General features: G+C 68.5%; 47 protein-coding genes, 6 tRNA genes and 1 pseudogene (1 of these 54 only partly in view). 21 read left to right on the plus strand and 33 right to left on the minus strand.

All coding sequences use genetic code 11. From position 1 onward, the window contains the following. A pseudogene (locus tag FMQ63_RS21835) lies at window positions 1-387 on the minus strand (serine/threonine protein kinase); the annotation flags it as partial. 146 nt (window positions 388-533) lie between these two features. Here FMQ63_RS21835 and FMQ63_RS21840 point away from each other — a divergent pair. Next, on the plus strand, window positions 534-1433 hold the full coding sequence (locus tag FMQ63_RS21840; RefSeq protein WP_011551597.1) for a MaoC/PaaZ C-terminal domain-containing protein: 900 nt from the start codon (window positions 534-536) through the stop codon (window positions 1431-1433). A gap of 28 nt (window positions 1434-1461) precedes the next feature. Here FMQ63_RS21840 and FMQ63_RS21845 read toward each other — a convergent pair whose 3' ends face one another. Continuing rightward, window positions 1462-2808, minus strand: coding sequence for a polysaccharide deacetylase family protein (locus FMQ63_RS21845; RefSeq protein WP_011551598.1), 1347 nt, complete (start codon window positions 2806-2808; stop codon window positions 1462-1464). Window positions 2809-2889: 81 nt separating this feature from the next. Here FMQ63_RS21845 and FMQ63_RS21850 point away from each other — a divergent pair, with 81 nt between their 5' ends. Beyond that, on the plus strand, window positions 2890-3462 hold the full coding sequence (locus FMQ63_RS21850; protein WP_011551599.1) for a hypothetical protein: 573 nt from the start codon (window positions 2890-2892) through the stop codon (window positions 3460-3462). Between the two features lie 15 nt (window positions 3463-3477). Here the strand turns inward: FMQ63_RS21850 and FMQ63_RS21855 are convergent, their stop codons facing one another. The 10 genes from FMQ63_RS21855 to FMQ63_RS37510 all read right to left on the minus strand — a co-directional run bounded on the left by FMQ63_RS21855 (window position 3478) and on the right by FMQ63_RS37510 (window position 8968). Next, window positions 3478-6300: an AAA family ATPase gene (locus tag FMQ63_RS21855; protein WP_026113818.1), complete on the minus strand. Its 2823-nt coding sequence runs from the start codon at window positions 6298-6300 to the stop codon at window positions 3478-3480. 117 nt (window positions 6301-6417) lie between these two features. Beyond that, window positions 6418-7026 (minus strand): hypothetical protein, encoded by a 609-nt coding sequence (locus FMQ63_RS21860; protein WP_011551601.1) that lies wholly within the window; start codon window positions 7024-7026, stop codon window positions 6418-6420. 395 nt (window positions 7027-7421) lie between these two features. After that, window positions 7422-7964 (minus strand): HNH endonuclease, encoded by a 543-nt coding sequence (locus tag FMQ63_RS21865; protein WP_011551602.1) that lies wholly within the window; start codon window positions 7962-7964, stop codon window positions 7422-7424. Between the two features lie 21 nt (window positions 7965-7985). Beyond that, window positions 7986-8059: transfer RNA gene (locus FMQ63_RS21870), tRNA-Leu, on the minus strand. Window positions 8060-8069: 10 nt separating this feature from the next. Continuing rightward, window positions 8070-8140: transfer RNA gene (locus tag FMQ63_RS21875), tRNA-Ala, on the minus strand. Window positions 8141-8273: 133 nt separating this feature from the next. Further along, a tRNA-Gln gene (locus FMQ63_RS21880) sits at window positions 8274-8349 on the minus strand. An 18-nt stretch (window positions 8350-8367) separates the two neighbouring features. Beyond that, a tRNA-Met gene (locus tag FMQ63_RS21885) sits at window positions 8368-8438 on the minus strand. Between the two features lie 76 nt (window positions 8439-8514). Continuing rightward, window positions 8515-8585 (minus strand) — tRNA-Ile (locus FMQ63_RS21890). A 44-nt stretch (window positions 8586-8629) separates the two neighbouring features. Then, window positions 8630-8715: transfer RNA gene (locus FMQ63_RS21895), tRNA-Tyr, on the minus strand. Between the two features lie 94 nt (window positions 8716-8809). Next, window positions 8810-8968: a hypothetical protein gene (locus tag FMQ63_RS37510; protein ID WP_020477742.1), complete on the minus strand. Its 159-nt coding sequence runs from the start codon at window positions 8966-8968 to the stop codon at window positions 8810-8812. Window positions 8969-9371: 403 nt separating this feature from the next. Between FMQ63_RS37510 and FMQ63_RS38095 the strand changes: the two genes are divergently transcribed. The 4 genes from FMQ63_RS38095 to FMQ63_RS21920 all read left to right on the plus strand — a co-directional run bounded on the left by FMQ63_RS38095 (window position 9372) and on the right by FMQ63_RS21920 (window position 14751). After that, on the plus strand, window positions 9372-9653 hold the full coding sequence (locus FMQ63_RS38095) for a hypothetical protein (protein WP_225909788.1): 282 nt from the start codon (window positions 9372-9374) through the stop codon (window positions 9651-9653). A gap of 360 nt (window positions 9654-10013) precedes the next feature. Then, on the plus strand, window positions 10014-10778 hold the full coding sequence (locus FMQ63_RS21905) for a hypothetical protein (protein ID WP_225909789.1): 765 nt from the start codon (window positions 10014-10016) through the stop codon (window positions 10776-10778). A 376-nt stretch (window positions 10779-11154) separates the two neighbouring features. Then, window positions 11155-12633, plus strand: coding sequence for an FAD-dependent monooxygenase (locus FMQ63_RS21910; RefSeq protein WP_011551606.1), 1479 nt, complete (start codon window positions 11155-11157; stop codon window positions 12631-12633). Window positions 12634-13677: 1044 nt separating this feature from the next. Further along, window positions 13678-14751: a PQQ-binding-like beta-propeller repeat protein gene (locus FMQ63_RS21920; protein WP_011551608.1), complete on the plus strand. Its 1074-nt coding sequence runs from the start codon at window positions 13678-13680 to the stop codon at window positions 14749-14751. 100 nt (window positions 14752-14851) lie between these two features. Here FMQ63_RS21920 and FMQ63_RS21925 read toward each other — a convergent pair whose 3' ends face one another. The 5 genes from FMQ63_RS21925 to FMQ63_RS21945 all read right to left on the minus strand — a co-directional run bounded on the left by FMQ63_RS21925 (window position 14852) and on the right by FMQ63_RS21945 (window position 19478). After that, window positions 14852-15592: a hypothetical protein gene (locus FMQ63_RS21925; protein WP_020477739.1), complete on the minus strand. Its 741-nt coding sequence runs from the start codon at window positions 15590-15592 to the stop codon at window positions 14852-14854. Between the two features lie 285 nt (window positions 15593-15877). Then, window positions 15878-16450 (minus strand): ThiF family adenylyltransferase, encoded by a 573-nt coding sequence (locus FMQ63_RS21930; RefSeq protein WP_011551610.1) that lies wholly within the window; start codon window positions 16448-16450, stop codon window positions 15878-15880. A gap of 9 nt (window positions 16451-16459) precedes the next feature. Beyond that, a complete protein-coding gene (locus tag FMQ63_RS21935; RefSeq protein WP_026113817.1) occupies window positions 16460-16708 on the minus strand; it encodes a hypothetical protein in 249 nt (82 codons plus the stop codon). A gap of 163 nt (window positions 16709-16871) precedes the next feature. Beyond that, a complete protein-coding gene (locus FMQ63_RS21940; protein WP_011551612.1) occupies window positions 16872-18179 on the minus strand; it encodes a S8 family peptidase in 1308 nt (435 codons plus the stop codon). Window positions 18180-18323: 144 nt separating this feature from the next. Continuing rightward, window positions 18324-19478: a hypothetical protein gene (locus FMQ63_RS21945; protein ID WP_228556463.1), complete on the minus strand. Its 1155-nt coding sequence runs from the start codon at window positions 19476-19478 to the stop codon at window positions 18324-18326. 200 nt (window positions 19479-19678) lie between these two features. Between FMQ63_RS21945 and nfi the strand changes: the two genes are divergently transcribed. From nfi to FMQ63_RS21960, 3 genes are all read left to right on the plus strand, one after another. Next, window positions 19679-20386, plus strand: coding sequence for a deoxyribonuclease V (gene nfi / locus FMQ63_RS21950; protein ID WP_011551614.1), 708 nt, complete (start codon window positions 19679-19681; stop codon window positions 20384-20386). A 196-nt stretch (window positions 20387-20582) separates the two neighbouring features. Beyond that, window positions 20583-22928 carry a GMC oxidoreductase gene (locus FMQ63_RS21955; RefSeq protein ID WP_011551615.1) on the plus strand — a complete coding sequence of 782 codons (2346 nt, stop codon included), beginning with the start codon at window positions 20583-20585 and terminating at the stop codon, window positions 22926-22928. A gap of 89 nt (window positions 22929-23017) precedes the next feature. Next, window positions 23018-23542: a DUF2267 domain-containing protein gene (locus FMQ63_RS21960; RefSeq protein WP_044277733.1), complete on the plus strand. Its 525-nt coding sequence runs from the start codon at window positions 23018-23020 to the stop codon at window positions 23540-23542. Window positions 23543-23546: 4 nt separating this feature from the next. Here FMQ63_RS21960 and FMQ63_RS21965 read toward each other — a convergent pair whose 3' ends face one another. The 4 genes from FMQ63_RS21965 to FMQ63_RS21980 form a co-directional block, all read right to left on the minus strand. After that, window positions 23547-23918, minus strand: a complete 372-nt coding sequence (locus FMQ63_RS21965) for a hypothetical protein (protein ID WP_225909790.1) — start codon at window positions 23916-23918, stop codon at window positions 23547-23549. A gap of 10 nt (window positions 23919-23928) precedes the next feature. Then, window positions 23929-24918, minus strand: a complete 990-nt coding sequence (locus FMQ63_RS21970) for a hypothetical protein (protein WP_011551618.1) — start codon at window positions 24916-24918, stop codon at window positions 23929-23931. Window positions 24919-24948: 30 nt separating this feature from the next. Beyond that, window positions 24949-26718 (minus strand): VWA domain-containing protein, encoded by a 1770-nt coding sequence (locus FMQ63_RS21975; RefSeq protein ID WP_011551619.1) that lies wholly within the window; start codon window positions 26716-26718, stop codon window positions 24949-24951. Between the two features lie 289 nt (window positions 26719-27007). Beyond that, window positions 27008-27715 (minus strand): metallophosphoesterase, encoded by a 708-nt coding sequence (locus FMQ63_RS21980; protein WP_011551620.1) that lies wholly within the window; start codon window positions 27713-27715, stop codon window positions 27008-27010. A gap of 432 nt (window positions 27716-28147) precedes the next feature. On the opposite strand from FMQ63_RS21980, the gene FMQ63_RS21985 reads away from it, so the two are divergent. Both FMQ63_RS21985 and FMQ63_RS21990 read left to right on the plus strand, forming a co-directional pair. Then, a complete protein-coding gene (locus tag FMQ63_RS21985; protein ID WP_011551621.1) occupies window positions 28148-28816 on the plus strand; it encodes an RNA polymerase sigma factor in 669 nt (222 codons plus the stop codon). 48 nt (window positions 28817-28864) lie between these two features. Next, the gene (locus FMQ63_RS21990; protein WP_011551622.1) at window positions 28865-30052 is read left to right on the plus strand and encodes a hypothetical protein; all 1188 of its coding nucleotides are present in this window, start codon (window positions 28865-28867) and stop codon (window positions 30050-30052) included. 50 nt (window positions 30053-30102) lie between these two features. Here FMQ63_RS21990 and FMQ63_RS21995 read toward each other — a convergent pair whose 3' ends face one another. Genes FMQ63_RS21995 through FMQ63_RS22010 form a run of 4 tightly spaced genes read right to left on the minus strand, consistent with a single transcriptional unit; the run spans window position 30103 to window position 33090 of the window. Beyond that, window positions 30103-31275, minus strand: coding sequence for a hypothetical protein (locus FMQ63_RS21995; RefSeq protein WP_011551623.1), 1173 nt, complete (start codon window positions 31273-31275; stop codon window positions 30103-30105). An 11-nt stretch (window positions 31276-31286) separates the two neighbouring features. Then, on the minus strand, window positions 31287-31841 hold the full coding sequence (locus FMQ63_RS22000) for a zf-HC2 domain-containing protein (RefSeq protein ID WP_011551624.1): 555 nt from the start codon (window positions 31839-31841) through the stop codon (window positions 31287-31289). Continuing rightward, the gene (locus FMQ63_RS22005) at window positions 31834-32601 is read right to left on the minus strand and encodes an RNA polymerase sigma factor (protein WP_011551625.1); all 768 of its coding nucleotides are present in this window, start codon (window positions 32599-32601) and stop codon (window positions 31834-31836) included. The genes FMQ63_RS22000 and FMQ63_RS22005 overlap by 8 nt, the downstream gene beginning before the upstream one ends. A 3-nt stretch (window positions 32602-32604) precedes the next feature. Further along, complete coding sequence (locus FMQ63_RS22010) at window positions 32605-33090, minus strand: PaaI family thioesterase (protein WP_011551626.1); 486 nt, start codon at window positions 33088-33090, stop codon at window positions 32605-32607. Between the two features lie 117 nt (window positions 33091-33207). On the opposite strand from FMQ63_RS22010, the gene FMQ63_RS22015 reads away from it, so the two are divergent. Next, the gene (locus FMQ63_RS22015; protein ID WP_011551627.1) at window positions 33208-35559 is read left to right on the plus strand and encodes an ATP-dependent helicase; all 2352 of its coding nucleotides are present in this window, start codon (window positions 33208-33210) and stop codon (window positions 35557-35559) included. A 105-nt stretch (window positions 35560-35664) separates the two neighbouring features. Then, window positions 35665-36129 carry a hypothetical protein gene (locus tag FMQ63_RS22020; RefSeq protein ID WP_011551628.1) on the plus strand — a complete coding sequence of 155 codons (465 nt, stop codon included), beginning with the start codon at window positions 35665-35667 and terminating at the stop codon, window positions 36127-36129. Between the two features lie 31 nt (window positions 36130-36160). On the opposite strand, the gene FMQ63_RS22025 is transcribed toward FMQ63_RS22020, so the two are convergent. Continuing rightward, window positions 36161-37252 (minus strand): PQQ-binding-like beta-propeller repeat protein, encoded by a 1092-nt coding sequence (locus tag FMQ63_RS22025; protein ID WP_011551629.1) that lies wholly within the window; start codon window positions 37250-37252, stop codon window positions 36161-36163. A 35-nt stretch (window positions 37253-37287) separates the two neighbouring features. On the opposite strand from FMQ63_RS22025, the gene add reads away from it, so the two are divergent. The 4 genes from add to FMQ63_RS22045 all read left to right on the plus strand — a co-directional run bounded on the left by add (window position 37288) and on the right by FMQ63_RS22045 (window position 41468). Next, on the plus strand, window positions 37288-38448 hold the full coding sequence (gene add, locus FMQ63_RS22030) for an adenosine deaminase (protein ID WP_020477737.1): 1161 nt from the start codon (window positions 37288-37290) through the stop codon (window positions 38446-38448). A gap of 80 nt (window positions 38449-38528) precedes the next feature. Next, complete coding sequence (locus tag FMQ63_RS22035; protein ID WP_011551631.1) at window positions 38529-39308, plus strand: SDR family oxidoreductase; 780 nt, start codon at window positions 38529-38531, stop codon at window positions 39306-39308. A gap of 161 nt (window positions 39309-39469) precedes the next feature. After that, complete coding sequence (locus tag FMQ63_RS22040; RefSeq protein WP_011551632.1) at window positions 39470-40894, plus strand: RtcB family protein; 1425 nt, start codon at window positions 39470-39472, stop codon at window positions 40892-40894. A gap of 31 nt (window positions 40895-40925) precedes the next feature. After that, window positions 40926-41468, plus strand: coding sequence for a hypothetical protein (locus FMQ63_RS22045; RefSeq protein WP_011551633.1), 543 nt, complete (start codon window positions 40926-40928; stop codon window positions 41466-41468). Here the strand turns inward: FMQ63_RS22045 and FMQ63_RS22050 are convergent. Then, a complete protein-coding gene (locus tag FMQ63_RS22050) occupies window positions 41465-41986 on the minus strand; it encodes a GNAT family N-acetyltransferase (RefSeq protein WP_011551634.1) in 522 nt (173 codons plus the stop codon). The genes FMQ63_RS22045 and FMQ63_RS22050 overlap by 4 nt on opposite strands. 7 nt (window positions 41987-41993) lie before the next feature. After that, a complete protein-coding gene (glgC, locus tag FMQ63_RS22055; protein WP_011551635.1) occupies window positions 41994-43223 on the minus strand; it encodes a glucose-1-phosphate adenylyltransferase in 1230 nt (409 codons plus the stop codon). Between the two features lie 255 nt (window positions 43224-43478). Between glgC and FMQ63_RS22060 the strand changes: the two genes are divergently transcribed. Both FMQ63_RS22060 and FMQ63_RS37515 read left to right on the plus strand, forming a co-directional pair. Next, window positions 43479-44360: a GGDEF domain-containing protein gene (locus tag FMQ63_RS22060; protein ID WP_026113815.1), complete on the plus strand. Its 882-nt coding sequence runs from the start codon at window positions 43479-43481 to the stop codon at window positions 44358-44360. Window positions 44361-44363: 3 nt separating this feature from the next. Then, window positions 44364-44534, plus strand: coding sequence for a hypothetical protein (locus FMQ63_RS37515; protein WP_011551637.1), 171 nt, complete (start codon window positions 44364-44366; stop codon window positions 44532-44534). Between the two features lie 148 nt (window positions 44535-44682). Here the strand turns inward: FMQ63_RS37515 and FMQ63_RS22065 are convergent, their stop codons facing one another. The 5 genes from FMQ63_RS22065 to FMQ63_RS22085 all read right to left on the minus strand — a co-directional run bounded on the left by FMQ63_RS22065 (window position 44683) and on the right by FMQ63_RS22085 (window position 53489). Then, a complete protein-coding gene (locus FMQ63_RS22065; protein WP_011551638.1) occupies window positions 44683-45711 on the minus strand; it encodes an NAD-dependent epimerase/dehydratase family protein in 1029 nt (342 codons plus the stop codon). Further along, a complete protein-coding gene (locus tag FMQ63_RS22070; RefSeq protein ID WP_011551639.1) occupies window positions 45708-50120 on the minus strand; it encodes an AMP-binding protein in 4413 nt (1470 codons plus the stop codon). Before FMQ63_RS22070 ends, FMQ63_RS22065 begins: the two co-directional genes overlap by 4 nt. An 8-nt stretch (window positions 50121-50128) precedes the next feature. Then, the gene (locus FMQ63_RS22075; protein ID WP_011551640.1) at window positions 50129-51739 is read right to left on the minus strand and encodes a lactate racemase domain-containing protein; all 1611 of its coding nucleotides are present in this window, start codon (window positions 51737-51739) and stop codon (window positions 50129-50131) included. A gap of 13 nt (window positions 51740-51752) precedes the next feature. Next, on the minus strand, window positions 51753-52418 hold the full coding sequence (locus FMQ63_RS22080; protein WP_011551641.1) for an HAD family phosphatase: 666 nt from the start codon (window positions 52416-52418) through the stop codon (window positions 51753-51755). Between the two features lie 90 nt (window positions 52419-52508). Further along, window positions 52509-53489, minus strand: a complete 981-nt coding sequence (locus tag FMQ63_RS22085) for an NAD(P)-dependent oxidoreductase (RefSeq protein WP_011551642.1) — start codon at window positions 53487-53489, stop codon at window positions 52509-52511. Window positions 53490-53836: 347 nt separating this feature from the next. On the opposite strand from FMQ63_RS22085, the gene FMQ63_RS22090 reads away from it, so the two are divergent. Further along, window positions 53837-54154 (plus strand): SWIB/MDM2 domain-containing protein, encoded by a 318-nt coding sequence (locus FMQ63_RS22090; protein WP_011551643.1) that lies wholly within the window; start codon window positions 53837-53839, stop codon window positions 54152-54154. Between the two features lie 165 nt (window positions 54155-54319). Next, window positions 54320-56499: the 5' portion of a malto-oligosyltrehalose synthase gene (gene treY / locus FMQ63_RS22095; protein WP_020477736.1), read on the plus strand. It continues 922 nt past the right edge of the window; only the first 2180 of its 3102 coding nucleotides appear in the window; its start codon is at window positions 54320-54322; its stop codon lies beyond the right edge, outside the window.

Genomic DNA, 56499 nt, shown 5'->3' on the forward strand with positions numbered 1-56499 from the left:
GGTCGGCACCGTCGCATTGGGATGCCTGTCCAGGTGGGTGGCGAGCCCGGTCTGGCGGATGGCGGGGCGGGCGGGCCGTTCGGAAGGCTTGGAGCCCGATGGCGACGACGGTGATGGCGCACGGGCCGTGGGCCGGTTCTCCACCCGGATGGGCTCGGTGGGAAGCGTGTCGTCATCACCGCGCCCCGCCGTCAGGGTGGATGTGTCCGTCGAGATTTCCTGCGCGACGGCGGTGCGCTGCGCCGCCGCGCCAGGCGGCGTCACCCGCGCCAGCAACTGGGCGCACTTGCGGCAACCTTCCGCATGTCTGCGCAATGGATTGGATTCCGAAGCATGAAGCTGTCCAGCGGCGAGCGCCCGCGCGGTGATTTCGTCAAAGCAGGACACGGAGGCAACGTTCTCCCACGCTCCGTGTCCCCGAGAAAGGGGGGCTTTACATTCCAAACGGTCCTTTCTTGGACTCTCTGCTTCACGCCGGGGGCCGCGCGTGCTGCCATGCGGTACGTCTGGCTGCGTCATCCTGGAGTCCCAACGTGTCAAACACTTCGCCCTCGCTCGAGCTCTCCCAGCCTCCGCTGCTCGCCAAGGAATTGCTGCGTGCTGCCGTGGCACGCCGGCCCTCGCGGCCCGGAGAGGTGCCCCGCCTGGATGTGCGGGTGAAAGGCTTCACCCCGGACGCCAGACAACTGGCCCGTTACCGGGAGGTGTGTGGGTTTCCCGAGGATGGCTACCTGCCGCTGCCTTTCCCTCAGGTGCTCGCGACGTCGCTGCACCTCACGCTGCTCAACCACCCGGCGTTCCCCTACCGGTTGCTGGGCATGGTGCACGTGCGCAATCACATCCAGCAGCATCACCGCCTGCACGCAGGGGCCCGGCTCTCCGTCCATGCCTGGGTCGAAGGCCAGCGTGAGGCACGGCAGGGGCGCGAGCTGGATTTGCACACCGTGGTGGAATCGGACGGCGCGCAGGTGTGGAGCGCCGTCACCACCATGCTCCGCCGCCTGCCTGGAATGGGGGAGCGGCCGCGTGAGGCGGGGCGTCCTCCCTCCACCGACGTGGCGCAAGTCTTCGCCAACAGTCGTCCGGCCAACTGGTCCGTCCCGGAGAACGCGGGCCGCCGTTACGCCCGGGCGTCGGGCGACTACAACCCCATCCATCTGTATGGCTTCACGGCGCGCCCCTTCGGCTTTCCCCGCGCCATCGTCCATGGCATGTGGACCGTGGGCCGCTGCGTGGCGGAGATGGGCGAGGCGGCGGAGGCTCCCGCGCTCACGTTGTCCTCGGAGTTCCGCCGTCCGCTCCTGCTGCCCTCCCGGGTCATCTTCCAGACCGCCCCACAGCCAGAGGGCGCCGTTGCCTACCGGGTGATGGCGGAGGACGGCCAACTCCACTTGCTGGGCCGCCTGTCACCGGGTGCGTCGCCGGCGCGGTGACGATGCGCCCGGCGTGGGACTGAGGACGTCACTGCGGCAGGAGCACCACGTCATCCAGGTACAGCGCCGGCTGGTCCGTGCCGGAGTCGTCCTGGAAGTAGATGTCCCGCAGCGTGCCCGTGGTGGCCCCGATGCTGGAGAGGGGAATCGTCACCTGCTGCCAGACTCCCGGAGCGATGGGCGCCCCCAGCGCGGTGTCCAGGCGGGTGGTGCCAAGCATCTGCGTGCCATCATGGAGCACCAGCCGCACCGCCTGTCCTCCCGCGGTACCGCCGTGGACCCAGACGCGGATGGATTGATACTGCGCCAGGTCCAGCCCATGGTGGTGGAAGAGCAGGCCATTCCACGTGTCCGGCTCGAAGCGGATGGCGGCCGAGCCCGCATGGACCACCCCCGTCTCATCGAGCGAGTGGTCCGCCCAGCTCCAGTTGGCGAAGCCATTCTGCAGCGCGTCGGTGTAGACGAACAGGCCCGCGGTCAGGTCGGGTTCGGTGCGCCCCTCCGTCAGGGCCAATCCTTCGGCCAGCGTCACGGTGCGCACGCCGCGCGTCTTCACGTAGTCGAGGATGTCCGCGAAGTGGGACGTCTCGTACTGGGTGTCACGGGTCGGCGTGCCGTTGACGAACTCGTGGAAGACGAGGATGAGCCAGCTCTTCTCCGCGATGGTCTGGTCCACCCAGCCCTGGACGGTGCTGACCGGAACGGTGCGGGCCACGTCATTGGCGCGCAGTTCGTAGACGAGGGTGTCGCGGAAGTTGCGGCCCGCGTTCACCGTGCGGCTGCTGGCGTAATGCTGGCGGATGGCGTCGAGCACCGGGCCGTTCTGCAGGCCATACGGCACGACGAGATTGGGGACGGCGGGCAGGCCCAGCGCGCTCTCCAGCCAGGCACGAGAGTCCTGGAGCTCGGCCGCGAGCTGCGTCGGGGACAGCGACGTCAGGTCTGGGTGTGTCAGCGTGTGGCTGGCGATGTCATTGCCGTCGGTGACGAGCGTCTGGGCTTGCGCCAGCGACATGTAGCCGCCCCATCCTTCGTGGATGGCCAGGGTGACGAGACCGTAGGTGGCGGGGATGTTCCGCGCGTTGAGTTCGGGGCGGGCCAGCGAGAACTGCGTGGCCCAGCCGTCGTCCAGGGTGATGGTGACCATCCCCTCGGTGAAGGGCGCCGCGGCGAACGCGGGCGGCGCCAGCGACAGGAGGAGCAGCGAGACGAACCTTCGAAACACCCCGTGCGGACTGGACATGGATTTCCCCCACCGCGGCGAGTCAGCCTCGTGCGGCATGATGAATTCGATACCAGACGGAACGGACGCCGGGCAACCGGCCAGGCCCCGTGGGCAAGCAACTTGGAGCTGGCAGATGCGCCACGCCGACACCAGGGCGGGGCAAGGGATTCGAATAGGGGTGCCCCGTGTTCGTCTGGGCCACCGTAGGCCCTTGGAAAAGGAACTCGCTGCATGAAGAAGGTCGCCGCGCTCGCATGTCTGTTGGCCTTGTTGGGGGCGATTCCCTCTCAGGCCGCCGAGCTGAAGGACGTATTCGGCCGTGAGGTCCCCGTCGGCAAGGGGCGGCCCACCCTGGTGCTGTACGCCAACCGGGGCTCTCGGGCCGAGCTGCGCCAGCACGCCTACTCGTTCATCTACGAGCTGCGCGAGGAGCGGCCCATTGTCCTGATTCACGTGGACCTGCGGGACGTCCCCGGCCTCTTCAAGGGCATGGCGCGGGGCGAAATCAAGAAGAGCCACCGCGAGTCCATCGAGCACATGCGGAACATCTTCCGTCAGCACGGTGAGGCGCCGCCTCCCGAACTGGAGTCGTCGCTCTTCATGGTGGCGGACGCCAAGGGCGAGCCGCACCAGGCCATGGGGCTGAAGAAGGGGTTCGGCCAGGTCGTCGCCAAGGTGCTGAGCCCGTCGGGGCGGGAGCTGGCGCGGGGCCCCTTCCCCGAGAGCGCCCGCAAGCTCGGCCAGACGATGGCCTCGGCCTCGGAGAGCCTTTCGACGCTCCGAGTCGTGGACATGTCCCGCTGACGCCTCGCGCCCGGCTCAGCTGCCGGGCGCTGGGGGTTCGGTGGGGGGCCGTGTAATCCACGCGGCGATGAAGACGTCCAACTCGCCGCGCAGGACGTCCTTCACGCGCGGGGTGCCGGCGCCAGTGCGCGGGTCCTCCACCCGGGCGCCCCGTCCCAGGTAGTAACGCCGTGCCTCGTCTGTGTTGCTGCCCTGGCCGTAGACGACACGCGCGGCGATGTCCTTCAGTTCGTCGAGCTCCGTGGCGCCAGTGAGCGTGAGCACGCGTCCGGAGGACTCGTCCTTCACCGTCACCTCGGTGCGGACGCGCTGGAGGTAGGCGCCCTCGTGGCTCTTCATGGGCCGGCCCTGGACCTCCAGGTAGGCCAGCTCCTCCTCGGAGAGCGAGCCGCCGCGGTGGACGCGCACGTAGGCGCGCTGGCGCTTCTCGTCCTCCAGCCGCCGGTGCATGCCCGCTTCGCCCGCGAGGAAGCCATAGGCTCCCGGGCCGGCGATTCGCACGACGACGCGCGAGGGCTCCTCCGCCTCGGCGACCGCGACCGCCTCGTAGCCGCGCCGCTGGGCCCAGCCCAGGTACATGGTGGCCAGCTCCTGCACCCAGGTTGCCTGGGCCTCCACTGAGTCACTGGCGCAGATGTCCACCAGTGCCTCGGTGTCCTGGGTGGTGGCTCCGGAGGCGTGCAGGGCCTCCGCCATCTGGACCTCGCGCGCCACGTCCTCCACCTGCCGCGCCGCGGAGCCGAGCTGCACCTCGTTCTTCGCCTCCCGCACCAGCCGCCGCGCGAACAGGCCCGCGGCCTCCAGCCGCTCCAGTTCGTTGAGTTGCGCCTCCACGGTGCGGAAGGCGCGGATGACCTCGGCGGCACGCGTGGGGTCGTCCCAGAGGTTGGGCGCCTGCGTCTCCGCCAGCAGCTCCGCGCGGCGCTGCTCCAACTGCGGCCGGCCGGCGGAGTCCGCCAGGGCGCGCGCCTTGCCCACCAGTCGGTCCATCTCGAACAGGAGTGACTTGCGGTCCAGCCGCCGCTTCACCGGCGCCGCGCGAGCGGACGGCAGCAGCAATTGCGCGGTGGGGGAGGGCGGCGGCGCGGCGGGCTCCGCCACGGCGGTGACGCGGCCGCCCAGGCGGGCCTCGACGCGGACGGGCGTGCCCGGAGGCAGCGGCCTGCGCGCAATCTCCACGGCCAGCGCCGCGGTGAGCGTCTTCTCGATTTCACGCTGCAGGTAGCGCGCGCCGAACTGGGGCGAGTAACCCCGCTCCACGAGCAGGTCCACCACGGCGGGCGTCACCTCCACGTCCAGGGCGCGCGCGCGGATGCCCTCGCGCTCCAGCACGCGGCCAACCTCGCGCTGCGCAATCTTCCGGATGTCCACCTTGGACAGGGGCCGGAAGTGGCAGATGGCGTCGAAGCGGTTGAGGAACTCCGGGCGGAACGCCTCTCCGATTCGCCGGTCGACCTCGGGGACCATCTCCTCCGCGCGGCGCGCGCCCGTGAAGCCCATGCCGGACTCGCGATACACCTCCGCGCCCACGTTGGACGTGGCGACGATGAGCGTGTTGTTGCACGACACCGTCTCGCCGGCCCCGTTGACGAACGTGCCCTCGTCGAAGAGCTGGAGGAAGCGGTCGTGGACGCTGCGCGCCGCCTTCTCGAACTCGTCGAGCAGCAGCACGGTGAACACCTTGCCGTCCAGCAGCGCGCTCAGCTCTCCCCGCCGTGTCTCCAGTGCCGGGGCCCAGGTGGCACCGAAGGGGACGCTCTCGTCACCGTCGTTGGGGTAGTCCGCCATGTTGAGGCGCACCAGTCTGTCCGCCGAGCCGAACAGGTACTCCGCCAGCAGCTTGGCCAACTGCGTCTTTCCCACGCCCGTGGGACCCGCGAAGAGGAACACGCCCAGGGGGCGGCGCGGATCGTTGAGGCCGGCCTTGAGCAGCGCCACCGAGCGCAATACCGCGCCCACTGCGTCCGTCTGTCCCAGCAGCCGCTCGCCGAAGAAGCGCTCTGTCTCATCGAGGTCCAACGGCATCGCGTCGTCGACGACGAAGCGAGGCAGCCGCGTGGCCGCGCAGAAGCGGGTGAGTACGTCCTCGGGACCCACATGGTCCTTGGCCGCGCTCGCCGCCTCCGCGGCTGTCTCCTTCAGCAGCTCGATGGCCTTGCGCGGCATGCGCTGCGCGAGCAGGAACTTGGACGACAGGCGCAACGCCAGGTCGCACGCCGCCGGGTCGATGGGCAGCCGCAGCTCGCGCTCCAGTTCCTCCGCTACGCGGCCCAGCACCCAGCGGGCCTTCTCCGTCGGAGGCTCGTGCAGGGGCAGCAGGTGGAGCCGCTCGGCCAGCGCCTCGTCGGAGCGAAGCAGCTCCTGCACGCGCTTGGGCTCTGTCTCGAAGATGAAGCGCAGGCCTCCGGTGCGCAGTCCGCGCACGGCGACGGGCGCGAGCGGGCCACCGAGGGCCGCGGGCAGGTCCCGGATGTAGACGATGGGGCGGGGGTGCCGGGAGAGGTAGGCCAGCAGCTCCTCGAAGCTCTCCGCCGCCTGGCGCTGGGTGCTGCGCGCCAGGATGTTGGCGACGGACACCTCCACCACCCGTGCGTTCGCCAGCTCGGCGTCCACGCGGCCTTCGGCGATGCGCCGGGCCACCTCCTGTACCAGGGCGCTCTTCCCCACGCCGGGCTCACCCGCCAGCAGGGGATGCTTGCCGCCCCGCGTGAGCAGGCCCAGCACCTCCGTCACGGCGGCATCCACGCCGTGTGCGGCCGGTAGCTTTCCCTCCCGCGCCAGCGCGGTGAGGTCGCGGTCGATGAGCCGCTCCTGGTCCTCGCTTTTCCTCGTCGCCATGTCTCGTCTGCCGCCCCCTCGCCGGGAGCGCACTCTAACCCCCTTGAACCGCGGGGGTGAGCGCGCAATCCCGGTCAAATGCGTGCCCCGAAGGGGACGCGGCCGTGACGGCCCCGCTCAAGGGGCTGGCGGCGGGGCCATTCCTGGCTGGGCCGGGGGGATGGCCCGGAGATATTCGTAGACGGCCTTCAGGTCCTGGTCGCGCATCTTCGCGTAGGTGGGCCAGGGCATCACCGGGATGATGGCTCCGTGTTCACGGCCTGTCCGCATCAGCGCCAGGAACGCCTCGAAGGTCATGCCGCCTGGGAGACCCTGCGCATCTGGGGTGATGTTGGAGGAGACGAGGCCTGGACCGAACGGCTTTCCTCCCGCGAGGAAGTTCGTGGTGTTGATCTGCTCGGGTTCGCCCTGATGCGGGTCGCCTCCGGGGAGATAGCCCGGCTGGGTGTGACAGTCGCTACAGCCGGTCTGGGCATTGAGGATGTAGCTCCCCAATCCCACCAGGTTCCGGTCCAGGCCTTCCAGCTTCAGCGGCACGGGCGAGATTCGAAGCCCGATATCGATGCGCTCCTGGTCCTCGGCGCCCACGGGAATCTGGGCCTGCTCTCCTCCGGGAGGCTCCTTCTGGGCGGAGTCATTCGACCCGCAGCCTACGCCGACACCTCCCGCGACGCCCAGGAGGACCCAGCCCGCCGTCACCCACCGTCCCATCCGCGCATGCATCATGTGTCCGTCCTCTTGTTTGGCCGGTGGCTCCGGTGGCGGGAGCGTAGGGATGCCCGGGGGCACGGCCATGCTGCGTGCCGGTGTCGCATCACGTCACGCTGCGGACAGTCCCGTGTGGCCTGAGGACCGGCGGGGCATGCATAGCGGAAGCCGGAGGACTCGAACCTCGGGCCGAAGAGCGGCTCGCACCCGTTAGCAGCGGGGCCTGGCGCCATCGCCAGTTCAGCTTCCAGAAAAACCGCCAGCAGCGACATCCCGCCTGCTGGCGCGCGGGGCGGCTGTCGGGGTGGGAGCCGCCTCTGGCGGACTCCCGGACCTCCGAGTGCATCCACCGCCGGGGCGGAACACTCAGGAGGCGGAAGCCACCTCGGGTGGCTCCCCTTTCCCCCACGGCCTTACTCCTGCAGTTCCACGTGCCAGTAGGCGACGTCCCTGAGGAACTTCGCCCAGGACATGGGCATGCCCTTCTCGAACAGGAACGTCAGGTGCATTGCCTCGGGCACCTTCTTCGGCTTCATGGGCGCCGTGCGCAGGGCCATGCGGGCCTGCTCCGGCGTCCGGTTGCCCTTCTTCTGATTGCAGGGCACGCACGCGATGACGATGTTCTCCCAGCTCGTCTTGCCACCTTGTGCGCGCGGCAGGACGTGGTCATACGTGGCCTCCGGGCGCGTCACCTTGATGCCGCAGTACTGGCAGCGGCAGTGGTCCCGCAGATAGACGTTCTCCCGGCTGAACTTCACGCCCTTGGGCCGCCGGCGCAGGCCTCGGATGAAGCGGATGACGGAGGGCATGCGAATCTCCACCGTCACCGAGCGAACGACGCGGTCCTCGTACTCTTCGACCACTTCGACCTTGCCCTGGACGATGAGCATCACCGCGCGTTGCCAGGGAACACGTGCGACAGGTTCGAAAGACTGACTCAGGACCAGCGTCTCCATGACACGATGCCTCGTGGGTTATGCCGGAAGCGGGAGTCGAACCCGCACCCTCCAGGCTCTCGACCTGGTGCCTCTGCCAATTGGGCTACTCCGGCGTTGGTGAAGTGGATTCGCCGGGATTCGAACCCGGATCCCTCGGGTGCAAGCCGAGTGCTCTCCCCTTGAGCTACGTACCCATGTGCTGCAAGAGCAGGCCGCCAGGGAATCGAACCCTGCATGCGCGGATTTGGAGTCCAAGCTGCTCCCAAAGCGCGGCCTATGACGAACTGCTCCCCAAGGAGCGCGCAAACGCTCTGAGGGGGTGAAAGGTGGAACCGGAGGCAGGCTTTGCACCTGCACCTGCGGAGTCAGAGTCCGCCATCCTTGCTGGTTAGACGACTCCGGTATGTGCTGCTGCTTCAGATACCTCCGGAGGGATTCGAACCCTCGCCGTCTGCATATGAGGCAGATGCTCTACCAATGAGCTACGGAGGTGTGTTGTGTGCCGCCCCAGGAAAGAGCAGACGGCATGCATTCATCACGACGATTCAGTTGTCAGATAGCCTGTCTGTCGGGGTACTCGGACTCGAACCGAGATTTCTCGCGTATCAGACGAGTGCCCTACCCTTGAGCGATACCCCGTGAGGTGTGTGCGACTGGGCGTGGCGGGCCACGCTCGTGCTGCATGGGGACGCTGGGAGTTGAACCCAGCGGGCCCTGTCGGGCTCGGGCTCTACAGGCCCGCGCGTCTCCCCTAACGCTCTACGTCCCCGGAGGAGCGGGGCCCTGAAAGCCGAGAGGCCGGGTCCCCTGGATGGGAGCCCGGCCTCTGCGTGGCTTGGCGCGCCGGTGACGGAGCGCGAGCTTCAGCAGGGTACGGGCGGATGGCCGCCAATCCGGTCAAATCCCACGATGCACTTCGAATCGAAGCTCACAAGGGAGCTGGTGGCGGCGTCGAGCTGGGACCAGAGGTTGTTGCGATAGCTGCGCTTCATCGGGTTCGTCTGCATCGTCAACGTCGTCATGGTCGCCGCTCCTTTCGAGGAGACCTTACGTCCGGTGATTTTCGTTCCTGACAAGGCTCGGTGGCACAGAGTGTCGCATGGTGCTTGCGATAGAGCTCGGTGCACCTTCATGCTGCCGATGCAGAACCCCATTGTCGGTTCTCAACCAGAAAGGTCGCCCTCCATGCGTGGTGCATTTGGCAAATCCTCGTGGGCCGGCGGTGTCGTCTTGTTGGCGGGTGCGCTCGCCTCGTGCACGCAGCAGGCGCCACCGACATCAATGAACCTTCGAGAATTGAACATTGTGGACGCGCAAGGACAGACGCGCGTCCGCATCGGGGCCCCCCTCCCGGGGCCACGTGCCGCGCCTGGTTATGGACTTCAGTTCCTGGGCCCGTCGGGCCAGGAGATGGGAGGGATTGGAATGCTGGACGAGCGAGGCTTCCACGGACTGTGCTTCGACAGCTCGGAGGGCTATGAGGCCGTGTGTGTCTCAACCATCCACGGGAGGCCCTCGATTCAACTTCGCTCGAACGATGGGAACTCTCCCCAAGAGCGCATCACCCTCGGTGTCAACGAGAGGGGCGTCGCGACCGTGGAGATCCGCGACGCGGCTGGCAAGACGCAAGTCCGATTGGAGGTCGGAAAGGACGGTCATACGCGCATCGAGGGTGTCAGCCCGCCCCTGACAAGCCAGGAGCCCTAGACTCCACGCTGACGACCCTCGTGCCGGTCAAGTCCCGAGTCGTGTGGAGTCGGTGAAGAGGGGCGAGCAGGAACGAGGGACGCTTCTCGGTGAAACCGTCCGAGAAGGTCCTTCCCAGCAGCCCCGCCGAATCCAATCCCGACGTGCGCTCCTTCGCCGACTCCGCCGCGCCATCGGGCGGGCGGACGTGGACGCTCGGAAAGACGTTCGCGGGGGAATCAGCGCTGAACGAGCGACTCCTCACTCGCGAGGTCCGACCGTCAGTGCCGCCTCGAGGCGTTTCTCCACCAGGGCCTGCGACGCTCGTGCGCATGCCGTGTTATGCGGCTCCGCTCAAGACCTTCCGACACGGAGCGAGTCATGCGAAGCCTCATTCTCTGGACCCTGCTGTTGTTCTCCACGACGGCCCTGGCAGCCGAGACACGACTGGTCGTGAGGGCTCTCGCTCGGGACGGCAAGTTCGTCGGGACGTCAATGGGAGGCGTGCGGGTGGTGCTCCGGGATGCGCAGTCTGGCCAGGTACTGGTCAGCGGCGTCACAGCCGGGTCGACAGGCAACACCCAGACGCTGATGAAGCAGCCACAAGTGCGGGGAGCGCCGCTCGCGGATGAGTCATCCGCGAAGTTCACGGCCACGCTGGACGTCACCGAGCCGCGGCTGGTGACCGTGGAGGTGTCCGGGCCCCTCGCGCAGCGGCAGGCACTCGCCACCAGCACGACCCAACTCTGGATGCTGCCCGGCAAGCACATCGAGGGCGATGGCCTCATCCTGGAGCTGCCCGGCTTCGTGATGAATGTGGTGACCCCGTCAGCTCACGAGTTCTTCAAGCTCCCGGCCGACAAGAAGCTCACCCTTCCTCTTCGCGCCAACCTCACGCTCATGTGTGGCTGTCCTACCGAGCCCAAGGGGCTCTGGGACTCCAGCCGGTATGAGCTGCAGGCCACGGTGAAGCACAACGGGAAGCCGCTCACTCAGCTCCCCCTGAAGTACGCCGGGAAGACCAGCACCTTCGAGGCAGCGCTGTCCGTCCAGCAGCAGGGTATCTACGAGGTCACCGTGACTGCATACGACCCCATCACCGGTAACACCGGAGTGGACTACACCACGTTCATCGTTGAGTCGTGACAGAGGCGCCTCCGAGTAGCCCGAGCGTCAGCAGGACTGGCTGGAGGGGCTGGCGGAGGCCTTCCGGCACTTCGGCGGCGTGCCGTGCGTCGTGCTCGGCGACGATGCCCGCGCGCACGTCGAGGGTCGCACCGGCTTCCTGCTTGAGCTGAAGGAGTAGGGCGCATGGCCGAGAGGTGAGAGCACGCCTGGCCTCGCCACGCGTGGGGGCAGGCGTCCGCGCTTTCCGGGTCCGCGACGGGCCATTGGAGTCGCCATGGCAGCCCTCTCCGCTCTCTCCACTGCCAGCAGATGCCAGACCCCGGGTATTGCCGCAAGCCCCCCCGGTCGTGCTCCACCCTCGCCCGTTTCAATCCAGGAGCGGGAGGGCCGAGAAATGCACGCGGACGTGGTGACACAGCACGCAGTGGTGATTGCTGGAGGGGGCCCGACCGGGCTGATGCTGGCGGCGGAGCTGGCGTTGGCGCAGGTGGACGTTGCCATCGTCGAGCGGCGCGTCAGTCAGGAGGTCGCCGGCTCTCGCGCGCGCGGCCTGCACGCGCGCAGCCTGGAGGTGCTCGATCAGCGCGGGGTCGTCGAGCGCTTCACCTCGCAAGGGCAAGCGGTCCAGAATGTCGCGTTCGGGCAGGCGCATTTGGACCTCAGCGACTTCCCGACGCGTCACAACCATGGGCTCGCGCTCTTACAGGAGCGCTTCGAGCGCATCCTGGCGGAGTGGGTGGGTGAGCTGGCGGTGCCCATCTACCGTGGGTGCGAGGTGACGGGCTTCACGCAGGACGACACCGGCGTCGACGTCGAGCTGTCCGACGGACGTGCGTTGCGGGCGAAGCACCTCGTCGGGTGCGACGGGGGGCGCAGCCTCGTCCGCAAGGCGGCAGGCATCGAGTTCCCGGGGTGGGACGCGTCGATCAGCTACCTCATCGCCGAGGTCGAAATGACCGGAGCGCCGGCGTTCGGCATTCGCCGGGACGAGAAGGGCACCTACGCCATGGGCAAGCTGGAGGACGGGCGCGTGGGTGTCGTGTTGAGAGAGGAGCGGGTCGGCACGGGCGACGCGCCGACCCTCGAGGGGCTGCGCGAGGGGCTCGTCGCGCTCTACGGAACGGACTACGGCCTGCGCAGTGCCACGCACCTCTCGAGGTTCACCGACATGACGCGGCAGGCGGCGTCCTACCGGGACCGGCGGGTGCTCCTGGCTGGCGACGCGGCCCACGTGCATTCGCCGATGGGCGGACAGGGGCTCAACCTCGGTGTGCAGGATGCCGTGAACCTGGGATGGAAGCTGGCCCAGGTCGTGCGCGGCGTCTCGCCGGAGAGCCTGCTCGACACGTACCAGGCCGAGCGGCACCCCGTCGCGGCCCGTGCACTGCGGAAGACCATGGCGCAGACCGCGCTGAGTCGCGGTGACGCGCGGATGGACGCCGTGCGCGAGACGCTGGCTGAGCTGCTGGGGATGGACGGGCCACGCAAGCAGTACGCGGCGATGATGTCGGGGCTGGACGTCCACTACGACCTGGGCAACGGACACCCGCTGCTCGGGCGCCGCATGCCGGACCTCGACCTGGTCACCGCCGACGGCCCGCGGCGCGTGTTCCACCTGTTGCACGACGCGCGGCCGGTGCTGCTCAACCTGGGCGAGCCCGGCACTCTCGACATCACGCCCTGGGGGGACCGGGTTCGGAGGGTCGCTGCTCGCTACACGGGGGAGTGGGAGCTCCCGGCGCTCGGCGCGGTCACGGCGCCCGTTGCGGTGCTGATTCGACCGGACGGACACGCCGCGTGGGTCGGGGAGGGCACGGACCAGGGGCTGCGTGAGGCCCTGGCCCGATGGTTCGGGCCGCCGCGTGCGACGTAACGCGTTTCGCTTGCCTCCTGGGAGACACGGAGCGAGCGCCGGGAGTCCCAGGAGGAGCATGTGCTCCGTAGGCCTGTTCCGGAAGACCTCCCGGGTCAGTATTGCGGTCGCATAGGGGGCCGCAGTGAGTGTCTCTTGACGGGGCCTAGGGGGGGCGACCTCCCGAGGGGCCCGGCAGCTCCACGAGGGTCGGGCGCTCTGCGGAGTCTTTGCGCTCTGGGGGCTCTCAGGAGCGGCATGACGGGTGCGCTGTCTGCTTCGCCGCTACGGGAACTCGCCAGCCTCGTGCTCACTCGCCTTGACGTACGCATGACGCAGCGACCGAGTTTTGGGTAGGCACAGGCACTCATGACGCAGCGACCGAATTTTGGGTGGATACAACCCATCGACGGTATTCTTACGTAGTGCGCCCTCTTCGGTACTCCATCAACGTCACATTGGACGGATGCTGCGATCATCGTGAGATATCCCCGGACAAAGACCTGCATCGTCACGCGCGCGAGAATCTCGACCAGGCGGATGCCCTCCTCTTTGGGCGGGTGACCTACGAAATGATGGAGGCCGCATTTCGACCGCCGACGCGAACGGGGCGATGCCTGACTGGATGGACCCCTTCGCTCGGACGATTGACGCGGCAAAGAAGTACGTCGTGTCGACCACCCTGGAGCGGGTCGATTGGAACGCGGAGCTCGTGCACGGGGAGCTGGAGAGGCCGTTCAGCAGCTCAATCGGGAGCCAGGTAAGGGATTATTGGTGGGAGGCGTGAAGCTCCCTCTCTGTATCAGGGAAGAAGTCGCCTGGGCGGACTCGCCGAGCTGTTGATGTCCTCTGCGCGCGCCTCCCTCATTCGCTGTGACACGCTAGAGCGGGTCCGCAAACCAAAAATGCTGCGGCCGGGTTCGCTCAGGAGGCCGCGGCGACGCCCAGTTGACCGAGCGCATTCGTGCAGCCAACTTGAAGGCGACTGGTCCGAGGTGCCTCCGCTTCCAGACGAGGGTCGTCGCGACGAACGCCATCTGCCGGGCTACTAAAAGGGATCTACCCATGTCGGATTCATCTCGCTCCGTATTCTTTGGCGCCAATGCTGCGCGGACCGGACACTTCGAGGGAACGGGGCCGCTCGTGGTCAAGCGAGCCCGCTGGAAGTTCAAGCCGGGCACGCTTGCGACCACACGCAACACGCCTGCAATCCACGATGGCGTGCTGTTCGCGAACTTCGACAATGACAAGCTCTACGCGCTTGACCTCGCGAAGGGAAAAGAGCTCTGGAGCGTGCGGGTCGGGGGGCGCGTTTCTGAGAGCATCTCGAATCCGATGGTTGCGCATGGTTTGCTCTTCGTCGTCGGTGGCGGGCAGTGTCACGCCGTCGATCTTGGCACGCACGCCATCCGCTGGAGCGTCTCGTGTGACTCCGAGGCGACCTCCTCGCCAATCGTTGTCGACGACGACGTCTACGTGGGAGCGCGGCTCGGTGGGGTGGTCGCCATCGACGCGCGTACGGGAGTAGAGCGATGGCGCGTGCAGCTACGCTGTGGTGAGAGTGTGGGGTCCGCGGTCAGCGTGACGCGCGATCAGGTCGTCGTCGGGACCAGACGCGACTTCGTCGAGGGCCACGTCGTCGCGCTCGACCGCGCCACGGGGGGCGAGCGATGGTCGGCGAAGGCCGGTGCGATGGCCAACGGCGGAGCGCCCGCGATCGAAGGCAGCACGGTTTATGCCCTGTCCGGTCTGGGGCAGTGCCTTCGCGCGCTCGACCTCGCCAGTGGCAAAGAGCGTTGGTTGTATGAGACGGGCGGCGCGCTGTGGGGAACGCCCGCCGTTGCGGACGGCGTCGTGTGCTTCACCGGCTATCACGGGATTCTCCACGCGCTGGACCAAGATACCGGGAAAGAGATTTGGTCGGTCGCGCTCGACAATCCCCCGAAGGATACGGTCTCACCGACGATCGCAGGTGGCGTCGTCTACATGGGGGCCGGCAACGTCGTCCACGCCTGGACGCTCCGGGAGGGAACAGAGCGCTGGCGGTGGAAGGCTCCCTACCGCGTGTCGACGGCACCGCTCGTCGCCGACGGCACGGTCTACGTGGGCTGTGACCGCGCGATCGTCGCGCTGGGGTAGCGTCGGCCACCCGGCTTCCACATGGCTCGTAGGCCCAGGCCCCTGCCGCGCCTCAACATGGCCTCTATCCCGTCTATACGCACGAGACACGCCTGAACAGCTACCAGACAGTTCGGAGCTTCGGTCCGCGGTAGCCCCACTTCACGTTGAGCAAGCTCGAGTTGGGCTCGATGCGGCCCCCGTCGTCGTCTCGCCAAACGATTTTCGGGGTGTGGACCATCCTCGCGTAGTCTTCGTCCCTACGCTCCATCCATTCCTCGTGGGTGAGGATCGTGCTCTTGCTGTCGGCTTCGTCCGTGCACGTGAGCCCCAGCCGGGTGAGCAGCTCGAACTCGTCTGCGTCGGCGGTGAAGTTGCCATCGATTTCCCTCAGGGGCCCGAGCTCGACATCGTGCCCATATGCGAGCTGTTCGATTCGACCGCAGCGCAGGTAGCGATCCGCGCGCCCCATGAACGGCGACTTTTCGAGCACTGAGGGGATGATACGGGCCATCCCGGTGGCCCACAGCGTGAGCTTCAGGGCGTTCGAAGCCAGCTTGACACGACCACCCTGCTGGGTGCCCGCTCCTTCGGCGACGACGAGCTCTTTCGATGCCACGTAGGTCGTGCCCATGAACTCGAGCTCGACTGGTGTCTTCTTCTCGAAGCGAACCTGCAGCTCGGCCCCGAGCCCCCCTTGCGGCGAGCTGGTGAGCGAAACCAGTACGCGCGTGACCGCCTTTTTGGCGCGAATGAGTGGCACCCGCGCGGACAGGTCGAGTGCCGTCAGCCCTCGACTCGCCGCGATGGCGCGCCCCCACTCGTTCCACAACTTCACTGCAAGCAGTTCTCCGGTCGCCATCGAACCTCCGAGCACGTGAATCGCAGGTTGCGGCGGTGCGCGCCGTCAGCCGCATAAGAGGAGAGTCGCCGATTTGACGGGGGCAATTCTACCTCCTGCGCACGCAGCGTTGCGGCGTGTTGCGAGTCGCAGGCGACGACGCTCGCCGCGGAGCCGGCCGCCATCCGTGATGTCGCGAACCGCGTCGGCGATGAGACGGAGAGCGCGTTCACCAAGGACTTCAATCGTCACTTCGCGAGACGCCAGGCGCGTAGCGGCGCCGAGTCTGGCGCACGCGCCCGTGAATCACTGGGACAGGACCGAACTCAGGTTCACCAGCGAATCACGGCGCGTGCCGTGCTTCACGAAGTCCTGAATGGCGCGGGCCAGTGTCGCGGAGAGCAGCCCCAGCAAGGGGAGATGTGCGCCTCCTTCGCAGGTGGCCTGACCCTGGGCGTCCTCGGCATCCGGGGTGAAGCGCTCATCCCAGCGCACCAGCCCGAAGGTGCCATCCGCGTTCACCGCTCCGTGGACAAGCGGCTTTCCCGTCCGACGCGCGTAGTCGATGAGCACCTGCCGGCTGTGCTGGTTGTCCATGCAGTCCACCAGCAGGCCCGCGCCACCGCAGAGGGCCTCCGCGTTGTCCCGGGTGAGCCGCACGCCGTGGGACTCCGCCTTCACCCCGTGCAGGTTGAGGAGTTGGAGCTTGAGCGCCTCGGCCTTGTTCTTCCCGACGGAGGGCTTCACGTAGGCCTGGGCGAGCAGGTTCTTGGACTCGACCCGGTCGAAGTCGACGAAGACCAGACTGGCCTCCAGGTTGCGACACAGCACCGCCGCGGTGGAGCCGATGGCGCCCACGCCACAGAAGAGGATTCGCATGGCGGTGTCTCACCGGGCCCCGAAGGGGACCTTGGGACGCAGGTAGATGCGCTCCTCACCCCGCGCGCCCCGGAACCGGTCGACGACGAAGTGGGCGAACGCGTCGTCGCGAAGCTGGCTCAGGTGAAGGCCGGGCACTCCGCCCGAACGAACCAGCTCCGTCGCGATGCGGCGGATGTCCGTGTCCGGCACGGGGCCGTCCAGCTCCACCGGGACGTCCGCGGACATGCCGTCGTAGGTGATGTTGAGCGTGGCCATCGTCGTGTGCGCCTCCTCACGCGCCCGGCGGAGCGCGAGGGTGCGCCCCGTGGGACTCACGCCGGGACGGCGATGGGGGCAGGCTCCTGACGATACCGGCCGGCGGCGTTGCCCTCCGGGGCCCGGCTCCCCTCACGGGAAGCCGGGCTGCCAGGGGAGACGTCTACCGCGGCTCGCTGCTGCTGACCACGGCGGGCTTGGGCAGGAAGTCCTTGAGTTGCACGACGGGCAACCCCGGGAGCGCGGTGATGAAGCCCGAGTACGCCATCAGGTTGGGCGAGCACCAGCCCGGGTTGGACACCGTGTTCTCGGTGGCGTTGGTGAACACCGCATTGGCGACCGTCTCGGGCTTCGCCGTGGGATTCACCTCGAGGAACAGCGCGGCCAGTCCCGTCACGTGAGGGGTGGCCATGGACGTGCCGCTCATCTCCCGGCTCTCGCGGTCGCCGTAGTGCCAGGAGGACTTGATCTTGTTCCCCGGCGCGAAGACGTCCACGCAGTCCCCCCAGTTGGAGAAGGTGGCGCGCTTGTCCTTGTTGTCGGTGGCGGCAACGGTGATGGCCTCTGGCGCACGGGCGGGGGAGTGCTTGCAGGCGTCGTTGTCTTCGTTGCCCGCGGCGACGACGTAGGTGACCCCCGCGGCGATGGAGCGGCGGACCGCGTCGTCGAGCGCCGGGTCCTCGTCGCTGCCCAGACTCATGTTCGCGACGGCGGGCGAGATGTGATTCCGGGTCACCCAGTCGATGCCCTCGATGACGCCAGAGGTGGCTCCGGAGCCGTCACAGCCCAGCACGCGGACGGAATGGACAATCGCGTTGCGGGCGAGGCCGTAGGAGGCGCCCGCCGCCGTGCCCGCGACGTGTGTCCCGTGGCCGTTGCAGTCATTGCCCCGCATGCTGTCGCCAATGGCGTCGTAGCCGATGGAGGCCCGGCCACCGAACTCCCGGTGCGAGAAGCGCACACCGGTGTCCAGGATGTAGATGTGCACGCCCTGGCCCGTCGCGGTGAAGGTGTAGACCTTGTCCAGCGGGAGCTTGCGCTGGTCCATCCGGTCGATGCCCCACGTGGGACCCTGCTGGCTTTCGGCGATTTTGACCACGCCATTCTCTTGCACGTAGTCCACTGCGGGGTCGTTCGCCATGGCCCGCGCCTGGGCTTCCGTCATCTTGGCCGCGAAACCACGCAACGCATTCTCATACATCGCGAATGCGGTGCCACCGTAAGCCGTGATGAGGCTCGTCGTGGCTTGCTGGACCTCGACCTGTTCCAGGCTTTGTGCGGGCGACTTCAGGACGACAATGTATTCACCCGGAATCTTCTTTCGGACAGTGATGAACTTGCCGGTCTGCTTCTGGCCCATCGTGGGCCTGCTGGCCGTGCGGTCCTTGCAGGGCACCTGCCGCGATGCGCACGCCCCCATCAGCAACATCATGCCCACGGAGACGAACAGCTTCAGTGTGTGTCGATTCATGTTTTACCCAGAGGAAAATGGTTGTGATGGGTAAAACGGGTGTACATCAAAAACGGCTTATTCATGAATCAACCCGGAGGGATGAGACGGCGGTCCGTGATTGAACATGCCATGGCGCTTCAAGGCGCGATGTCTGGCCATGACCTACCAAGGACGAATGGTGGTTCCCCATTCGTACAAGACTGCTTCCAGTGGACGTTTCCCGGGGCGTGACAGGATGTCGTTGATGCCCATCTCTCGTGCTGCGTTCACCAGGTGGGCATGCCACGTGCCATGCGCGTCGGAGAGTCGCGTCGCGGCGATGGCCAGCGCGCTCGCGCCCACGGAGTAGCCGCCAAAGACGAGCGGACCGCTGGCGGAGTCCTCCTTCCCGTTCACTCCGCGAGGCCACTCCCGGCAGGCCGCCAAAGGTAGGAGCGAGCCCGCGGGCCGAGCGCAGTAATCCCGCACCAGGGTGGCGGTGAAGGTTCCCGCAGCGGGGTGCGCGGCCATGGCGAGGAAGGCGCCCGTCCACGCGAGCGTGGTGGCCCGTTGCGTACGCTCCACGACGCGTCCCTTCGCGTCGACCCGGGTGGGAAAGCCGGAGGGCAGGGCGGACAGTTCCACCAGTCTCGCGATGAGCCGCTCTGCCGCGGCCTCGGAGGGCGCATGGCCTCGCAGCCGGCCATGGAGCAGCAGCGCCGCGGCGGCCGGCGCACTGTCACACGGCCAGATGGAGGTACTGAAGCTGGGCAGCAGCAACTGGTGTTCGAGCGCCTTCACGACCTGGCTGGCCAGGGCATCGAAGAGCGCCGTGGACGCAGCGTCCTGCATGCCCGCGCGTTCGATGCCCGCGAGCATCAGCAGCACATAGCCCCGGTAGAGGATGCTCCGTGGCAGGGCGTGGCCCAGGACGACGTCCGTCCCACCGCGCATGAAGGGGGCCCGGGCCCGTCCCAGCGCGTCCGCGAGGAGCGCATGCAGTCGTCGCTGCGTGTCCGGCAGGGGATGGCCGTCCAGCGCCGCCTGAACGAGGATGAAGGACAGGTGGCCATCGCAGAGGAGCTGTGACTCGACGAAGCGGCGCTTCGCATCGCCGAGCAACATCGTCTCGCACCCCTTGCCGAGGATGCGCTGTTCCAGTGCGTCCAGCGCGGATGCGGAGAGCTGTCCGTATCCCTGGGATGAGGAATGAGGACGGGGCGGCGCATGGTCGCTCCCTACCGGGCTCTCCGTTCTTGCGCTGCCGGCCAGGCATGCACAGAGCGCCAGGAGGGGAAGGCCCGTCCGGCGGAAGCGGGCGTGGGTGGGTCGTGGCATGAGCGGAGAGCTGAGCACGCACGCGGATGGCCAAGGTCATCCGGTGGGCTCGCCGGTCGCCAGGACAGGCTCAGCGGCTTCTTCTCGCGCGTGGAGGGTCGCGGGTTCCAAAGGGGAACGGCCAGTTCACCAGTCCACGCTGAAGGGACGCCATGGGTTGCCCTTGAGGTCAGAGCCTTCAGATTGGCAGTGGAGGTTGCGTGTGCATGGCGCTTCAGCCCGAAGTGAGCAGGTGGGACGTCACGCCTTCGGAGGCGGTGGAGCTGCAGCGCCGGCTGCGTGAGCAGTTGGTGCTCCGGCCGCCCCCTGGGCTGAAGGTGGAGCGCATCGCGGGCGCGGACATCTCCACGGAGAAGGGGAAGGACACCGGCTTTGGTGGGTTCGTCGTCCTGGACGTGGAGACGTTGGCGCCGGTGGCCCAGTCTGAGGCCGTGGTGACGTTGCACTTTCCCTACGTGCCGGGCCTGCTGTCCTTCCGCGAGCTGCCCACCATCGCCGCTGCCTGGGAACGGCTCACGGTGCGCCCCGATGTGGTCATCTTCGATGGACAAGGCACCGCCCATCCCCGGCGCATGGGGATTGCGTGTCACGGAGGGTTGCTGTTCGGCGTGCCATCCATCGGCTGTGCCAAGTCCCTGCTGGTGGGGACGCACGGACCGCTGGGCGAGGCGAGAGGCTCCACCGCGCCCCTCATGCACCGGGGCGAGGTCGTGGGCATGGCGGTGCGCACGCGCAAGGGCGTGCAGCCCGTCTACGTGTCCCCGGGCCACCTGATGGACCTGCCCACGGCGGTGGAGTGGGTGCTCAAGGTGAGCCCGAAGTACCGCGAGCCGGAGACCACGCGGCATGCGCACCGGCTGGTCAACGCACTCCGTCGCGCGGACGGAGAGGCCGCCGAACTGGAGTAGGTGCCGGCCCCTGATTTTGACCGCCGTCCCAACCGACTCTATGTCCGGAGGTGGCTCCATCGCGTGGGGCCTCAAGGAACGGCGGCTCGGGCGTCTGTCTCCCTGGCCGCCCTTCCCGCCAGCCCGTACTGGCGGTAGCACCTCAGGCCGCGAAACAGGGCTGGGGCCAGGGCGGGAGATGTCATTGGGAGCGCCAATGCGGAGGTTGTCGTCACCTTGGAGTGAGCTGGCGTCGCATTACGCCGTGGTGGTGGTGGGCTCGGGGTACGGAGGGGCCATCACCGCCAGCCGATTGGCTCGCGCGGGCCAGCAGGTCTGTGTCCTGGAGCGAGGCCGGGAGCTCCTGCCCGGTGACTACCCGCGCACGGACGCCGAGTTCATGTCCGAGTTCCAGGTTCACTTCGACCCCGAAGCCGCCGCCGATGTGGGCAGTCCGACGGCCTTGTTCGAGCTCCACCGGGGCGGGGATGTCTCCGTCGTCACGGGCTGCGGCCTGGGCGGGACGTCGCTCATCAATGCCAACGTGGCCATGCGGCCGGACCCTCGCGTGTTCCTGGATGGGCGTTGGCCGGACGCGTTCCGCGCCGACGTGGACGGCTTGCTGGAGGACGGCTTCGCTTGGGCCGAGCACATGCTGCGGCCATTGCCCTATCCGGAATCCGCGCCGCCGCTGGCCACGCTGTCGGCGCTGGCGAAATCGGCGGAGAAGCTGGGCGGCACCTTTCGCCGGCCTCCCCTGGCCGTCACCTTCGAGGAGGGCGTCAACGCCGCGGGGGTGCGTCAGGGCGCTTGCACGTTGTGCGGTGACTGCATGACGGGCTGCAACTTCGGCGCGAAGAACTCCGTGCTGATGAACTACCTGCCGGACGCGCACCGCCATGGGGCGAAGCTCTTCACCGAGGTGGGCGTGCGCTACCTGGCGCGCGATGGTGCCCGGTGGCGCGTGTACTACCGGCCGATGAACGCCGGCCGCGAGCGGTTCGATGCGCCAGACCTGTGGTTGACCGCCGACCGCGTCATCCTCGCGGCGGGGACCATGGGCACCGCGGAGCTCCTGCTTCGCTCGAAGGCGCTGGGGTTGTCCCTCTCCGGGCGTCTGGGCCAGCGTTTCAGCAACAACGGGGACGTGATGGCGTTCGGTTACAACACGGACGTCCCGGTCTATGGCGTGGGTCTGGGCGAGGCGCCCTCCGCGGGGCGCGAGCCCGTGGGTCCCACCATCACCGGTATCATCGATGACCGGGCCACGCTGCGGCAGGAAGACGGCATGATCATCGAGAACGGCGCGATTCCCGCCGCGCTCGCGCGTCCCGTGACGGCGCTGCTCGCCGCGGCGTCGGCCATCGCCGGGCAGGACACGGACCGGGGCGTCATCGACCGGGTTGGGGAACTGGCGCGCATCGCGGACAGTGCCGTGCGCGGCCCGTACCACGGGGCCATGCGCAACACGCAGACGTTCCTCGTGATGTCCCATGATGACGGCGCGGGTGAACTGCGCCTGTCGGGTGACCGGGTCCGCGTTCACTGGCCAGGCGCGGGGCGGCAGGCCGTCTTCACGCGGGTGGATGAACGCCTGCGTCGCGCCACGGAGGCGCTGGGCGGGACCTTCGTGCGCAATCCGCTCTGGAACAAGCTCACCGGCCACGAACTGCTGTGCACCCATCCCTTGGGCGGGTGCGCCATGGGCGAGCGCGCGGAGGAGGGCGTGGTGGACCACGAGGGCCGCGTCTTCGCGGGGCCCGAGGGCACGGAGGTCCACGAGGGCCTCTACGTCAGCGACGGCTCCGTGATTCCCAGGCCGCTGGGCATCAACCCGCTGCTCACCATCTCCGCGGTGGCGGAGCGCACCGTGGCGCTGATGGCCCGGCGGCACGGTTGGAGCGTGGACTACTCGCCGGTTCCGGAGGCCCCGGGGCCGCGGCCCACGCAGCCCCTGGCCGTGCAGTTCACCGAGACCATGTACGGCTACATCTCCGCGGGGGCCGACGAGGACTTCCTGCGAGCCGGGGACCCCGCGCGCAGGGATACGTCGCCGTTCCGCTTCATCGTCACAGTGGACTCACGGGACCTGGAGGAGACGCTCGCGCATCCGCTGCACCCCATGCAACTGTCGGGCTGCGTGGTGGCGCCCGTGCTGTCCTCCCGTCCGATGACGGTGGAGCGGGGCGTGCTGCACCTGATGACCCACGAGGGCGCTCGTCCTGGCGGACGGCGGATGCGCTACCAGCTCCCGCTGGTCTCCGAGTCCGGCGAGCGCTTCTTCGTCGACGGCTACAAGGACGTCCATGACGACGACGGTCCGGACTTGTGGGTGGACACCACGCGGCTCCTGGTGTCCATCTTCCGCGGCGAGGACGCTTCGGGGCGCTGCATCTTCAGGGGCTACCTGCGGCTGAACGCCAAGGACTTCGCCGTGCAGCTCTCCACCCTACGGGTGCTCCATGCCCAGGGTACGGTGCAGCGGCTGGCCGCGCTCGCCCGCTTCGGACGTTTCTTCTTCGGGGAACTCTTCGAGACGTACGTGCGCAGCAAGGCCGCGTAGCGGGCGGGGAGGCGGCGGCACGGCTTTCGTACCGCTACGTCGTGCTCCTTCTGGATGGCGTGGGCACCGTGAGGCGCACACGCCATTTCATGAAGGAAGGACAGCCCATGCCCAATGACCGTGAGCAGGGAAAGGGCGCTCCGCAGGGCAGCGAGCGTCAGGCCAGCCGCCGGGATACGCCCATCGAGGTCCGCAGGCGGCTGCGGCACGAGTCACGCACGAGCCAGACGTACGCGGCCTTCATCAAGCACCTGTGCGAGCGAGGCGGCATGTCACCCGCCGTGGCCGAGAAGGCCGCGGTGTCCGTCCTCTGCGCTTTGGAACAGCGAATCCTCAGTGAGGAGGCAAGCGACCTGGAGGACCAGCTTCCTCGCAAGCTGACCCTGCTGCTGCACCGCTGTGAGAAGCACGAGGAAGAGCTGCCTCCCAAGTTCCACCGCGAGCACCTTCTGCGTCGGGTCGGCGAGGACCTGAGCCTTCATCCAGACGCGGTGGAGCCGGTGGTTCGCGCGGTGATGGATGCCGTCCGCCACCAGATAACCGAAGGGGAGTCCGAGGACGTCATGGGCCAGCTCCCGCCGGACATCCGCGACCTCTGGACGCGCACCGTCTGAAGACTCAAGCGAGGCCGCTGGGGGTATGGCGGATGCCAGAGGCGCTGCGAAGCGCCTCCGCCCACCAGGGCTCGGCCGCCACCAGGACGTCTCGGCCTCGCAGCCGCGCCACCATGCCCTCGGGCGCCACGACGGAGAAGCGCAGGGGCTTCCCGAGCGCGGAGGTGAGCGCGGCCGTGGTGCTTTCATCCTCGGCGGAGAAGCCGAGTGGACCGTCGGGGTGACTGTGCGCCACCTCTTCAAGGACGTCACGCAGCCGCCAGATGGCTTCCCAGCGGGCGCGTGAGTCGGGCAGTTGATTCGGGCTGTCGGACGCGTCGCACCACAGCACTTCGCCGCCGTGGCCGATGAGCAGGCAGACCTCTCGTGTGGACATGGCCGTCTCCTCAGGCATGCCGGGTCACCACCAGGACATCCGTTTCAATGGCCTCGCGAATGACGGACGGCAGGCTCTCCAGCGTGACATCTCCGTCCGCACCGGCCAGGCAGATGCCCGCGTCCAGGACCTGGAGCGAGTCCGCCGCGACGATGGAGACGAAGCGCTCCCCCATGAAGGCATACGTCACCTCCAATCGCTGGCCCGCGAGCCGCCGCAGGTCCAGCGGACGAGCGCCCGCGTTCACCAGCGCCTGCTGTGCGCGCTGCATGCCATCCTCCCTCGGATTCCCGCGGACGCCCCGCGTCGCCAGACGGGCCATGCGTCGCTGGGCTTCCTCAATCAACTCCGCGGACCGGGCCCGCCGCTCGGCGTCCTCTCGCTCCTGTCTCGTCCGTGCCGCCTGGGCCTCACGTTCATGGTTCAGACGCCGCAGGCAGTCCTCCGCCGGAACGCGGCCGCCCTCAGCCACCGCGAGTATCCGGCCTCGGACCTCGGCGGGTGCGAAGCGGATGCCCACGTCGCGCGAGACACGCTCCAGCAGGGCGTAGCCAAACGCGGCCCGCAGGGGGGCACTCACGCCCCGAATGTGGGCGAGGGGTTGGTTCTGCTCCAGCGCGAGGCGTGCCGCGCCCTCGGCTTCGCTTTCGAAATCCACGCCTTCGAAGAGCAGGGCGCCGTCAAACCATCGGCGCGCGCTCACCGGAGCCAAGCGCGGCGGCTCCTCCTCCGGCATCAGTTCCAGGGGCTCCGCCACGGCGCCATCTCGCACCAGCCGGCGTCCCCAGGCATGGCCCCGCACGCGCGGCAGCGCCTCCAGGCACTCGGGCTCGGAGGGTTCACGCGGCGTGGCGTCTCGTCCCTTCACATCGAAGCGCCACCACCCCGGGGTGACCGGGGTGGTGACACGGAGGCGTCGCGAGGCTGAATCCACGGTGCCACCGCCCAGATACGGCAGCACCACCGACTCCACCTTCCCGAGGAACTTCCGGTAGTCCACGACGCCTCCTCCTTCCTCACTGCGTTGGCGTCACGCCACCTTCAGCAGCGGCGTGCGCATCACCCGCTCCACCCAGCCGGACTGGGCGGTTCCAGGCAGCGTGGGCGCATCCATCAGCGCCTTGAGCACCCGGGTGACCTGGTACGGGTCCTCGAACTGGTCCACGTTCACCTCGCTGAAGGGCACTCGCAACTGCGCGGCGCAGCTTCGAACCGTCGAGCCCCGCGCATGTGCCACCGACACCAGCAGGGCCATCGCCGACACCGGGATGCGGAGGTCACGGAATGCCCGGGCGAACTGGTCGCCTGCCTCTCCGGCCTCGTCTCCCACCACGATGACCACCAGCTTCGCGTCCTCCGGCACGCGAACGCCGTCACGATGCAACGCGTACAGCGCGGACGCGTGCGCCGTTCCTCCCGACGCCCGCAGCCCCGCCAGCATGTGCTGGACGGCGATGCGGTTGGCGGCCTTGGGACGCAGCACCGTTCCCAGGGTGTCGAACGCGGCGATGTGCAGCTTGTCCATCGGGAAGCCCGCGAGGATGCGCGACAGCGCCTCCTTCGAACTCTCGATGGCCCCCTCCATGGAGCCCGACTTGTCGATGAGGAACATCACCCGCACGTCGGTCTCCGCCGTCGCCTCCGCCACGGCCTGCCGTGCCGCGTTGTCGCTGGCCTCCTCCAACTTGCGCCGCAGCACCGCGCTGCGGACGTTCTTCGCGATGTTCAGCGCCCGCTGGTCCGTGGCCGTGTGCACCGCCTTCTCCCAACGCGCGCGGATGGCCGGGTCCGTCAGCAGGCCCAGTTCCTCGAGCGTGGGCGTCATCAGCCGCAGGTCACGGTCCGACAGCGAGGGCAGCAGCGCCGCCATGATGGCCGGCGTGAGACCCACGTCCTTCGGCAGCCGGCCCACGACCTCCTTGTAGGAGAGGCGCTCCAGGTCGATCCACTCGCAGATTTCCGCCTCAGACAGGCCGTCGAAGCGCTCGCGCTTGACCAGCGTCAGCCCATTCAGGCCCACCTCGCGGTGGCCCTGCGCGGACTGCTTCTGCTTCCAGCCGAGCACCTCGAAGAAGCCCTGCGCGCGCGGCTTGTAGCCTGCCTTGCGCGCCAGCTTCTTCAGCGTCTCCTTGTAGCCCGCCTTCACCAGGCCCTGGAGCATGGGCATGTTGGCCTCACGCGCCGCCAGCCACTTCGACGCCACGCGCTTCCAGCGGCCCAGCGGCGCCTTTCGGGACGCCGGGTCACCAAAGCCCGCCTCGCGGTTGAGTCGAGCGATCTCCGGATGCTCCAGCAGCTCCGCCACGCGCAGCACCGCCTTGGGCGTGAGCATGCGCGTCGACTTGCGCTCGTAGTGGAGCACCATCGCCTCGCCAATGGCTCGCCAGTCGTCGTCGTGGAAGGCCACGCCGCCCTGTTCGTCGCGCACGGGCTGGCCCGCGTGCTCCTGCACCAGCATGAGCGCGCACGTCGCGACCTTGAGGTCGCGCCAGTCCGTCTGGGTCAGCGCGTATGACGCGAAGTGCGCCATCAGCTCCGCGTTGAGCCGGTAGATGTCCAGGAGCTGCCGGTAGAGCTTCACCGCGGCGGGCACGAAGAGGCCCGGCTTCACCGGACGCCCCTTGTCACGCTGGAACGGCGTGGCGTGCGCCGCCGCGTACCAGGTGCCATTCACATCCAGGCCAGGCCGGTTGTGCCACAGGTGGGCGGAGCCTCCGAGCACCAGGTCCAGCAGGCGCTCGGCGGGACCGCGCTGCGACTCGGGCAGCAGCGCGTTCGGGTTCTGCGTCTGGGTCGTCATGGTGTCCCCCTAGGGACGTGCCGCGGGTCAGGCGCGGGGCGGACCACTCGCGACGAAGCGAGCGGAGTGCACCGCGCGTGGACGCACGAGTGCCTTTCGCTTCAGCGAAGGCGGCCCGTGCGAAGTGAGGATGGAGAGGAAAGGGTGCGCCCGAGTGACGAGGCCGTTCTTGGATTAACGGTCCCAGTGCTCTACCGCTGAGCTACGGAGCCACGAACGGCTCCGGCGGGATTCGAACCCGCGACAGCTGTATGGCGTGTTGGACCCCGTCGGCCGGGCGCGAAATTGATTACGAGAAGACGGACACGTCGCCGTGGACCGGAATCCGGGCCACGTCCTTGCCGCCCCGGTACGTACTCCGGGCCGGCACCGAGACGAGCTCCCAGGTGGGGAGCACCACCGCCGTCAGCGACCGTCCATAGACGCACCCGGTGTCGATACCCACCGCGTGCTCGGTGACGAGCGGCGCGTCGAAGACGGTGTGACCGAAGATGACCCGCTCCGGGCCCTTCCAGTGGTGCGTCCAGAAGGTCCAGCCATGAGGTGCCTTGGACGGCCAGTAGCTCTTGGACGCCGGAGGCCGGATGCACTGGGCATGGAGCAGGTGGTACGGGTCCTGTTTCTCGACAGGGATGTCCGGCAGCATGCCGGCGTGCACCACGATGGCGTTGTGCTCCGGCAGCCGCAGGTAGCGTGGCAGCCGGGCCATCCAGTCGTAGTGCCCGGGTTGGAGCACCCGGCGAGTCTCGAGGTGGTCGGGATGCAACCGCTCGTCCGCCCGGTGGCGCTGCTGGAGGTGCTTCTCCTCGTGGTTGCCGAGGATGGCCTCGTGCCGCATGGCCAACTCCACGCACTCGCGGCGCTTCGGGCCCCGGTCCACCAGGTCACCCGCGAAGATGATCCGGTCGCTGGAGGTCGCGCCCACCTTGCCGAGCAGCTCCACGGCTTCGTCGTAGCAGCCGTGAAGGTCTCCGATGACGATGGTGCGGCGGGACATGACGCGAATCCTCAAGAAGCGAAAAATGAGCGCCCGAGTGAAGAAGCCAGTTGGCTGATTCCAGGATCAGTGACGGACCACCCGTCGGCATACGCCCATGGGGCATATGTGTGGAGTCGAACCACGGCTTGTAGGGCCGCTTCGGCCGGGCGCTCGAAAGCGATGGGGGCGAAGACGCGGGCCCCCGCTGTTCCTGACAGGTGATTTTCCGGGGCCCAGCTTCCGCCGCCTGCTCTATAAATCCCGTCAGGAACGCCGCGCGGCTTTCGTCCGACTTCGCGGGTGCCAATTGTCCGGTGATTCCGCCGGGTTGGCGCCCCCTGCTTGTCTCGGAGGCTGCCTGCGGATGCCAACGTGGTACCTTGCCGCGCCACATCCCCGTAACCCAACATCCCGGGGCGACTTCCCCGGCGCAGCCCCCAGGTCCTTCCGGTGTACGAGCAGCTCACGGATGACGAATTGTTCGCGGAGGTGGTCCGCCGCCGCGCCACTGGCGAGCCTGTTGGCGGCCCGCTCGGGGCGTTGGTGCAGCGGTGGGCCCGACCCTCGCGGTACGTCATCAGCAAGATTCAGGCGAGCTACGGCCGTGGTTCCCCAGCGGACGCGGACGAGCTCTTCCAGGACGCGGTCGGGAAGTTCATCGACCGGGGTCTGGACCAGTTCCGCGGCGTGTCGGAGCAGATGCCCGGCCGGAGCGCGTCTCCCAAGACGTTCTTCCTGCGCATCGTCAAGCACGTGGCCATCGACTTCTACCGGAAGCACCGCGAGGAACTCGCGGCGCCTCCGTCGGACCCCGATGACGCCATGGAAGAGCCACCCTCCGAGGTGGCTCGCGCCGTCGAGTTCGGGAAGCGGCGTGAAGAGCGCGCCGAAGCCCAGGAGCTGTATTGGGCGGCATTTGCCCGCCTCCAGCAGGAGCACCCGAAGGAAGCTTCGGCTTGGGACCTGTACCACCACGAAGACGTCGAGGATCACGAAGAATGTGCCCGGCGCCTGAGCATCACCGTGGTGAACAGCTACAAGCGCGTCAGCCGGGCCCAGGCCTACCTCAAGCTCTACCTGCTGGACCTTCATCGCGAGTCGCATGGGGAGGAAGCGTGAGCCGCCTCCTTCCCCGCCACACCCGGGGTACCCAGGAGGAATGAACCCATGATTGTTGGAGATACGCTGTCCCGCTATTCCGCCCGCCGCTCGCAGCTCCTGTCGGGCACGGCTTCTCCCGGTGAAGTGCTCGAGGCGGCGGGTGACCTGCTGCGCCGCCGCTCCCGGTTGGAGACCGAAGGTGTGGACGCCGCCCTGCGGGGCCTGGGTCGATCTCAGGTGGAAGCCTGGTTGAAAGCGCAGAAGCCCCAGTCGCTGCAGCCGGTGCTGCTGAGGGCGGCGGAAGAAGCTGTCGAGGTGGCGCTCGACGGCGGTGAAGAGGCGGACATGTGGCGGGTCTCCGCGCTGGAGGGACTTTCCGCTCGCGACCGGGCCGCCTCCGCCGCACACGCCCTGGCCGTCTGGGAGGGCTTTCACGGTGCCCTCGACGGCGAGTCCGCGCAGCTTCGAGACCGCTTTCTCGCCGCGCTCCAGAGTCTGGACTCAGCACTCCGTCCCCGAGCGCGTTGGTTCATCCCACTCAATCCGCAGCGCCGGCAGGAGCGCGACCTCATCGAGCCCGCCGAGCAGGACGCCGCCTGGTGGTTCTCCGCGCGCGCCGGCTGCGATGACCTGGTCGCCACCTGGACGGCCAATCCCCAGACGCTGACGGCCCATCTTCAGGACTGCGACGCGTGCCGCGCGGACATGGCGGACGCCGCGCCCGTGGACATGCCCCCCCGCCGGCACCTCACCGCGGACGACCTCTGGCGCCTCGACATGGGGCTGCTGTCCGAGGACGAGCGGACCCGGCTGGATGCGCACACCGCGCGCTGTGGCGAGTGTGCCCAGGCCGTGCTGGCGCTGGACGAGGGCGAGGCGGCCATCGAGGAAGCGCTGGACATGGAGGAGGACGGGACGGTGGCCCGCTCCGCGCGCACCTCGCGCGCGCCTGTCTCCCACCGCGCTCACGCCGCCCGCCTGCCGGAGCAGCGCGAGGTGCTGGATGAGCGCCGCGACTTTCGCGTGGTGCTGGTGCGCGAGCGTCAGCGCGTGCGCCTGCTGGTGCAGCCCCTGTCTGGCCGGACGGTGACGGCGGCGGTGTTCCTGAGCCCCGGCCGTCCCTCGCTCAAGCCGGCCCATGGGCCGGAGGGCATCGCCTTTGATTTGACGTCCGCGTCGTCCACCGGCGCGCGCTCTGCCCACCTGTCCGTGCAGGCGGGGAGCGAAACCCTGGAGCGCGACTTCGCCTTCTGACGGGAGGTCCCCGTTTCACGCCGGGGCCCGTGGTCACGGGCCCTCCGCGCTCAGGGCGACGGGGGGAGCGCGGTCCGCTCCGTGTCGAGCGCTTGACGGCTGCGCACGGGGGGCCGCGGAATGGGAATGCTCCCCGCAGGCAACGTGGGGCTGAAGCCATTCACCAGGAGGGCGATGATGAGCTGCGCGTTGGGTGGGCGGGTGCCGAGCGCCGCGCCGCAGACATCCAATTGGTCCAGCACCCGGGGGCCTTCGGTGCGCTGGTAGCGGTTGCACGTGGTGCCCACCTGCGGGTCCAGGTGTCGCGCCATCTCACGCATGGTGCGGCCCCAGCGCATGGTGAGCTTCTCTGGCGTGAGCTGGATGTTGACGGGCTCCCCACCCCACGTCCCCTCGATGAGGGTGCGCCGTCCACCAGCCTTCAGCTTCAGCTCGAGCGCGCGCTGTCCCAGCGTGCCCGTCACCGCGATGCCGTGCTCGTAGACCTCCTCGCCGAGGATGCTTACCCAGACGCCGTCCTTGCGCCGGGTGTACGGCTTGTCCGCGGCGATGCGGCCGTGGTTGAACCAGACGTCACCCACGCGGCCCAGTGGCAGTTGGTCGTTCTTCGCCACCGGCGCGGGTTCGTCCTCCAGTCCTGACGGACCGGCGGCGGCCACCACCGGCCGCGAGGCCAGCAGGTCCGTCACCGGCACGGACGTGTCGACGACCTCGAAGCGCACGCCGTCCAGCCAGGCCTGTCCCGTACCGCTCATGATGAGGCCAGCCATGATGGTGGTGGCTTCCTTCGGGACGTCCAGCACCACGTCGTAGCGCTTGCAGCCCGCGGTGCCCACCAGGGCGCGTGACTGCATGTTGTCGAAGGCCAGGGGCTGCTTCGGGTCGGGCCCTTCCACGCGCATCCACAGGCCTGCCCAGCCCTCCACGTCCTTGATGCGGAGCGCGCCGGAGAAGCGCAGCCGCTTGCCCCGGAAGTCATGCGCGCCGAAGGCCTGCATGAAGGTGCCGTAGCCATTCTCATCCGGCGACAGCGAGCGGAGGTAGGCGCTGCGGTTGCCTTCGCACGTGGCGCTGCTGTCCACGCCGGCCTCGTAGCGCTTGGGGGCGCTCTCCGTCACATACCAGCCGACTGGCAGCTTCTGGGCGCCTTCCGACGGCTGCGCACCGGCCCCGGTGGAGGCCAGCGCGAGCAGCAGGGCGGCGAGTTTCTTCCGGAAGTCCATGACGGGAATCCTCACAGCGACACGGGGCGGCGCGCGCTCAGCGCACCCTCGGGGAGGCCAGTGCGGGCCTCATAGCGCGGGACTTCACCCGTGCCCCAGGGATATTGGACGAGCAGCCCACGCTCCTCGGCCGCCTGGGTACAGGACGCCTGTGTGGCCAGGTCCGGGCACGCCACGACGATGGACTGCGGCTCGGCAACCTCCAGCTCCAATTCCACCGAGGGAGGCTCGACGTGAAGGGCCAGCGTCCTGGGAGAGGCGGGCGGTTGCCGGCCACCGGGCAACACGACGAAGGCCCAGGCCGCCGCCGCGGCCAGTGCGGCACCGGCCAGGCCGGCCGTGAGACGTCGAGTCTCCCAGCGGGCCGGGCGGAGGACGTGGACGGCGGGCGCATAGGTGTTGGCGACTTCGTGGAGTTGCTCCGACAGCAGGGCTTCTTCCTGGAGCAGGCGGGCGCACGGCTCACATTCCAGCGTGTGCGCCTCGAGGCTCGCGGCCTTCTCCGGTGCCAGCGCCCCCAGGACGTACTGCTCCGCGGAGTCGCGGGTGAGGTGGGGCTTAAGCATGGGTTTCCTCCTCGAGCGCGGTGCGCAGCTTCTTGCGGACCTCGCACAGGATTTGCCGCACGCGCTGGACCGACAGGCCAACGCGTGAGGCGATTGCGGCATGAGGGAGCTCCTGGCCGTCACAGGCCAGGAGGAAGACGTTTCGTGCGCTGGGAGACACCTGCGCCAGCGCAGCATGTGCGCGGGAGAGTTGCTCCTCGGTCAGCAGGCGCCGCTCCGCGGACACGGACGGGTCCACCGGGTGGTGACGCTCCGGCAGTTCATCCACCGCCCCGGCAATGGACTCGCGACGGGCCCGTCGTGCGTCGTCCGCGGCCAGGAAGGCCGCCTGGGTGAGGGCGAGGTTGGGCAGGCGAAGCTCCGTCAGCAGCCCGCGCTGCTGTTGCTGGATGAGCCGCGCCCAGGTCTCCTGGGCCAGCTCTTGCGCCCGGTCCACCCGGACGCCACGTGCGAGCAGCGATACCACGACCCGCCGGTGATGGCGTGCGACCAGCGCGTCCCAGGCCGCCCTCTCACCCGTCAGGGCGCGCCGCGCGAGGAGGGCTTCATCCTCCCCGGGCGCCGTCGCCTCGGCTGGCTCGTCGGCTTCCTTTGACAATCGCAGCGTCGTCATCCGCAGGCCCTGCACGGCTGCACTCATGCCGTCTTCCCGTCGCTCAGAGGCGTCCGGGGAGCACGCCTGCTCCCCGGTGTCCCCAGAACGTGTGTCCGGCGCGGACATATCGATGGGGGCAGGGAGGATGTGGGGCGGGGTGGGCAAGGGTCAGTTGACTGCGGGACTGTCTCCCGACGCCCAGCGGAGGTTGGAGAGCTTCACCACGCCCTGGCAGCGGCCGCACACACGGCCTTCACCGTCGTACACCCAGGCGGTGGCGAAGAGGAGGGACACCGTCTGGCTGTCGATTTCGGACTCCACGCGCAGACTGTCGCCGGTGACGGCGCGCTCGAAGCTCATGGACAACTGCACGGTGGCGCAGCGCCGGCCCGGGTCCACTAGGGCGCCGGTGCAGCCCACGGCGTAGTCGAAGAGGGCGGCGAGGATGCCTCCGTTGACGGCGCTGGCGCTGCCGGCGCCGCCCCGGTGTTCGGGCCGAAGTTCGGGGATGGTGACGACCACCTTCCGGCCCTCCGGAAAGCTGAGTTGCGCGCCGAAGAGGCGCAGGGTGAGGCTCTGGGAGAACTGCTCGGCGTAACGGTCCAGGTCAGCCTGGGATGGCCTCGGAGGGGCGCCGGACGTGGAGTCGGACATGGAGTCGCACCATTATATAAGCGCACCGCATGCCTTGGGGGCCGAGCGGCCGGGCGGGACTGCGGAAGGGCGCCCATTGGTGGGGGAAAGACGTTAGAAGCATGGGTTCCCTCCCGAATGTCTCCCGCGAACCCACACGAATCCGCCCTCCTCGAAGACCTCAATGCGCCGCAGCGCGAGGCCGTGTTGCATGGTGACGGCCCCCTGCTCGTCCTGTCAGGGGCGGGCAGCGGCAAGACGCGCGTCATCACCCGGCGCGTGGCGTATCTGGTGAAGGTCCACAACGTCTACCCGTGGCGCATCCTGGCCGTCACCTTCACCAACAAGGCGGCGCGGGAGATGCGCGAGCGCCTGGTGCAGTTGCTGGGGGCCCAGGCGAACGAGCTGGTGGTGAGCACCTTCCACTCGGCGGCGGCGCAGATTCTCCGCCGAGAGGCGGAGCACGTGGGGCTCACCCGCTCCTTCGTCATCTACGACGACTCGGACCAGCTCAACGTGGTGAAGCGCGCCATGCGCGAGGCGGGCATCGAGTCCATGCAGCCGCGCGAAATCCTCCACCGCATCGACCAGGAGAAGAACGCGGCCCGGCTCCCGGAGCACATGCAGGTCGCGCCCGGCGACGAGCGGGGCCAACTGGTGCGCAAGGTGTACGCGGCCTACCAGGAGCGGCTGCGCGCGGCCAACGCGGTGGACTTCGGAGACCTGCTGCTCCTGCTGGTGACGCTGTTCCGCACCCGGCCGGACGTGCTGGAGAACTATCGGCGCCGCTTCCACCACGTGCTGGTGGATGAGTTCCAGGACACCAACCCGGTGCAGTACGCGCTGCTGAAGCAACTGGCGCCGCCCCCTTCCGCCAACCTGGTGGTGGTGGGCGACGACGACCAGTCCATCTACCGGTGGCGTGGCGCGGACGTGGACAACATCCTCGGCTTTCCGCGGCAGTACCCCGGCGCGAAGGTGGTCAAGCTGGAGCAGAACTACCGCTCCGACCAGAACATCCTGGACGCGGCGCATGAGGTCATCCGGAAGAACACGCGGCGCATGGAGAAGAAGCTCTGGTCCGAGCGCCAGCGGGGCCAGACGCTCAACCTGATGCTCAACCGCGATGAGCGGGCCGAGGGGCAGGAGGTGGCGCGGCAGATTCTGGCGCTGCAGCGGGAGGGCTTCATCAAGCTCTCCAGCATGGCGGTGTTCTACCGGGCCAATGCGCAGAGCCGCGTGTTGGAAGAGGCGCTGCGTCTGGCGCGCGTCCCGTACACCCTGGTGAGCGGACGCAGCTTCTATGACCGGGCGGAAGTGCGGGATGCCTCCGCGTATCTGCGGCTGATGGTGAACCCGCGCTCGGACGCGGACCTGCTGCGCATCATCAACATCCCGGCGCGTGGCATTGGCGACACCACGGTGGAGCGGGTGACGGACTTCGCCAACGCGCGCGGCGTGAGCCTCTACGAGGTCTTGTCCCAGCCGGAGCAGATTCCCGCGCTCAATGGTGCCGCGGTGAAGCGGCTCAAGGGCTTCCGCAACCTGCTGGAGTCCCTGACGGCCTTCGCCCAGACGAACGAGGAAGCCGCGGGCGCGGTGGACCAGATGCTTCGCGAGACGAAGCTGGTGGAGACGCTTCAGGCCGAGGGCAGCGACGAGTCTCAGACGCGCGCGGAGAACCTCCGCGAGTTCCTGGGCGCGGCGCAGGAGTTCGACCTGAACCGGGCGGCCGCGGCGGTGGCGGCCGCGGCGAATCCCCCCAGCGACGTTCCTCCCGAAGTGGACGCGGCCCCGCTGACGGCGGACGTGCCGGCGCTGCAGGCCTTCCTGGAGCAGATTTCGCTGGTGGGCGAGGCGGACGCGGAGGTGGGCGACGGCCGGGTGGCGCTGATGACGCTGCACGCGGCCAAGGGCCTGGAGTTCGACGCCGTCTTCCTCACCGGCATGGAGGAGAACGTCTTCCCGCACTCGCGCGCGGTGAAGTCCGAGTCCACGTTCCTGAACGAGGTCGCCTCGGCGGATGGGGAGCCCTCGGAGGAGATGGCCGAGGAGCGGCGCCTCTGCTACGTGGGTTTCACGCGCGCGCGAAAGCGGCTCTTCGTGAGTCTGGCCCAGTGTCGCTCGCTGTTCGGTGAGCTGCGCTACAACGCGCCCAGCCGCTTCCTGCGGGATGTGCCGCCGGCGCTGTTCGGCATCAGCGAGCAGGAAGTCCCCGAAGCGCCTCGGCCCATGGTGCCCTCCACGCAGCGCAGGCGGACCTGGGACGAGGATGACGGGCCGCGCATCGACCGCTCGTACTCGCAGGCGTCGTCGGACATGGACGGCGTGGGCGGGGACGTGCGCGGCATGCGCGTGCGCCACGAGCAGTTCGGCGTGGGCCGCGTGGTGTCCGCGGACGGCAACGGCCCCAACGCGAAGGTGACGGTGGAGTTCGGTGGAGGCGTGGGCCTCAAACGCATCATCGCCCGTTTCCTGATACCGGGCTGAGAAGCGGGCACCCGAGTGGACAAGCCGGTTTGGAGACTTGTGGGAGCGACAAAAGAAAGCCCGCGCGCCTGACAGGGCGAATGCGCTGGTGGCAGAGTCCGGCGTGTGAGACTCGCCTCGCTGACCTGGTGCCTCCTGCTGGTGTGGTGTGGCTTCGGCTGTTCGCGAAGCTTCTCCTCGCAGGACCTCGGTGTGCGGTACGAGCCGCCCTCGGGCATGGACCTGCGCTCCGTGGAGGCCGGGCCCCCGGCGCTGGCCCGCTTTGACGGGGGATTGGAGCTGCGCTCGGTGCGCGGCGCGGCGCCCGCCCTGGATGCAGGCCCGGAGGCCGTGCTGGCGGCGGCGGGGTTGAAGGCGCCCGGAAAGTTGCTTCAGGACACGGAGGGTACGCTCCCGGCGGGGCCCGTGGCGCGCTACGAATTCTCACAGACGGGCGGCGCGCGCACGCTGGTGTACTTCGTGCCCAGGAAGGACGGCTTCGTCCTGGTTACCTTCTCCGCGCCCGAGCGTGACTACGGCACGCTGTCCGCCCGCGTGGAGCGCTCACTGTCGACACTGCGAATGTGGTGAAGCCCGCGGCGGCGTCGTCCTGATTGGAGGCTCAAGGGTCGGTCTTGCGCAGCCGCCACGACAGCACGCGGCCATCCAGTCCCAGGACGATGACCTGGTCGCCGAGTACCACGGGGCGGGTGCGCAGCGGCGTATCCGCGCGGACCGAGAAGGCCTGCGCCCAGGTCGTCGTGTTCAACGCGATGAGCCGTCCCTGACGCCCGCTGGTGGGCACCAGCAGCAGGTCCTCTCTCACCGGCGTCACCTCCGAGATGAGCGGGTCGGGCAGCGTGATGCGCGCCACCTCCTTTCCGTTCGAAGGGGACAGGCCGACGAGCGCGGAGACCTCTCCAGCCGTGCCGACCCACACCGTTCCCAGCGCCAGCGAGGGGGGACTGCTCAGGGCCTCCGCGGGGGCCTGCTCCCACAGGGACGTGCCGTCCCCGAGCCGCAGCGCCAGGACGTGACCCTGGCGGGTGCTCACGTAGAGCGTGTCCCGCCACAACGTCATCCCCAGCACGTCCCGGAGGTCCCGCTGCCAGCGCTTCGCCCCATCCTGGGTGGCCAGGGCCATCAGCCCCGCGTCACCCAGCGCCACCACGAGCAGGCCGTCCTGGAGGACCGGCATGGGAAATCCACGGGGCGCAGCCGTCGGCTCGGGCTTTCCGGGTGGGGGGCGCTCCCAGTCCGTCTTCCCCGTGTCCGTGTAGAGGGAGCGGACGGACCCATCCGGCGCGACCAGGAAGACGAATTTCCCCTCCGCATCCGCCACGGGTGCGGTAAGGACAGGGGGCTCTCCGGTGAGGCGCCATTGCACCGCGCCATCCGCGAGGTTCAGCCGGACCAGGTCTCCGCCCACCGTCCCGGCGATGACACTGTCTCCCAGAAGGGCCGGGCGTGTGGCCACCTCCCTGTCCAGGGAGACCCGCCAGACGACTCGGCCGCTCCGCTCCAGGCGGACGACGGTGCCTGCCTCATTGGCGGTGAGGACGCCGTCCGGCAGGGCCACCAGCCCTGCTCGAGACGAGGCGTCCGTGGAATGGCGGAAGTCGCTCGTCGCGGGCTCCCGGCACCCCATGGCGGCCACCAATGTCAGCGCCAGGGCGGGCAGCAAGGGCGTGCATGGACAGGCGCGAGACGACATGGTTTGGAGGATGACGCAAGGAAGGAACTTGGACCATGCCTACCATTCGTGATGACGAGATTCCCAGCGCCACCGGCATTCCTTCGTCCGCCCGTCGGACGGACTTCGTGCCGCCGCCCACCCTGGCGGTGACGGAAGAGCTGTTGCGCGCACTGCCCAAGACGGACCTCCACTGCCACCTGGACGGGTCCATGCGCCTGAAGACCATCCTGGAGCTGGCCGAGCAGCAGAAAATCAAGCTGCTCGCCGACACCGAGGATGGGCTGGCCAAGGCCATCCACATGGGCGAGGTGTGCGAGAGCCTGGAGGAGTACCTCGTCGCCTTCGACGTGACGCTCTCCGTGCTCCAGACGGCCGAGTCCCTCTACCGCGCCGCCTACGAGCTGGCCGTGGACGCCGCCGCGGAGAACGTGCGCTGGCTGGAGGTTCGCTATTCGCCCGCGCTGCACCTGCAGAAGGGCCTGAAGATGACTACGGTCATCGACTCCGTGCTGGAGGGCCTGCGCGCCGCGAAGCGGGAGACGGGCATCAAGTGCGGCGTCATCGTCTGCGGCATCCGCCACATCAACCCGCAGACGTCCATGCGGCTGGCGGAGCTGGCGGTGGCCTACAAGAACCGCGGCGTCATCGGCTTCGACCTGGCCGGCGCGGAGGCGAGCTTCCCGGCGAAGGACCACCGGGACGCCTTCCAGCTCATCCTCAAGAACAACGTCAACTGCACCGCGCACGCGGGCGAGGCCTACGGCCCCGAGTCCATCTCCCAGGCCATCCACAACCTGGGCGCGCACCGCATCGGCCACGGCACGCGGCTGCGCGAGGACGGGGACCTGCTCAACTACGTCAACGACCACCGCATCCCGCTGGAGGTGTGCCCCACCTCCAACGTGCAGACGGGCGCCGTGACGAGCCTGGCGGCGCACCCGCTGAAGTTCTACTTCGACTACGGCCTGCGGGTGACCATCAACACGGACAACCGCCTCATCACCGACACCACGGTAACCAAGGAGCTGTGGACGGCGCACTCCGCGCTGGGCCTGTCGCTGGAGGACCTGACCACCATCCTCGTCTCCGGCTTCAAGAGCGCCTTCCTCCCGTTCCGGGAGAAGCAGGACATGCTGCGGGCGGTGAACGAGGAGATCGCCCAGACGCTGGCGGCCTTCGACCAGAAGCGGCACCTGGTGAAGCAGCCCGCTTGATGACGTGACGTCCGGCGTCCCGGCCCCGTGCAAGGTGCAGTCGCCTCGCGGGGCCGGCGCTGGCCGCGAGGAGGTGGCGCGTGGACCTGGAACTGGGTGGCAAGGTGGTACTGGTGACGGGTGGCTCGGAGGGGCTGGGCGCCGCGGTGGCCCGGCGGCTCGTCCGGGAGGGCGCGAAGGTGGCGCTCTGTGCCCGTGGGGCGGAGCGGCTGGAAGCCACCGCCGCGGCCCTGCGCGCCGAGGGTGGGGACGTGCTCACCGTCCAGGCCGACGTGTCGCGTGCGTGGGAGGTGGAGCACTTCGTGGATGCCGCCCACGCGCGCTTCGGGCGCATCGACGGGCTGGTGAACAACGCGGGCACCGCGGCGGGCCGGCCCTTCGCCTCGGTGAGTGACGCGGAGTGGGAGGCCGACCTCCAGCTCAAGGTCTTCGCGGCGATTCGTGCCTCGCGGCAGGCGCTGCCCTTCCTGAAGGAGTCGGGGAGCGGCGCCATCGTCAACGTGCTGGCCATCGCGGCGAAGACGCCCGGCGCAAACTCCACGCCGTCGTCGGTGTCTCGCGCGGCGGGGCTCGCCTTGACGAAGGCGCTGTCCAAGGAGTTGGGCCCGCACGCCATCCGGGTGAACGCGGTGCTGGTGGGCATCATCGAAAGTGGCCAGTGGGCGCGCCGTGCCAAGGAGGTGGGTAAGCCCATGGAGTCCTTCCTGCAGGAGATGGCGCGTCACGCCGGGATTCCGCTGGGCCGGGTGGGGAAGGCGGAGGAGTTCGCCGATACCGTGGCCTTCCTGCTGTCGCCCCGTGGTGGCTACATCAGCGGCGCGGCCATCAATGTGGATGGCGGCCTGTCCGCGGCCGTCTGATTTCCCTTCGTCAGGAACGGGCCGGGTGCCCGTGTGTGGATGATGAAGACGGCTTCGCGCCGTCTGGCGACCGCGGCTGCTGACCCCTGGTCCCTCATCTCTCCGTCACGTCCCCCTGGGTGTGCCCGTCTTCGGGCCCCGGGGCATTCCTGAGTTGGGTCATGCAGCCGAAACTGAACCGGCTTCTCCGGGCGCTCGCCCGCGAGGGGCTCGAGGTCGCCTATGACGGCCGCCTCTATTCCGTCCGCCTCCTGGGTGACGCTCACGCGCCGCCCGCCGAAGTCCTTCTCCCGCCGGACCTGCCCGTGGAGGGCAAGGCCTTCCAACAACTCGCCCAGCTCGCGGCCCTGAGGCACCCCGGTGGTGGCGAGGTGCTGCGGGTACGTGCCACGCCCGACTTCCACCCGGGAGACTCCGGGGTGGCCATTGGCTCGGTGCTCCACACGCGCGGGCTGGTGGTGCCCGGCGCCATTGGCACCGACATCAACTGCGGCATGCGGCTGCACGTCGCGGACATCTCCGTGGAGGACTTTCTGGCGAAGCGGTCGGCCTTCGTCGAGCGGATGAAGGGCCACTACTTCTTCGGTACGCGTGACGTCACCATGGCCTCACGGGCCTCCGAGGCGCTGCTGCGCGACGGCGTGCAGGGCTGGCTCCTGGAGACGCTGGAGCAGCCGCTGGGGTGCGCGGGACGGGCCGACCTGGCCCAGCTCGACGCGGAGGTGTCGCGCATCCACCTGGGCGGCGGGCTGAAGGGCCATCCGCGCTGGGCGCCCGAGTCCTTCACGCGCGAAGGGCTGGTGCGCGACGCGGGCCTGGCCACCATTGGCGGCGGCAACCACTTCGTGGAGGTGCAGCGCGTGGAGGCTGTGGAGGACCGGGCGCGGGCGTGGGACTGGGGCGTGCGCGAGGGACAGCTCGCGTTCATGATTCACTCTGGCAGCCGGGACGTGGGCAAGCACGTGGGCGTGGCCTGGCAGGACCGTGCGCGCCAGGCGTGGCCCGCGGGAACGCCGCTTCCGGCCAGCGGCATCCTCCCCCTGGGGGATGCGCGGCTCGTCACCGAATACCTGGAGGCGGAGGCGACGGCGGCCAACTACGCCTTCCTCAACCGCCTGCTGCTGGCGGAACTGCTGCGCCAGACGCTCAGGGAGCTCTTCGGGGACGTGGAGGCGCCGCTCGTCTACGACGTGCCCCACAACCTGACGCTGCCCTACGAGGGCGGCTGGCTGGCGCGCAAGGGCGCATGCCCGGCGGGGGCGGAGCAACCCGTCATCATCCCCGGCTCCATGGGGGCCACGTCCTTCCTCATGGTGGGGTGTGGGGATGCGCGGGCGCTGGAGTCCGCGTCGCACGGCGCGGGCCGCGCGCGCTCCCGCTTCTCCCTGTCGCGGGGCGGCGCGGACCAGAGCGAGGCCGCCCTGGGGCTGACCGGCGTGGACTGCATCACCCTTCGCGCGGAGCGTCGCGTCGAGGAGGCGCCCGCAGCATACAAGCCCATCCGTCCGGTGGTGGATGCCCAGGTGGAGGCCGGCATCGTCCGGGAGGTCGCCCGGCTCTCCCCCCTGCTCACCTTCAAGGCCTGAGCGGGGAGGGAAGGGGGGCACGTCATTTCACTTGGCGTGCTCCCCTGTCTGCGAGTGGAATGGCCGCGCGGCGGGCCCATTGCCCGCACGGCATCTCACGCGGCATCGAGGGGAACTGGGGACCATGGAGAACACCTACGGAACGATGAACTCTCCCGGCGGAGCGGGCGCGAAGGAGGCCGTGTCGCTGCCGGCCATCCTGCTGATGGTCCTTTCCGCCATCACCGTGCTGCTGGGGCTCATCAACGTGCTCCAGGCCTTTGGCGGCGCGGACCCCGCCGTCGAGGAGGCGCTCAACAACCCCGACCTGCCCGAGGGGGCCCGGCAACTGCTCGCGGGCATGACGACCACGGGCGGCAAGCTGATGTTCGCGCTGCCCACGCAGGTGCTCAATGGCCTCGTCTTCTTCGGCGCGCTGAAGATGAAGAACCTGCAGAACTACGGGCTGGCGATGACCGCTGCCATCATCTCCGTCATCCCCTGCTGCGGCCCCTGCGCCTGTCTGGGCATCCCCGTGGGCATCTGGGCCCTGGTGGTGCTGAACAAGCCCGAGGTGAAGGCGGCCTTCACCTAGCCGCGGCGCCAGGCCGGCCACCGCCCCATGGCCGTGGCCGGCCGCTGCTTCTGCATCCGCACGCACGCCAACTGGACGTCGACCGTGAGTGGGCGCCGGGAGGCGTGGACGGAGGCATAGCCGTGCCGCTGATAGAAGTGTTCGGCGTTCAGGCTGGCATCCAGCCCCATCAGCGGCGCGCTGCCCCGCCAGACGGCGGACTCCAGGGCCGACAGCAATGCGGGGCCCACGCCATGGCCCGCCTCGTCTGGCACCACGTAGAGCGCTTCCAGCTCACCTAGCGCCGCGTCCACCTGGCCGAAGCCCACCGCGCGCCGGCCGCGTTCCGCCACCAGCACCGTGCGCGGACGCTCCGGCCGCAGGTAGCCCTCCGGTTTCAAGAGCCGCACCCAGGTGCTCACCTCGTGCGGCGCGTACGCGCGAAGGCACAGGGCTTCCACGGCCCGGGTGTGGATGCGCCACAGGGTGCGGCGGTCGGACTCCTTCGCGGGCCTCAGCAGGAGTCCTTCCGCGCCCATGGCCGTCTCAGGTCACCTTCATGCCCTTGGGAATCACCACGACGCCCCCGGGCGTGACGTGGAAGCGCCGCCGGTCCTCCACCGGGTCGAATCCGATGGTCATCCCCGGCGGAATCTCCACGTTCTTGTCGATGATGGCCCGGCGGATGCGGCAGCGCCGGCCGATGGTGACGTTCTCGAACAGGAGGGAGTCCTCTACCTCCGAGTACGAGTTGACGCGCACCTTCGGCGACAGCACCGAGCGCCGCACGCTGCCGCCGGAGATGATGCAGCCCTCCGCCACCAGCGTGTCCATGGCGTGGCCCACGCGGTGGTTCTGCTCGTCCGCGAAGACGAACTTCGCCGGCGGGTAGTTGTTGGGCTGGGTGTGGATGGGCCAGCGGTCGTTGTAGAGGTTGAACGTCGGGTCCACCTCCACCAGGTCCATGTTGGACTGGTAGTAGACGTCGATGTTCCCCACGTCCCGCCAGTAGCCGCGCTCCTTGGCCTCCTGGCCGGGGACCTCGTTCTGGGCGAAGTCGTACACGTACACCGGCGCGCGCTTGTACAGCTCGCTGATGATGGACTTGCCGAAGTCGTGCGCGCTCGCCTCGTTCGCCGCGTCCCGCACCACCTCCTGCACCAGCACGTCGGTGGAGAAGAGGTAGTTGCCCATGGAGGCCAGGCACATCTTCGGGTTGCCCGGCATGGGCGGCGGGTCCTTGGGCTTCTCCAGGAACTGCCGCATCCGCCCGTCCGGCCCCACGTCGATGATGCCGAACTCGCGGCCCTGCTCGATGGGGACGGGAATCGCGGCCACCGTGCACGCCGCCTTCTTCGTGCAGTGGAAGTCCAGCATCTGGCGCGTGTCCATCCGGTACACGTGGTCCGCGCCGAAGACGAAGATGTAGTCCGGCTCCTCGTCGGTGATGATGTTGAGGTTCTGGTAGATGGCGTCCGCGCTGCCCTTGTACCAGTCCAGCCCCGTCCGCATCTGCGCGGGGACGGCTTCCACGTAGTGGCCCAGGAACGCCGTCATCCGCCACGCGCGGGACAGGTGGTTGTTGAGCGAGTCGCTCTTGTACTGCGTCAAGACCTTCATCCGGTACACACCGGAGTTGGCGAAGTTCGAGAGAACGAAATCGATGATGCGGTAGCGCCCGCCGAAGGGGACAGCGGGCTTCGCGCGCTCGCGCGTCAGGGGCTCCAGGCGCGTGCCAGCGCCTCCAGCCAGAATCATCGCCAGGACTTTGGACATAGGTGTTCCGGACGTTAGTCGTCCCTGGGGGGCCGGCAAGGGCACGTGTGCCCGCCTGCCAGCCATCGTTGAATGCCGAACCGCCTGTTCAGGTGTCCTGACCGGCGCTGGACGTCCCGACGCCTCGGGTTGCCGGGCCTAGCCCGGCGGCCGCTCCCGGGTGGCATGTGGGAGAAGCGCCGCAAAGGGCCGAAGAACCGGCCCCCGCTGCGTTGCATGGCGTCTGCCGAGGCTATCGTGCTAGCCTCGTTTCCGATGGCCGGCGACGAAACCCGCGTCACCAAGATCTCAACGCTCAACGTGCATGCCCACCGCAGCACGGAGTGTTGTCTCGTGCAGATTCATGGCCCCGAGCTCGGCAAGAAGTACCTCATCGAGGATGCCGAACTCACCATTGGGCGGGATCAGCACAACCACATCGTCGTGGACCTGGACAACGTGTCCCGCCGCCACGCCCGGATTCTGGGGCGTGGGGGGAAGATGCTCGTTGAAGACCTGGGCTCCACCAACGGTACCTTCCTCAATGACCAGGAAGTGCTTCAGGCCTCTCCGCTGCGCAGCGGAGACCTGGTCAAGGTCGGAGGCTCCATCTTCAAGTTCCTCGATGGCGACAACATCGAGACCCAGTACCACGAGACCATCTACACGCTGACCATCGCGGACGGTCTCACCGGCATCAACAACAAGAGGTACTTCCTGGAGTACCTCGAGAAGGAGATGGGCCGGTCGACCCGCTATCAGCGCACCCTCACGCTGATGATGTTCGACATCGACCACTTCAAGCAGATCAACGACGTCCACGGCCACCTCGCCGGGGACTACGTGCTGCGGGAGTTGGCCCAGTCCATCAAGCGCCTGGTGCGCCGCGAGCAGTGCTTCGCCCGCTACGGCGGCGAGGAGTTCGCCGTCGTCCTCCCGGAGGACGGCCCGGACAAGGCGCGCCTGTTCGCGGAGAAGATTCGCCGGCTCATCGAGGGCAAGTCCTTCGTCTACGACGACAAGGAAATCCCCGTCACCATCTCCATTGGCGTGGCCGAGCAGACGTCGGACATGCTGGAGCCCACGCACTTCATCAAGGTGGCGGACGCCAACCTGTACAAGGCGAAGAAGTCGGGCCGCAACCGCGTGGTGGGCTAGGTCGTGGCCGCCAGCGCAAGCGAAGCGGGTCCGTCCTTCCTCGCGCGGTTGGTGCTCGTGCTCCTGGGCTGCGCCTTCCTCGGCGCGGCCTGGGTGTGGAGCCACCGCGCGGAGCCCTGGGCCGCGCGCCTGGTGGACAACGCCCTGCGCACGGTGGGTGTGCCGCCGCGCTAGGGGTGAGGTGAAGCGCCTGGCGCGGTGCCGCCGGGCGGCGTCGCCCGGATGGCTCCGGTCGCGGCGCGACGCCGGGCTGCGGTGCGCTCCCCGCGGCCAGGTCAGGGGCGGGAGTCCGGTGCCCGGAAGCTCCCGCCGCGAGCTTCGCTCAGGTGTTCTCGCGCAGCTCCGCCAGCCGGCCCTTGGTGCCAGGCAGGCTCTGGGGCGGCATCTTCCCGTAGATGTGCTGCACCGTCTCGGAGAGCGTCTCCTGGATGTCGCGCGCGCGGAAGCCGAGCTCGGCCTCCGCCTTGGATGCGTCCAGCCAGAACCAGTGCTCGCCGATGTCGATTTCCTGCGGGTCCAGCGTCGGCGTGGTGCCGCGCACCTTGGCCCAGCGCTCCAGCAGCTTCCCGCCGAGCACGTTGACCTTGGAGGGGAGCTTCAGCTTCGGCGCGGGCACGCCCGACAGGCGCTCCAGCCGCTGGAAGAAGTCCTTCATGGACAGATTCACCCCCATGAGGTGACGGCCGTACACCTCGCCCCGGGTGAGCGCCTGGACGAAGGCGTCCGCCGCGTCGCGCGCGTCCACGAAGGAGATGCCGCCGCCCGGCATGGCCGGAATCTCGCGGTTGAGGAACTTCACCACCGTCCATGTGGAGGACAGCCGGTCATCCCCGGGCCCCATCAGCAGGCTGGGGTTGAGCACCACCAGGGGAATCTCGTGCTTGCGGCAGTATGCGAGCGCCAGCTTCTCCTCGTAGATTTTCGACAGGTAGTAGGGCCACTGGCCCACCACCGTAATCGGGTAGTCGGCGCTCTCGTCGCGGACGTGCGCCTCCTTCGACACCGCGATGGTGCCGGAGGTGGAGGCCAGCACCACGCGCTTCACGCCGGCCTCGCGCACGTCCCGCAGCAGCTCGCGCGTGCTGTCCACGTGCAGCTCGAACATCTTCCGCGCGTCCTTCGGCTGGAAGGAGACGAGCCCCGCCAGGTGGTAGACGGCGTCCACGCCCTCCAGCGCGCGGCGCACCGCGTCCCGGTTCTTCAAGTCACCGGGGACGTACTCCGTGCCCGCGTAGGGGGCGCCCGAAGGCCGCGAGCGGCCGATGAGCCGCACCTCGTGGCCCGCCGCCACCAGCCTGGGCACCAGGTGCGTGCCCAGAAAGCCCGTGCCTCCCGTCACCAGCAGCTTCACGAGTCCTTCCCTTCCGTGGACGTGGACGCGCGGGGACTGGCCCCGGCCGGAGGCAGGTCCACGCGCTCCAGGTTCAGCACCCGGCCGTCGCGCAGCGCCCGCATGGAGTCCTCGGCGATGCGCGTGACGTAGCGGTATCCCTCCGAGCGCGCCATGCCCTGCACCCGCGTGCGCAGGTCCGCGTGGCCCAGCGCCGGACCGATGTTCACCCGCAGGGGCGTCTTCGTCTTGGGCAGCACGCTGCCCTTGGGCAGCGCGTCGAAGGCGCCGCCGATGTACAGCGGCAGCACGTCCATGTTGAAGGTGAGCGCCAGGTAGCCCAGCGTGGACTTGAACTCCATCAGCTCACCGGTGGTGGAGCGCGTGCCCTCCGGGAAGATGAGGACGTTGAAGCCCTGACGCAGCGCCTCGCCCGCCATCCGCAGCGACTCGCGCAGCGAGCCCTGCCGTTCAATGGGGATCAGGTTGGTGAAGTTCTCGAACCAGGCGCGCTTGAGCGGCGTGTTGAAGAAGTAGTCGCGCGCCGCCAGGGACACCAGTCGCTCGCCCTGGTCACCCAGCGCCACGCGGACCAGGCCCGCGTCCAGGTGGCTGGAGTGGTTGGCGATGACGAGGAAGTTGCGGTTCTGCGGGATGAAGGACTTGCCCGTCACCTTCACGTCGAACACGCCGCCGTAGAGCACCTTCTGCCCGAAGGACAAGAGCTGACGGCCCACGTCCGCCACCACGTCGGGCACCGGAATCTCCACCTCTTCCGCGCGCTCGTTCTCCTTGGAGATCTCCTTCGCGCGCGTCTCCACCGTGGGGCGCTTGCCGGAGGACGCCACCACCTTGCGCAGGTCCTCCACTGTCTGCACCTGCGTCAGGTCCTCCACTGCGGGCAGCGGCACGCCGGCGGCCTCCAGCGCGGAGGACAGCTCGGTGAGCATCAGCGAGTCGAAGCCGAGGTCCCCGCTGAGCAGCGCGTCCGGACGCACGTCGGACACCGGCCGGTGGCTGACGTCCGCGATGAGCGGGAAGAGCCAGTCCGCGATGCCACCCGTGGTGGGGTTGGCCGCCTTCTCGCGCGCCTTGCTGGCGCTGGCCGCCATGCGCTCCTGGCGCTTGAGCTCCTCCACCACCTGCTTGCGCTTCACGCTGCGCTTGGCGGTGCGGGGCAGCTCGCCGTCCCACAGGCGCAGCACCTTCACGCGCCGGTAGAAGGGCATGCCCGCGCTCACCTTGCGGAAGTGCTCCTCCAACTCGCGGCGCACTTCCTCGCGTGGGCGGTCCGCGTAGTCGGGCACGCACAGGCACGCCACCTTCTCACCGCCCGCGTCGTCGGGCAGGCCGACGATGGACAGCTCCTTGATGTGCGTGTGGTCCTGGTACAGCTCCTCCAACTCGTCCGGGTAGATGTTCTTCCCGTTGTGGTCGATGATGACGTCCTTCGCGCGGCCCACCAGGTACAGGTGGCCCTCCGCGTCCAGACGTCCCAGGTCGCCCGTGTGGAGCCAGCCGTCCTTGAGCACCGCCTCGGTGGCCTCGCGGTCGCCGAAGTAGCCGGGCATGACGTTGGGGCCCTTGGCCAGCACTTCACCCAACCCGTCGTTGTCCGGATTGAGGATGCGCAGCTCGATGCCGGGCAGCGCGCGGCCCACCGTACCGGGCTGGCGCTTGTTGCCGGGCTTCGTCACCGCCAGCACCGGCGCGGCCTCCGTCAGGCCGTAGCCCTCCGTGATGTTGAAGCCCAGCTCGTGGAAGGCCTTGTGCACGTCGTCCGGCAGCGCCGAGCCGCCCGACACGATGACCTTGATACGCCCGCCGAACTTGCGGTGCACCGGCCAGAACAGCAGCTTGCCCAGGTTGATGTTGTTGCGGTTGCGCAGCTCGCCGTGGGTGGCCATCAGCGCCTTGAGCGCCTGTTCGATGAACGGCGGGCGGCTGGCGAACTCCTGCGTAATCTTGCGATGCAAGAGCTGCCACAGCGCCGGCACGCCCACCATGGCGGTGATGCGGCCCGTCTCGAACACCTCGCCCAGCCGGTCCGACGTCAGCTCGTCGATGTAGGTGATTTCCGCCCCGCGCCAGAACGGGGTGAGGAAGCCGGCGGCGAACTCGAAGGTGTGGTGCAGCGGCAGGACGGACAGCACGCCGTCGCCCACGCCGATGTCGAAGGTCCCCGCCAGCTTCGCCACCAGCGCGGCGAAGTTCCGGTGGGTGAGCATGACGCCCTTGGGCGTGCCCGTGGTGCCGGAGGTGAAGATGATGCTGGCCAGGTCATCCGCCGCGGCGGACCTGCGCACTGGCCCGATGCGGTCCGGGTGCGCCGGGTCGCCTGTCATCGCCTCCGCGAGGCTGGCCACGGTGACGCCGTCACCCAGCGCGGCGAAGAGGCCGGGGAAGTCCCGGGCCGCGTCCTCGGAGACGAGGCACGCGCGCGCGTCCGCCCGGCGGGCGATGTTGACGAGCTCCGCCTCGCTCAAGCCCGGGTCCACCGGAACGACGGTGGCGCCCGCGCGCAGGATGCCGAAGTAGCTGATGCCCCACTCGGGCCGGTTCTCCGACACCAGCAGCACGCGGTCGCCGTGCTTGATGCCCGCGGCCAGCAGGAAGCTGCCCACGCGCGCGGCATAGCGGTGCACCTCGCCGTAGGTGAAGCGCTCCTCCTTCTCGCCCGCCACCATGCGGAAGGCCACGCGGTGCCGGTACGCATGCACCGTGGCTTCCATCAACTCCAGCAGGTCGCGGTGCGCGGGGATGACGGTGCGCTTCTCGCGCTCCGACTCCATGCCCGGGAACACCCACTTCTCCAGGCCAGGGAGGTGTGTCCCCAGGAAGTACTCGCGCCAGTCGATGTGCTCCGGGTCCCAGGGCACCTTCAGCCGGTCCGCGTGCGCCATGCGCGCATACACGGAGCGGGTGTTGTCGCAGCGGAAGACGTAGCGGTTCTCGTAGAGGAAGGGGAGGAACAGCTCCGTCAGGGCGATGATGCCCTGGGCGTTGTCGTCCACCTCGTCCAGCGACACCTTCGCCTTGTCCAGCATGGCCTGGACGGCCGGGGCGCCCCACGCGGGACGCACCTCGTCGATGGCCTTCTTCAGGAAGCGCGCGCCGCGCGACAGCATGGGCGCGCTGAACAGCTCGAACTCCTTCTTGCTGACCGGCTGCGGCTCGACGCGCGAGCGCAGCTTGTTCATCAGCGCGTTGCCGGACTCGCGGTTGCGGTAGTAGCGCCGCCGGTACAGGCCCACCAGCTCCACGGAGCGGCCGGCGTAGAAGGGATTCATATCGCCGGAGGCGAGCTGGTAGATGCGCCGCTCCTCCACGTCCATGGCATGCGCGGTGATGCCGATGGTGGCGCCCGCCACCTGGTCCACCGGGATGATGTCCAGGATGGTGTTCTCGCCCGCGGGGATGCCGCCGGGGCCCTTGATGCCCGCGAAGGCCAGGGGCGCGGAGGTGGTGAAGCCCTCGTTCCAGCCGGGGAAGGGGAAGTGCCGCGCGCTCTCCACGATGGAGGGCCGGACGATGGAGTAGCGCAGGCCCGGCGTGGCCGCGAGCACCTGCTCGCCCAGGGACTTGGTGTACGTGTACGTGTTGGGCCAGCCCCAGTGGGCGGCGCGCTCCATGCCGGCGCGCACCAGCTCGCCGCTGAGCCACAGCTTGCGCTCACGGCCCACCGCCAGCCGCAGCGTCTTCTCGTCGTTGGGGTCGCGGCCTTCTTCCTCCAGCCGGTCCAACGCCTTCTTGCGGAAGGTGGACGTGAGGGCCCGGTCCTCGGCCTGCTCGCGCAGCCGCGCGACGATGCGCGCCGCGTCCTGCAGTTCCTGCTCCAGGCTGAAGTCGCGGCCGTCCATCTCCTCCCGCTTGGGGAAGTAGCCGCGAACCTCCTCGTCCTCGAAGACGAGCCCGCTGCGGTTGCCGGCCACGAAGGCCGTGGACATGTGAATCAGCGGGACGGACCAGCGCACCGCCAGCGCCGCGGCGAACTTCAGGCCGTGGGTGTTGACGTTGAGGCCCACCTCCAGCGACGGGTTGAAGGACACCAGACCGGCGCAGTTGATGAACGCGTGCACCTTGCCGGTGAGCGCCTCCACCTGGGGCTCTTCCAGGCCCATCCACGGGTCGGTGATGTCGCCGTCCAGCACCTCCACCTTCTGGCGGATGAAGGCCAGCGCGCCTTCATCCCCCAGGCTGTCTCGCAGCGGCTGGAAGGGCTCACTGGTGGCGACCTTGTCGAAGAAGCGGCGCTCGGCGGACGCGGCGCTGCCCTTGCGGACCAGCACGTACACCTTGTCCAGGTCCTGCCCGTAGCGGGTCAGCAGCATGGACAGCGTCACCTTGCCCACGAAGCCGGTGGCGCCCGCGAAGAGCAGGCGCTTGCCGGTGAAGGTCTGGGTGACGTTCAGCTCGGGAAGGGCGGCCATGGGCGTCCTCACTTCACATCCACCATCACCGTGGGCGCGATGCGCAGCAGGCTGATGGTGGCCGAGCGGCCCATGAACCCGCGAGCCTCTTCAATGGCCTCGGTGAGCGTGTCGGTGCGGTCCCAGCCCATCAGGGCGGGGACATGGTTGTTCTCCGCGCCCGCGACAATGACCTTGCCTACGTGCTGGCGGCCATTCTCGCCCCAGTACCACATGTAGAAGGGGTGCACGCCGTGGTAGGCGTTGCCCTTGCGGTACAGGTGCACGTAGCTGGGGTTCTCCGCGAACTCGCGCTCGTACTTGTGCTCCAGCTTCATGGAGTCGCGCGTCTCCGGCAGCAGCCGGTGGAAGAACTCGATGTAGCTGGGGTGGTGCTCCGGGTCGAACTCGTCGTAGGCCGGGTGCAGCAGGATGAGCACGCCGCCCTTCTTCACCAGCGGCACACCGCGGTTCAGGTTGTAGAAGTAGCCCAGCCCCATCACCTGCACCAGCAGCGGGTTGAGGATGGAGTTGACGCTGTACGGGGAGATGAACGGGATGGGGAAGATGACGATGTCGCTCTGTCCCTCCACCGGCACCACGTACTGCTTGTAGCTCGTCTCCAGCGTCTTCGCGTGCGTGGGCTCCGTGGCTCCGGCGTAGACGCCCGTGACGTCGTAGGGCGCGGGGACGGAGTTGAGCACCTTGCGCGCCGCCGCGCGCGGCAGCTTGGACAGCGCGAAGCGCATGGCCTGGAACTTCAGCCGGTCCGCCTCCGTGTAGTCCTCTTCCTTCTTCGCCAGGAAGTCGGTGGGGCCGCCGAACATGCGGTTGTTCAGCGCCGTCTCGATGTGGAAGACCTTCAGGTGCTTGTCGATGTTGCGCCCGATGCGCTCGTTGCTCTTGTAGAGCGCGCTCGTCTTCGGCTCCATATAGCTGTCGGAGGCGCGGATGGTCTTCGGGTTGTGGTGGTGCCGCAGCGACGCGTAGTTGGACACGCCGGTGCCCATGGACTTGTGCCCGCCGTTCATGGGCACGAAGTTCACGTTCACGTAGACGATGAGGTCGCTCTCCGCCACGCGGCGGTTCACCGACACCTCTTCACCGTGGGACGTGCGCTCCAGCGCGACCATCCCGTCCGGGTCCTCGGCGTCGTGGTTGTAGTAGCGGTCCGGGTAGTAGGCGTCGAAGATCTTCTCGCCCACCATGCGCTTCATCTCGCCTTCCGTCATCCGGCGGTGCAGGGCGTTGGCGATGATGAGGTGCACGTCGTCCACGCCGCTGTCGGCGGCCAGCTCCAGGACGATTTCCAGGATGGTCTGCCGCACGTCCGGCGTGACCATGGGCGGCAGCGGCACGCTGATGTCGTCGATGACGCACGTCAGGCGCATGCCCGGCTTGAGGAGCGCGTGCAGCGGCTCCATGCCCTCCGGGTTGTTGATGGCGTAGCGGATGGCGGCCTTGACGTTGGGCACGCCGGCCAGGGGCGGGCGCGGGAAGATGACGCGCGTGCCGACCGGAAGGTCTTCCTGCAGGAAGTTCTCACCGTGGAACAGCACGCGCGGGGGGCTGCCCTTCTCGGTGATGACGACCTGGCTTTCCTCGTCGTACAGCTTCTGGAGCGTCTTGAACGGGCGCATGGCGTGGGGGCTCTTACTTGAGGTCGAGGATGGGCCAGTTGTAGGCGCGCGCGATGGAGCGCAGCCGCAGGTCCGGGTTCACCGCGGTGGGACGGCCCACCACCGCGAGCATCGCGTAGTCAGAGGCGCTGTCGGAGTAGCCGTGGCACTTGTCCAGCGACAGGCCTTCCTTGGTGCAGTAGGCGCGGATGGCGTTCGCCTTGTTCGCGCCTTCGATGATGGGCGGAATCACCTTGCCGGTCGCCTTGCCGCCCACGAACTGCATCTTGTTGGCGATCATGTCGTCGGCGCCCAGGTGGCGCGCCAGCGGGCGCATGGTGAAGTCCAGCGCGCCCGTGACGAGGACAATCTTGCAGCCGCTGCGGCGAGCCTGGTCGATGAGGTCCTGCGTCTGCTCGAAGAGGGCGGGCTGCAGCACGTCCTCGAACATGTCCTCGGCGATGGTGACCAGGCGGTCTTCGCTCAGGCCCGCGTAGTAGCGGTAGAAGAACTCGTTGAACGTCTTGCGGTCCACCGCGTCCATGACACCGAAGAGCGGCACGCTGAGGGCGGTGCTCAGGGTCCGCCCCGCGATGCCCAGGACGGAGCCGCGGTTCATCGCGTAGTACGCGTAGACGTGGACGACGTTCGTCTTCACGAGCGTCCCGTCGACATCGAAGAAGGCAGCTTTCGAGGACATGGGGCTGCGGGCTTCCTGACACTTCGAGGGGGGGGAGGTCAATGATGCCGGGAGTTTGGCGTGCCTCCCGGCGGCTCGGGGGAGAAGGGGCTACAGCCAGCCCTGCTCCCGGTACCACTGCACGCTGCGACGGATGGAGTCCGCCAGGTCGCGCTGGGGGTGAAAGCCGAGCAGCCGCTCGGCCTTGGCCCCGGAGCACGTCCAGGCAGGCGCCAACAGTTGCTTCGCCATCTTCCGGCTCAGGGCCAGCTTGCGGCCCGTCAGTTGGGACACGCCGTCCGCCGCCGTGGCCATGGCCCGCAGTAGCGCGGGGGACACGCGCACGGTGCGGGGCGTCAGTCCCAGGGCCTGCGCGCCCAGGTCCTGCACCTTCTCCAAGGAGAGGGGCTCGCCGGGGCCCGCGCAGAAGAAGGCCTCACCGATGGCCGCCGGGTGGGTGGCCTGCAACAAGAGGATGTCCACCACGTCCTCCACATCCACCATGGTCAACGGGCGAGGGCCGCCGGACAGCTCCAGCCGGATGCCGCGCTGAGCCATCTTGAAGAAGGGAAGGTTCTCCCTGTCCCCGGGCCCCAGGATGCGCGGCGGCCGGGACACCGTGACGGGCAGCCGGTCTCCATAGGAGAAGGCGATGCGCTCCGCCTCCGCCTTGCTCTCCCCATACCATTCGTGGGGATGGAAGGCGTCTTCCTCCACATGCGGCCGGGTGGGCGTGGACGGACCGCAGGCGGCCAGCGAGCCCGTGAGCACCAGCCGGGGGCGGTGGCCCGCGGCCACCATGGCCTCGCACAGGTGGCGGGTGCCCTCCGCGTTGACGCGCATGAAGTCGTCGCGTGTCGCGCCGCGGCGAGCGCCCGCCAGGTGGAAGACGACGTCCTGGCCCGCCACCGCGGCCGAGAGCGTGGAGGGCACCGTCACGTCGCCCTCCACCCGCGTGTAGGTCAACCCCGCGAGCCCCGAGGCATCTCCTCCCGGGCGCAACAGGCATGTGACGCTGTCTCCCCGCGCGGCCAGGGCCTTGGCCAACCACATTCCCAGGAAGCCGCCTGCACCGGTGATGAGGGCTCTCATGTTGGGGTTTCATCCAAAAAAACACACCACGACCGCAAGGAGAATCCGGTGGCCGCTTCCGGGAGTGATCCACGCCGATAAGGGGTTTCCCGAGGGAAGATAACGTTCCGGAGGCTGATTTTCGGGCTCCGGACGCGTTCCGAAGTGAAGGCGCGCGAGGGGGCCGAGCGCTCCGGAGGCTGATTCTCGGGCTCTAGCCGCGTTCGTAGAGGGGCGCTCAGAGGGAAAAACGCAGGAGAGGGCTGTTTTTCGGGCTTGGGCGTGCTACTTCTACGCCGCAACGGCTCTCGCTTCACATAAGCAAAGCCGTACAACGTCCCCTTCGGAGGGGAGGAGACTCAAGACGAATGGCCGCCAAGAAAGCTGCTGCGAAGAAGGCTCCCGCCGCGAAGAAGGCTCCCGCTGCGAAGAAGCGCACGCCGAACGCGTCGTTCATGAAGGAGATGACGCCGTCTGCCGCGCTCGCTGAGATCGTCGGCGCGAAGCCGCTGCCGCGCACCGAGGTTGTCAAGAAGCTCTGGGCCTACATCAAGAAGCAGGGCCTGCAGGACGCGAAGAACAAGCGGCAGATCAACGCCGACGACAAGCTCAAGCCCATCTTTGGTGGCAAGAAGAGCGTCACCATGTTCGAGATGACGGCGCTGGTGAACAAGCAGCTGAGCTGAGCATTGGCCGGGGCCTCCCGGTGGCCGTACTCGGGGCTCGCCGCGACAAGCGGCGGGCCCTTTGCATTTCCAGGGGTTGGCGTGTCGGCGCGGAGCGTTGGATAGAGGGCGGACGCGTTTCTGCGTGCTGGCGGTCGGCGCGCGGGCGGCCTACCTCTGCGCTACATGTTGCTCGACGCCTTGGAAGAAGAGGGGGCCGCCTCGAATGGGGTGGGTGGCGCCACGATGACGGCGGAGGCCCTGGCCGAAGGGCTCTACGCACGCGTCCAGGCGGAGCTGGATGCGCGTCCCCACACGCCCCTGTCCACGTACCGAGTGCAGTTCCACCAGGGCTTCACCTTCGAGGACGCGCGGCAGGTGGTGCCGTACCTGGCCCGCCTGGGGGTGAGTGACCTTTATGCCTCGCCCTATCTGAAGGCCACGCCTGGAAGCACGCACGGCTACGACTGCGTGGACCACCAACAGTTGAATCCCGAAGTCGGGACGCCCGAATCGCACGCGGCGCTCTGCGCGGCGCTGCGTGAGCAGGGCATGGGGCAGGTGCTGGACGTGGTGCCCAACCACATGGGCATCGAGCGGGACAACCGTCTGTGGTTCGACGTGCTGGAGAACGGCCCGTCCTCCGTCTACGCGAAGTTCTTCGACATCGACTGGTCGCCGGTGAAGGAGGAGCTGCGGGACAGGGTGTTGCTGCCGATTCTGGGGGACCAGTACGGCATCGTCCTGGAGCGAGGGGAGCTGAAGCTGTCCTTCCGCGACGGCGCCTTCTTCCTCCATTACTACGACCACCTGTTACCGGTGGCGCCGCGTCAGTACTCCCGCATCCTCCGCCATGGCCTGGAGCGGCTGGAGTCGCGGCTGGGGGAGGAGCACCCCGGCATGCTGGAGTTCCTGTCCATCCTCACCGCCATCGACTACCTGCCCTCGCGCACGGAGGTGGAGCGGCCGAAGGTGGTGGAGCGCCACCGGGAGAAGGAGGTCATCAAGCGCCGGCTGGCCGCGGTGACGGCGGAGTTCCCGGAGATGCTGGCCTACATCGAGGACAACGTCCGCGTCTTCAATGGAGAGCCGGGCAACCCGCGCTCATATGACCTGCTGGACTCGGTGCTGGCGGCGTGCAGCTACCGGTTGGCGCACTGGCGGGTGGCGGGCGAGGAAATCAATTACCGGCGCTTCTTCGACATCAACGGCCTGGCCGCGCTGCGGGAAGAGGACCCGGACGTCTTCCAGGAGGCGCACGCGCTCATCTTCCGCTGGCTGCGCGAGGGGCTCGTCACGGGGCTGCGCATCGACCACCCGGACGGCCTCTTCGACCCGACCGCCTACTTCCTGGACCTGCAGGAGGCGTACTTCGTGGAGCGGGCCCACGCTCTGTTTCTCCAGACGCATGCGGAGGATGACACGCGCTGGCCGGCGGTGGAGTCCACGCTGCGCGAGCGCTGGCGCGCGGAGGTGACGCAGCAGCCGGACAGCCGGCTGCGCAAGGCGCTGTACGTGGTGGTGGAGAAGATTCAGGGCGGCCGTGAGCGCATGCCCGAATCCTGGGCCGTGCACGGCACCACGGGCTACCGCTACGCCAACGCGGTGAGCGGCGTGTTCGTCCAGCCGGACGCGGAGAAGGCGCTGACGGAGACGTACGAGCGCTTCGTGGGAGGGCAGACGGACTTCGCCGAGCTCGTCTACCAGAAGAAGCTGCTCATCATGCGCGTGTCCATGGCCAGCGAAATCAACGTGCTGGCGCACGCGCTCAACGGCATCTCGGAGATGAACCGGCGCACGCGCGACTTCACGCTCAACTCGCTGCGGCGGGCGCTGGTGGAGTTCATCGCCCTGTTCCCCGTCTACCGCACCTACGTGGACGGCTGGCGCCCGGAGCTGGACGGGCGCGACGTGCAGTACATCGAGTGGACCATCCAGCGCGCCAAGGAGCGCAACGCCACCACCAACGCGTCCATCTTCGACTTCCTGCGCGACATCCTCCTGCGCCGCTACCCGGAGCACGCGGACGGGCGAGAGCGGGCGGAAATGCTGCGCTTCGCCATGAAGCTGCAACAGGTGACGGGGCCCGTCATGGCCAAGGGCCTGGAGGACACCGTCTTCTACATCTACAACCGCCTGGCGAGCCTCAACGAGGTGGGCGGCGAGCCGGAGCGCTTCGGCGTCCACGCCAACACCTTCCACCTGCGCAACCAGGAGCGCGCGGAGCGGTGGCCGTCCAGCCAGCTCACCTCCAGCACCCACGACACCAAGCGCAGCGAGGACGTGCGCGCGCGCATCAACGTGCTGACCGAGGTGCCGGAGGAGTGGCGCAAGCGGGTGAAGAAGTGGGCCCGCCAGACGGAGAA

Origin of the sequence: Myxococcus sp. CA005 (assembly GCF_006518205.1) — a bacterium.
Taxonomy (GTDB): domain Bacteria; phylum Myxococcota; class Myxococcia; order Myxococcales; family Myxococcaceae; genus Myxococcus; species Myxococcus xanthus.

What these genes read in the sequence shown, in the direction of transcription:
- FMQ63_RS21850 (WP_011551599.1), top strand. Translation starts at nt 2,890, where the DNA reads ATGAAGAAGGTCGCCGCGCTCGCATGTCTGTTGGCCTTGTTGGGGGCG.
- FMQ63_RS21855 (WP_026113818.1), bottom strand. Translation starts at nt 6,300, where the DNA reads ATGGCGACGAGGAAAAGCGAGGACCAGGAGCGGCTCATCGACCGCGAC.
- FMQ63_RS21860 (WP_011551601.1), bottom strand. Translation starts at nt 7,026, where the DNA reads ATGATGCATGCGCGGATGGGACGGTGGGTGACGGCGGGCTGGGTCCTC.
- FMQ63_RS21865 (WP_011551602.1), bottom strand. Translation starts at nt 7,964, where the DNA reads ATGGAGACGCTGGTCCTGAGTCAGTCTTTCGAACCTGTCGCACGTGTT.
- FMQ63_RS37510 (WP_020477742.1), bottom strand. Translation starts at nt 8,968, where the DNA reads ATGACGACGTTGACGATGCAGACGAACCCGATGAAGCGCAGCTATCGC.
- FMQ63_RS38095 (WP_225909788.1), top strand. Translation starts at nt 9,372, where the DNA reads ATGCTGGACGAGCGAGGCTTCCACGGACTGTGCTTCGACAGCTCGGAG.
- FMQ63_RS21905 (WP_225909789.1), top strand. Translation starts at nt 10,014, where the DNA reads ATGCGAAGCCTCATTCTCTGGACCCTGCTGTTGTTCTCCACGACGGCC.
- FMQ63_RS21910 (WP_011551606.1), top strand. Translation starts at nt 11,155, where the DNA reads ATGCACGCGGACGTGGTGACACAGCACGCAGTGGTGATTGCTGGAGGG.
- FMQ63_RS21920 (WP_011551608.1), top strand. Translation starts at nt 13,678, where the DNA reads ATGTCGGATTCATCTCGCTCCGTATTCTTTGGCGCCAATGCTGCGCGG.
- FMQ63_RS21925 (WP_020477739.1), bottom strand. Translation starts at nt 15,592, where the DNA reads ATGGCGACCGGAGAACTGCTTGCAGTGAAGTTGTGGAACGAGTGGGGG.
- FMQ63_RS21930 (WP_011551610.1), bottom strand. Translation starts at nt 16,450, where the DNA reads ATGCGAATCCTCTTCTGTGGCGTGGGCGCCATCGGCTCCACCGCGGCG.
- FMQ63_RS21935 (WP_026113817.1), bottom strand. Translation starts at nt 16,708, where the DNA reads ATGGCCACGCTCAACATCACCTACGACGGCATGTCCGCGGACGTCCCG.
- FMQ63_RS21940 (WP_011551612.1), bottom strand. Translation starts at nt 18,179, where the DNA reads ATGAATCGACACACACTGAAGCTGTTCGTCTCCGTGGGCATGATGTTG.
- FMQ63_RS21945 (WP_228556463.1), bottom strand. Translation starts at nt 19,478, where the DNA reads ATGCCACGACCCACCCACGCCCGCTTCCGCCGGACGGGCCTTCCCCTC.
- FMQ63_RS21955 (WP_011551615.1), top strand. Translation starts at nt 20,583, where the DNA reads ATGCGGAGGTTGTCGTCACCTTGGAGTGAGCTGGCGTCGCATTACGCC.
- FMQ63_RS21960 (WP_044277733.1), top strand. Translation starts at nt 23,018, where the DNA reads ATGAAGGAAGGACAGCCCATGCCCAATGACCGTGAGCAGGGAAAGGGC.
- FMQ63_RS21965 (WP_225909790.1), bottom strand. Translation starts at nt 23,918, where the DNA reads ATGTCCACACGAGAGGTCTGCCTGCTCATCGGCCACGGCGGCGAAGTG.
- FMQ63_RS21975 (WP_011551619.1), bottom strand. Translation starts at nt 26,718, where the DNA reads ATGACGACCCAGACGCAGAACCCGAACGCGCTGCTGCCCGAGTCGCAG.
- FMQ63_RS21980 (WP_011551620.1), bottom strand. Translation starts at nt 27,715, where the DNA reads ATGTCCCGCCGCACCATCGTCATCGGAGACCTTCACGGCTGCTACGAC.
- FMQ63_RS21990 (WP_011551622.1), top strand. Translation starts at nt 28,865, where the DNA reads ATGATTGTTGGAGATACGCTGTCCCGCTATTCCGCCCGCCGCTCGCAG.
- FMQ63_RS21995 (WP_011551623.1), bottom strand. Translation starts at nt 31,275, where the DNA reads ATGGACTTCCGGAAGAAACTCGCCGCCCTGCTGCTCGCGCTGGCCTCC.
- FMQ63_RS22000 (WP_011551624.1), bottom strand. Translation starts at nt 31,841, where the DNA reads ATGCTTAAGCCCCACCTCACCCGCGACTCCGCGGAGCAGTACGTCCTG.
- FMQ63_RS22010 (WP_011551626.1), bottom strand. Translation starts at nt 33,090, where the DNA reads ATGTCCGACTCCACGTCCGGCGCCCCTCCGAGGCCATCCCAGGCTGAC.
- FMQ63_RS22015 (WP_011551627.1), top strand. Translation starts at nt 33,208, where the DNA reads ATGTCTCCCGCGAACCCACACGAATCCGCCCTCCTCGAAGACCTCAAT.
- FMQ63_RS22025 (WP_011551629.1), bottom strand. Translation starts at nt 37,252, where the DNA reads ATGTCGTCTCGCGCCTGTCCATGCACGCCCTTGCTGCCCGCCCTGGCG.
- add (WP_020477737.1), top strand. Translation starts at nt 37,288, where the DNA reads ATGCCTACCATTCGTGATGACGAGATTCCCAGCGCCACCGGCATTCCT.
- FMQ63_RS22040 (WP_011551632.1), top strand. Translation starts at nt 39,470, where the DNA reads ATGCAGCCGAAACTGAACCGGCTTCTCCGGGCGCTCGCCCGCGAGGGG.
- FMQ63_RS22050 (WP_011551634.1), bottom strand. Translation starts at nt 41,986, where the DNA reads ATGGGCGCGGAAGGACTCCTGCTGAGGCCCGCGAAGGAGTCCGACCGC.
- glgC (WP_011551635.1), bottom strand. Translation starts at nt 43,223, where the DNA reads ATGTCCAAAGTCCTGGCGATGATTCTGGCTGGAGGCGCTGGCACGCGC.
- FMQ63_RS22060 (WP_026113815.1), top strand. Translation starts at nt 43,479, where the DNA reads ATGGCCGGCGACGAAACCCGCGTCACCAAGATCTCAACGCTCAACGTG.
- FMQ63_RS22070 (WP_011551639.1), bottom strand. Translation starts at nt 50,120, where the DNA reads ATGGCCGCCCTTCCCGAGCTGAACGTCACCCAGACCTTCACCGGCAAG.
- FMQ63_RS22075 (WP_011551640.1), bottom strand. Translation starts at nt 51,739, where the DNA reads ATGCGCCCGTTCAAGACGCTCCAGAAGCTGTACGACGAGGAAAGCCAG.
- FMQ63_RS22080 (WP_011551641.1), bottom strand. Translation starts at nt 52,418, where the DNA reads ATGTCCTCGAAAGCTGCCTTCTTCGATGTCGACGGGACGCTCGTGAAG.
- FMQ63_RS22085 (WP_011551642.1), bottom strand. Translation starts at nt 53,489, where the DNA reads ATGAGAGCCCTCATCACCGGTGCAGGCGGCTTCCTGGGAATGTGGTTG.
- FMQ63_RS22090 (WP_011551643.1), top strand. Translation starts at nt 53,837, where the DNA reads ATGGCCGCCAAGAAAGCTGCTGCGAAGAAGGCTCCCGCCGCGAAGAAG.